This is a genomic window from Cupriavidus sp. 05L310, assembly GCF_056398185.1.
The window spans coordinates 1-53,973 of record NZ_JBFTOX010000060.1; the positions used below are offsets into that span (position 1 = coordinate 1).

At 63.2% G+C, this 53,973-nt stretch carries 63 protein-coding genes (1 of these 63 only partly in view); 46 read left to right on the forward strand and 17 right to left on the reverse strand.

The window, feature by feature from the left end:
- The 7 genes from AC1DS6_RS33215 to AC1DS6_RS33245 form a co-directional block, all read left to right on the forward strand.
- Positions 1-246 (forward strand): hypothetical protein (locus AC1DS6_RS33215; RefSeq protein WP_477103996.1); only part of this gene is annotated, 246 nt, incomplete at its 5' end.
- 305 nt (positions 247-551) lie between these two features.
- Entirely contained in the window at positions 552-1,955 is a 1,404-nt protein-coding gene (locus AC1DS6_RS33220; protein ID WP_276286980.1) for an efflux transporter outer membrane subunit, read from the forward strand.
- Positions 1,956-2,181: 226 nt separating this feature from the next.
- On the forward strand, positions 2,182-4,755 hold the full coding sequence (locus AC1DS6_RS33225) for an FHA domain-containing protein (protein ID WP_477103997.1): 2,574 nt from the start codon (positions 2,182-2,184) through the stop codon (positions 4,753-4,755).
- Positions 4,742-6,124 carry a beta-barrel domain-containing protein gene (locus AC1DS6_RS33230; protein ID WP_441635823.1) on the forward strand — a complete coding sequence of 461 codons (1,383 nt, stop codon included), beginning with the start codon at positions 4,742-4,744 and terminating at the stop codon, positions 6,122-6,124. The genes AC1DS6_RS33225 and AC1DS6_RS33230 overlap by 14 nt, the downstream gene beginning before the upstream one ends.
- A gap of 72 nt (positions 6,125-6,196) precedes the next feature.
- Positions 6,197-6,949 (forward strand): peptidylprolyl isomerase, encoded by a 753-nt coding sequence (locus tag AC1DS6_RS33235; RefSeq protein WP_276286977.1) that lies wholly within the window; start codon positions 6,197-6,199, stop codon positions 6,947-6,949.
- Between the two features lie 20 nt (positions 6,950-6,969).
- Complete coding sequence (locus tag AC1DS6_RS33240) at positions 6,970-10,029, forward strand: ABC transporter transmembrane domain-containing protein (protein WP_477103998.1); 3,060 nt, start codon at positions 6,970-6,972, stop codon at positions 10,027-10,029.
- Between the two features lie 78 nt (positions 10,030-10,107).
- Complete coding sequence (locus AC1DS6_RS33245; RefSeq protein WP_477103999.1) at positions 10,108-11,412, forward strand: sigma-54 interaction domain-containing protein; 1,305 nt, start codon at positions 10,108-10,110, stop codon at positions 11,410-11,412.
- A gap of 39 nt (positions 11,413-11,451) precedes the next feature.
- Here the strand turns inward: AC1DS6_RS33245 and AC1DS6_RS33250 are convergent, their stop codons facing one another.
- Together AC1DS6_RS33250 and AC1DS6_RS33255 are read right to left on the reverse strand one after the other, a co-directional pair.
- On the reverse strand, positions 11,452-12,222 hold the full coding sequence (locus AC1DS6_RS33250) for a PP2C family protein-serine/threonine phosphatase (protein ID WP_441635829.1): 771 nt from the start codon (positions 12,220-12,222) through the stop codon (positions 11,452-11,454).
- Between the two features lie 126 nt (positions 12,223-12,348).
- Positions 12,349-12,636: a hypothetical protein gene (locus AC1DS6_RS33255; protein WP_276286973.1), complete on the reverse strand. Its 288-nt coding sequence runs from the start codon at positions 12,634-12,636 to the stop codon at positions 12,349-12,351.
- 604 nt (positions 12,637-13,240) lie between these two features.
- On the opposite strand from AC1DS6_RS33255, the gene AC1DS6_RS33260 reads away from it, so the two are divergent.
- The 5 genes from AC1DS6_RS33260 (at position 13,241) to AC1DS6_RS33280 (ending at position 17,153) form a co-directional block, all read left to right on the forward strand.
- Positions 13,241-13,714 carry a lecithin retinol acyltransferase family protein gene (locus AC1DS6_RS33260; protein ID WP_477104000.1) on the forward strand — a complete coding sequence of 158 codons (474 nt, stop codon included), beginning with the start codon at positions 13,241-13,243 and terminating at the stop codon, positions 13,712-13,714.
- A gap of 467 nt (positions 13,715-14,181) precedes the next feature.
- Entirely contained in the window at positions 14,182-15,351 is a 1,170-nt protein-coding gene (locus AC1DS6_RS33265; RefSeq protein ID WP_441635833.1) for a CAP domain-containing protein, read from the forward strand.
- A gap of 74 nt (positions 15,352-15,425) precedes the next feature.
- Positions 15,426-15,647 carry a hypothetical protein gene (locus AC1DS6_RS33270; RefSeq protein ID WP_276286970.1) on the forward strand — a complete coding sequence of 74 codons (222 nt, stop codon included), beginning with the start codon at positions 15,426-15,428 and terminating at the stop codon, positions 15,645-15,647.
- Positions 15,648-16,171: 524 nt separating this feature from the next.
- Positions 16,172-16,369 (forward strand): hypothetical protein, encoded by a 198-nt coding sequence (locus AC1DS6_RS33275; RefSeq protein ID WP_477104001.1) that lies wholly within the window; start codon positions 16,172-16,174, stop codon positions 16,367-16,369.
- Positions 16,320-17,153, forward strand: a complete 834-nt coding sequence (locus AC1DS6_RS33280; RefSeq protein WP_477104002.1) for a DUF6414 family protein — start codon at positions 16,320-16,322, stop codon at positions 17,151-17,153. The genes AC1DS6_RS33275 and AC1DS6_RS33280 overlap by 50 nt, the downstream gene beginning before the upstream one ends.
- A gap of 186 nt (positions 17,154-17,339) precedes the next feature.
- Here AC1DS6_RS33280 and AC1DS6_RS33285 read toward each other — a convergent pair whose 3' ends face one another.
- From AC1DS6_RS33285 to AC1DS6_RS33345, 13 genes are all read right to left on the reverse strand, one after another.
- On the reverse strand, positions 17,340-18,827 hold the full coding sequence (locus tag AC1DS6_RS33285; protein ID WP_477104003.1) for an ATP-dependent nuclease: 1,488 nt from the start codon (positions 18,825-18,827) through the stop codon (positions 17,340-17,342).
- 80 nt (positions 18,828-18,907) lie between these two features.
- Positions 18,908-19,171, reverse strand: a complete 264-nt coding sequence (locus AC1DS6_RS33290) for a pyocin activator PrtN family protein (RefSeq protein ID WP_477104004.1) — start codon at positions 19,169-19,171, stop codon at positions 18,908-18,910.
- Positions 19,168-19,782, reverse strand: coding sequence for a hypothetical protein (locus tag AC1DS6_RS33295; protein ID WP_477104005.1), 615 nt, complete (start codon positions 19,780-19,782; stop codon positions 19,168-19,170). Before AC1DS6_RS33295 ends, AC1DS6_RS33290 begins: the two co-directional genes overlap by 4 nt.
- A gap of 33 nt (positions 19,783-19,815) precedes the next feature.
- Positions 19,816-21,894, reverse strand: coding sequence for an H-NS family nucleoid-associated regulatory protein (locus AC1DS6_RS33300; protein WP_477104006.1), 2,079 nt, complete (start codon positions 21,892-21,894; stop codon positions 19,816-19,818).
- Positions 21,895-21,926: 32 nt separating this feature from the next.
- The gene (locus AC1DS6_RS33305; protein ID WP_477104007.1) at positions 21,927-22,694 is read right to left on the reverse strand and encodes a hypothetical protein; all 768 of its coding nucleotides are present in this window, start codon (positions 22,692-22,694) and stop codon (positions 21,927-21,929) included.
- A gap of 28 nt (positions 22,695-22,722) precedes the next feature.
- Positions 22,723-23,145 carry a hypothetical protein gene (locus AC1DS6_RS33310; RefSeq protein WP_477104008.1) on the reverse strand — a complete coding sequence of 141 codons (423 nt, stop codon included), beginning with the start codon at positions 23,143-23,145 and terminating at the stop codon, positions 22,723-22,725.
- On the reverse strand, positions 23,142-23,531 hold the full coding sequence (locus AC1DS6_RS33315) for a hypothetical protein (RefSeq protein WP_477104009.1): 390 nt from the start codon (positions 23,529-23,531) through the stop codon (positions 23,142-23,144). Before AC1DS6_RS33315 ends, AC1DS6_RS33310 begins: the two co-directional genes overlap by 4 nt.
- Positions 23,525-23,914, reverse strand: coding sequence for a hypothetical protein (locus AC1DS6_RS33320; protein ID WP_477104010.1), 390 nt, complete (start codon positions 23,912-23,914; stop codon positions 23,525-23,527). The genes AC1DS6_RS33315 and AC1DS6_RS33320 overlap by 7 nt, the downstream gene beginning before the upstream one ends.
- A 9-nt stretch (positions 23,915-23,923) precedes the next feature.
- Positions 23,924-24,148, reverse strand: a complete 225-nt coding sequence (locus AC1DS6_RS33325) for a hypothetical protein (RefSeq protein WP_477104011.1) — start codon at positions 24,146-24,148, stop codon at positions 23,924-23,926.
- Entirely contained in the window at positions 24,145-24,270 is a 126-nt protein-coding gene (locus AC1DS6_RS33330; protein ID WP_477104012.1) for a hypothetical protein, read from the reverse strand. Before AC1DS6_RS33330 ends, AC1DS6_RS33325 begins: the two co-directional genes overlap by 4 nt.
- Complete coding sequence (locus AC1DS6_RS33335) at positions 24,267-24,800, reverse strand: hypothetical protein (RefSeq protein ID WP_477104013.1); 534 nt, start codon at positions 24,798-24,800, stop codon at positions 24,267-24,269. The genes AC1DS6_RS33330 and AC1DS6_RS33335 overlap by 4 nt, the downstream gene beginning before the upstream one ends.
- An 8-nt stretch (positions 24,801-24,808) precedes the next feature.
- Positions 24,809-24,943, reverse strand: a complete 135-nt coding sequence (locus AC1DS6_RS33340; RefSeq protein WP_477104014.1) for a hypothetical protein — start codon at positions 24,941-24,943, stop codon at positions 24,809-24,811.
- A gap of 499 nt (positions 24,944-25,442) precedes the next feature.
- A complete protein-coding gene (locus tag AC1DS6_RS33345; RefSeq protein ID WP_477104015.1) occupies positions 25,443-25,934 on the reverse strand; it encodes a helix-turn-helix domain-containing protein in 492 nt (163 codons plus the stop codon).
- Between AC1DS6_RS33345 and AC1DS6_RS33350 the strand changes: the two genes are divergently transcribed.
- Together AC1DS6_RS33350 and AC1DS6_RS33355 are read left to right on the forward strand one after the other, a co-directional pair.
- Positions 25,924-26,187 carry a helix-turn-helix domain-containing protein gene (locus AC1DS6_RS33350; RefSeq protein WP_477104016.1) on the forward strand — a complete coding sequence of 88 codons (264 nt, stop codon included), beginning with the start codon at positions 25,924-25,926 and terminating at the stop codon, positions 26,185-26,187. The genes AC1DS6_RS33345 and AC1DS6_RS33350 overlap by 11 nt on opposite strands.
- Entirely contained in the window at positions 26,184-26,465 is a 282-nt protein-coding gene (locus AC1DS6_RS33355) for a hypothetical protein (RefSeq protein ID WP_477104017.1), read from the forward strand. The genes AC1DS6_RS33350 and AC1DS6_RS33355 overlap by 4 nt, the downstream gene beginning before the upstream one ends.
- A gap of 392 nt (positions 26,466-26,857) precedes the next feature.
- Here AC1DS6_RS33355 and AC1DS6_RS33360 read toward each other — a convergent pair whose 3' ends face one another.
- Both AC1DS6_RS33360 and AC1DS6_RS33365 read right to left on the reverse strand, forming a co-directional pair.
- A complete protein-coding gene (locus tag AC1DS6_RS33360; RefSeq protein WP_477104018.1) occupies positions 26,858-27,082 on the reverse strand; it encodes a hypothetical protein in 225 nt (74 codons plus the stop codon).
- Between the two features lie 247 nt (positions 27,083-27,329).
- On the reverse strand, positions 27,330-27,563 hold the full coding sequence (locus AC1DS6_RS33365; protein ID WP_477104019.1) for a hypothetical protein: 234 nt from the start codon (positions 27,561-27,563) through the stop codon (positions 27,330-27,332).
- A 308-nt stretch (positions 27,564-27,871) separates the two neighbouring features.
- Between AC1DS6_RS33365 and AC1DS6_RS33370 the strand changes: the two genes are divergently transcribed.
- From AC1DS6_RS33370 to AC1DS6_RS33525, 32 genes are all read left to right on the forward strand, one after another.
- Positions 27,872-28,444, forward strand: coding sequence for a hypothetical protein (locus AC1DS6_RS33370; RefSeq protein WP_477104020.1), 573 nt, complete (start codon positions 27,872-27,874; stop codon positions 28,442-28,444).
- Positions 28,441-28,773 carry a hypothetical protein gene (locus tag AC1DS6_RS33375; protein WP_477104021.1) on the forward strand — a complete coding sequence of 111 codons (333 nt, stop codon included), beginning with the start codon at positions 28,441-28,443 and terminating at the stop codon, positions 28,771-28,773. The genes AC1DS6_RS33370 and AC1DS6_RS33375 overlap by 4 nt, the downstream gene beginning before the upstream one ends.
- The gene (locus AC1DS6_RS33380) at positions 28,770-29,174 is read left to right on the forward strand and encodes a hypothetical protein (RefSeq protein ID WP_477104022.1); all 405 of its coding nucleotides are present in this window, start codon (positions 28,770-28,772) and stop codon (positions 29,172-29,174) included. The genes AC1DS6_RS33375 and AC1DS6_RS33380 overlap by 4 nt, the downstream gene beginning before the upstream one ends.
- Positions 29,175-29,373: 199 nt before the next feature.
- Positions 29,374-30,522: a hypothetical protein gene (locus tag AC1DS6_RS33385; protein ID WP_477104023.1), complete on the forward strand. Its 1,149-nt coding sequence runs from the start codon at positions 29,374-29,376 to the stop codon at positions 30,520-30,522.
- A complete protein-coding gene (locus AC1DS6_RS33390) occupies positions 30,519-30,839 on the forward strand; it encodes a hypothetical protein (protein ID WP_477104024.1) in 321 nt (106 codons plus the stop codon). The genes AC1DS6_RS33385 and AC1DS6_RS33390 overlap by 4 nt, the downstream gene beginning before the upstream one ends.
- Positions 30,836-31,249: a sigma factor-like helix-turn-helix DNA-binding protein gene (locus AC1DS6_RS33395; protein WP_477104025.1), complete on the forward strand. Its 414-nt coding sequence runs from the start codon at positions 30,836-30,838 to the stop codon at positions 31,247-31,249. Before AC1DS6_RS33390 ends, AC1DS6_RS33395 begins: the two co-directional genes overlap by 4 nt.
- A gap of 287 nt (positions 31,250-31,536) precedes the next feature.
- A complete protein-coding gene (locus AC1DS6_RS33400) occupies positions 31,537-31,863 on the forward strand; it encodes an Acb2/Tad1 domain-containing protein (protein WP_477104026.1) in 327 nt (108 codons plus the stop codon).
- A 91-nt stretch (positions 31,864-31,954) separates the two neighbouring features.
- Positions 31,955-32,173 (forward strand): hypothetical protein, encoded by a 219-nt coding sequence (locus AC1DS6_RS33405; protein WP_477104027.1) that lies wholly within the window; start codon positions 31,955-31,957, stop codon positions 32,171-32,173.
- A gap of 43 nt (positions 32,174-32,216) precedes the next feature.
- On the forward strand, positions 32,217-32,792 hold the full coding sequence (locus tag AC1DS6_RS33410) for a hypothetical protein (RefSeq protein ID WP_477104028.1): 576 nt from the start codon (positions 32,217-32,219) through the stop codon (positions 32,790-32,792).
- Positions 32,793-32,938: 146 nt separating this feature from the next.
- Positions 32,939-33,463: a terminase small subunit gene (locus AC1DS6_RS33415; RefSeq protein ID WP_477104029.1), complete on the forward strand. Its 525-nt coding sequence runs from the start codon at positions 32,939-32,941 to the stop codon at positions 33,461-33,463.
- 46 nt (positions 33,464-33,509) lie between these two features.
- Positions 33,510-35,552, forward strand: coding sequence for a phage terminase large subunit family protein (locus AC1DS6_RS33420; RefSeq protein WP_477104030.1), 2,043 nt, complete (start codon positions 33,510-33,512; stop codon positions 35,550-35,552).
- A 3-nt stretch (positions 35,553-35,555) separates the two neighbouring features.
- Entirely contained in the window at positions 35,556-35,771 is a 216-nt protein-coding gene (locus AC1DS6_RS33425) for a DUF6148 family protein (RefSeq protein WP_477104031.1), read from the forward strand.
- Complete coding sequence (locus tag AC1DS6_RS33430) at positions 35,768-37,345, forward strand: phage portal protein (RefSeq protein ID WP_477104032.1); 1,578 nt, start codon at positions 35,768-35,770, stop codon at positions 37,343-37,345. The genes AC1DS6_RS33425 and AC1DS6_RS33430 overlap by 4 nt, the downstream gene beginning before the upstream one ends.
- Before the next feature lie 45 nt (positions 37,346-37,390).
- Complete coding sequence (locus AC1DS6_RS33435; RefSeq protein WP_477104033.1) at positions 37,391-38,746, forward strand: S49 family peptidase; 1,356 nt, start codon at positions 37,391-37,393, stop codon at positions 38,744-38,746.
- Between the two features lie 37 nt (positions 38,747-38,783).
- Positions 38,784-39,158 (forward strand): DUF2190 domain-containing protein, encoded by a 375-nt coding sequence (locus AC1DS6_RS33440; RefSeq protein ID WP_477104034.1) that lies wholly within the window; start codon positions 38,784-38,786, stop codon positions 39,156-39,158.
- 60 nt (positions 39,159-39,218) lie between these two features.
- Positions 39,219-40,154, forward strand: coding sequence for a hypothetical protein (locus tag AC1DS6_RS33445; RefSeq protein ID WP_477104035.1), 936 nt, complete (start codon positions 39,219-39,221; stop codon positions 40,152-40,154).
- Between the two features lie 65 nt (positions 40,155-40,219).
- Positions 40,220-40,438 carry a hypothetical protein gene (locus tag AC1DS6_RS33450; RefSeq protein WP_477104036.1) on the forward strand — a complete coding sequence of 73 codons (219 nt, stop codon included), beginning with the start codon at positions 40,220-40,222 and terminating at the stop codon, positions 40,436-40,438.
- Complete coding sequence (locus AC1DS6_RS33455; RefSeq protein ID WP_477104037.1) at positions 40,438-40,743, forward strand: hypothetical protein; 306 nt, start codon at positions 40,438-40,440, stop codon at positions 40,741-40,743. The genes AC1DS6_RS33450 and AC1DS6_RS33455 overlap by 1 nt, the downstream gene beginning before the upstream one ends.
- A complete protein-coding gene (locus tag AC1DS6_RS33460; RefSeq protein ID WP_477104038.1) occupies positions 40,740-41,171 on the forward strand; it encodes a hypothetical protein in 432 nt (143 codons plus the stop codon). The genes AC1DS6_RS33455 and AC1DS6_RS33460 overlap by 4 nt, the downstream gene beginning before the upstream one ends.
- Before the next feature lie 9 nt (positions 41,172-41,180).
- On the forward strand, positions 41,181-41,429 hold the full coding sequence (locus AC1DS6_RS33465; RefSeq protein WP_477104039.1) for a hypothetical protein: 249 nt from the start codon (positions 41,181-41,183) through the stop codon (positions 41,427-41,429).
- A complete protein-coding gene (locus tag AC1DS6_RS33470; protein WP_477104040.1) occupies positions 41,429-42,361 on the forward strand; it encodes a phage tail tube protein in 933 nt (310 codons plus the stop codon). Before AC1DS6_RS33465 ends, AC1DS6_RS33470 begins: the two co-directional genes overlap by 1 nt.
- 75 nt (positions 42,362-42,436) lie before the next feature.
- The gene (locus tag AC1DS6_RS33475; protein ID WP_477104041.1) at positions 42,437-42,784 is read left to right on the forward strand and encodes a hypothetical protein; all 348 of its coding nucleotides are present in this window, start codon (positions 42,437-42,439) and stop codon (positions 42,782-42,784) included.
- A gap of 59 nt (positions 42,785-42,843) precedes the next feature.
- Positions 42,844-43,167 carry a DUF1799 domain-containing protein gene (locus tag AC1DS6_RS33480; protein WP_477104042.1) on the forward strand — a complete coding sequence of 108 codons (324 nt, stop codon included), beginning with the start codon at positions 42,844-42,846 and terminating at the stop codon, positions 43,165-43,167.
- Between the two features lie 47 nt (positions 43,168-43,214).
- Positions 43,215-48,020: a tape measure protein gene (locus tag AC1DS6_RS33485; protein WP_477104043.1), complete on the forward strand. Its 4,806-nt coding sequence runs from the start codon at positions 43,215-43,217 to the stop codon at positions 48,018-48,020.
- Complete coding sequence (locus AC1DS6_RS33490; RefSeq protein ID WP_477104044.1) at positions 48,017-49,504, forward strand: hypothetical protein; 1,488 nt, start codon at positions 48,017-48,019, stop codon at positions 49,502-49,504. The genes AC1DS6_RS33485 and AC1DS6_RS33490 overlap by 4 nt, the downstream gene beginning before the upstream one ends.
- A gap of 49 nt (positions 49,505-49,553) precedes the next feature.
- Complete coding sequence (locus AC1DS6_RS33495; RefSeq protein WP_477104045.1) at positions 49,554-50,435, forward strand: hypothetical protein; 882 nt, start codon at positions 49,554-49,556, stop codon at positions 50,433-50,435.
- Complete coding sequence (locus AC1DS6_RS33500; RefSeq protein ID WP_477104046.1) at positions 50,432-51,307, forward strand: hypothetical protein; 876 nt, start codon at positions 50,432-50,434, stop codon at positions 51,305-51,307. Before AC1DS6_RS33495 ends, AC1DS6_RS33500 begins: the two co-directional genes overlap by 4 nt.
- A gap of 67 nt (positions 51,308-51,374) precedes the next feature.
- Entirely contained in the window at positions 51,375-51,641 is a 267-nt protein-coding gene (locus AC1DS6_RS33505) for a spike base protein, RCAP_Rcc01079 family (RefSeq protein WP_477104047.1), read from the forward strand.
- Entirely contained in the window at positions 51,641-51,850 is a 210-nt protein-coding gene (locus tag AC1DS6_RS33510; RefSeq protein ID WP_477104048.1) for a hypothetical protein, read from the forward strand. Before AC1DS6_RS33505 ends, AC1DS6_RS33510 begins: the two co-directional genes overlap by 1 nt.
- On the forward strand, positions 51,850-53,061 hold the full coding sequence (locus AC1DS6_RS33515; protein ID WP_477104049.1) for a phage head spike fiber domain-containing protein: 1,212 nt from the start codon (positions 51,850-51,852) through the stop codon (positions 53,059-53,061). Before AC1DS6_RS33510 ends, AC1DS6_RS33515 begins: the two co-directional genes overlap by 1 nt.
- The gene (locus AC1DS6_RS33520) at positions 53,058-53,318 is read left to right on the forward strand and encodes a hypothetical protein (RefSeq protein ID WP_477104050.1); all 261 of its coding nucleotides are present in this window, start codon (positions 53,058-53,060) and stop codon (positions 53,316-53,318) included. The genes AC1DS6_RS33515 and AC1DS6_RS33520 overlap by 4 nt, the downstream gene beginning before the upstream one ends.
- A 150-nt stretch (positions 53,319-53,468) precedes the next feature.
- On the forward strand, positions 53,469-53,973 hold the 5' portion of the coding sequence (locus AC1DS6_RS33525; RefSeq protein ID WP_477104051.1) for a glycoside hydrolase family 19 protein. The gene runs 137 nt beyond the window's last position; the window shows 505 of its 642 coding nt (coding positions 1-505); its start codon is at positions 53,469-53,471; the stop codon falls past the right edge of the window.

Here is a 53,973-nt window from a genome sequence, read left to right on the forward strand (position 1 = left end):
GCCATCAAAGACCTGTCCGTCACCGAAGAACTCGACGCCCGCGCCATGCGCGCCGTGCGCGGCGGCTTCGTGCCCTTCCTGCCCGTGTTCAGCGCCGTCAAGATCGACTCGACCTTCAATGCCGAGCAACTGATCGGCCAGACGCAGAATGTTGTCAACATGAACGGCAACAACACGGCCTTCGCCGCGGATATCAAGTCGCACGTGAGCTCAACGCAGAACGCGAACAACAACATCTATCGTTGAAGCCACCGCCGCCCTCCCGGATTGCCGGGCGGGGCGGCCCTCTCTTGCCGCCTTCATGGCAGCCAGCCTCCAATTACAGGTTGGATAGCGCCGCCGGCGGATACACAATGAAGCATGGCGAGGCCTGCTTGCTTGCATCCGGGCCGTGACCGACCCGGCGCAGCTGGCGCCGGCGACGTGACGAACGGGGCCTGCTGCCCGCCTAGTCCTTTTCGGTTCGCTTGCGCCTGCAGGAGGCGATCGTGCCAGACCTTTCCACTCCGTTCCGTGTGCATCGATCACGCACCGCCGCAAAGCGATGCCTGATGGCAGGCGCGTGCCTGCTGGCGCTGGCCGGCTGTGCCGATTTTCGTCCCCCGGTGTACGAACGCCCGGTAACACCGGCCAAGCCCGACTGGGCGCGCCAGGGTTCGATCACCGTCTCGGCGTCGGACACCATCGTGCCGAACTGGTGGCAGGCCTTCCGGGATCCCTATCTGGACGGACTGGTCGACAAGGCCATCGCTGGCAATTACGACATCAAGGTGCTGGCCGCGCGAATCAAGGTGGCAGGCGCACAGATTTCCGAGGCGAAGGCCGGTGCGCTGCCGGTCTTTGATGTCGGCGCCGGTGCAAGCTTCGAGAAAACCACAGGGCAGAACCTGGTCAAGACTTACAACCTGGGCACCCAGGTCAACTGGGATATCGACATCTGGGGCAAGGTCGAGAAGGGCGTGCAAGCCCAGACCGCGGAATTCAACGCGACCGAAGCGGATTGGCGCGCCGGCTACCTCACCCTGGTCTCGGACGTGTCCACTACCTATTTCCAGATCCTGCAGTTCGACGAACAGATCGATCAGCAGTCCAGGTCACTGGCCAAGAACAAGCAGATCCTCGCCACCTACCAGGCGATGTTCCAGAACGGACTGGTCCCCAAGATCCGGGTGATGCAGCAACAGGCGGAAATCAACCGGCTGACCAAGAACCTGCTGGAACTGCGCCGCTCGCGCGATATCTCGGAGAATGCACTTGGCACGCTGGTCGGCGTGCCGGCGGGCGTTTTCAAGGTACCCGCGGGGCGCTTGCAAGAGCGCGTGCAGTTGCCCGCGGTGCCGGCCGGGCTACCGTCGCAGTTGCTCTCGCGGCGCCCGGATATCGTGGCGGCGGAGTACCGCGTGCTTGAGTCATACAACCTGGTCGGACAGGCGCGGCTGGCGCAGTTGCCCACCGTCAGCCTGACCGGTCGCGGCGGCACCGCAAGCTTCGCCTTGTCGGATCTGCTGAAGTCCTTCACATTCGGCCTGATGCCGAGCATCAACCTGCCCATGCTGGATCCGAACGTGCGTGCGCATGTCAAGACCACCGAGGCGCAGACCAAGGTGGCCGAGAACGAGTACGGCCGCACGGTGATCACTGCATTCGAGGAGGTGGAGAACGCACTGGTCAACGTCGATGCGCACAAGAAGCAGCGGGTGGAGTTGCAGCAGCAGGTGGAGCAACTGCGCGTCGTGTCGGCGCAGATCGAGGCTCAGCTCAAGGAAGGCGTTGTGTCCCAGCTTGAAGTATTCGAGACCGAGCGGTCACTGCTCAGCGCGCAACTCGAGTTGTTGGCGAACCACCAACAAATCCTGGCCGACACTGTCACCCTGTACAAGGCACTTGGCGGAGGGTGGCCAAGCGTCGAAGTGAGCAATGCGGGAAAGGACGCGCCGCGGCAGGTGGCGAAATAGACCCCGCGACAATCCATGTATCGGGACCGGACGATCCCGGCAAAGCCGGCGCCAGGCCCGCAATACGCCGCCGGTGGACGTTTGACTACCGGCAAGCGTGGCCTACTATGTCCTTAGTCAACACGTTCCCGGCGGAGCGGGCCGGTTCGGCCCCGCGCCGCCGCCATGGAAAATGGCTTGCCGCCGGCGCACGCGCCGCGGTTCGCGCTGTTGGTGGTATCGAAACATGGCTCCAGACGAAGCTCTGATTGTCGAGATACGGGCAAAGGTGGGGCAGGCGTTCGATATCGTGCTTGTCCCCATCTCGCACCCCGAGTTGGGCGAGATCCGCATCGACGAGAGCCTGTTCGCCGTGGGCCGCGCGGAAGCGCCATTCGCCGCATATCCTCCCGATGTGGCGGCCGCGCTTTCACGCCGTCATGCGCGCATCTTCTCCGAGCACGGCGCGGCCTATATCGCGGACCTGGGCAGCAAGAACGGCACCACGGTCAACGGCGAGACCGTGGTACTGCAGCCGGCGAGATTGCGCGATGGCGACGAGGTGCGCTTCGGCGCGGCGCTGTGCTATCGGGTGCGTCTGGCTTCGCGCACGCCGGTACAGGCACCGGAGCCGATATCGGTCGTGCTGACGCTCACCCCCGAGCGCGACGACCTGGGCCTGCAGCCAGTCGAGGTGGCCGGATTTCCTTTCCTGGTCAGCAAGGCCGACGAGACCTTCTCCCGCTACAAGGAGGTCTATCCTCACCAGGTCAACTATGTCTCGCGCCGTCACGCGCACATTTTCCTGAAGGGTGGGCAGCCTTTCATCGAGGATCTGGGCAGCACCAACGGCACCTTCGTCAACGGCAAGCGCGTGGAAGAACACGCGGTTCCCCTTGGTGAGAGGGACCTCGTTGCCTTTGGCGGCAATCATTTCGTCTATCGGGTCGGCATACGGAACGATGCGGCCACGGATGCGACCGTCACCAGCTCGAACCTGCCGCCCCCCCAAGGCACCGGCACGCCTGCGCAGAGCGCGCCAGACGTGGCGCCGACGTGCGCACCGCCCGTTCCAGTGGCAGCCGCCGCAACCGTGGCCGAGCCGGCCCACGATCCAGACAAGACCACCTTCGTCGGCGCGGCTGGTTCGTTCCTGGACATCTTCTGCGTCGACTATGCCGCGCAGCAAGAGGACGAGGTCAACCAGGAGGCCCTGCCCCAGCCCGAAGGCGATGCGGGCGGGGCGGACAAGCCGCGTGCGCAAGGCAAGTTCGCCCTGGTCATGGGCAAACTTGGCAGCAGCTTCGGTGCCGCGGAGCGCGCCGGACTGAAGCGCGCAGCGCGGTGGGGCGGTATCCTGGCCGCGGCGGTCGTGGCGCTGCTGCTATTCCTGTATTTCCGCGGCGCGCCCGAGCGCGAGATGACGGACTTGATGGCTAGCGGCGACTATCCCCGCGCGGCGGCGGTGGCCGATGCGTACCTCAAACGGCACCCGGACAAGGTACGGTTCCAGGCGATGGGCACGGAAGCGTTGTTGCGGGCGGAGGTGCCGGCATGGATCGGCAAGCTGCAGGCGCGCGATTTCAACGGTGCGGACGCGGCGCTGGCGCGTATGAAGATACTCGGCGCGCACAACGCGGACGCACTCGGGTTGCTCGAAGAACTTGCCTGGATCGGACGGCTGAACCGTTTCGTGGCCGGCCGCGGCGGCGTGGACGCGCCTATCCGCATGTATGCCGATGAGGCCAGCATCCGCGCCTTGCTCAAACACTGGAACGAGGACACGCCGGCGCACCAGCGCGCACTCGACCGCATCGCCGCTTACGTGCCGCAGTTCAAGGAGCCCTATGCCGATGCGCTCAGCTACTTGCGCAAGCTGCAAAGCGATGATTCTGTCTACCTGGCGGCCATCGACCGCCTGAACGCATCGCTCGCCACCGGCCTGGCAAGCGATCACCCCGAAGCCCTGCAGGCCGTGCTGGCCGATTACGCCGAGAAATATCCAAGGCTCGCCGGCATGGATCGCCTGAAGGACGATCTGAAGCAGTACCTGGAACTGGACAGCGCGGCGCGCGCGATGAAACTGGGCCCGCTGATGGCGCAAATGGCCAAGGCCCGCTTCTCCTCGCCGCCCTTCCAGGCCCGCTTCGGCGTTCTGGCGGCCAGCCGACTGCCGACGCCGGAACTGGTGCGGCAATACGGCGAGGTGGACAAGGCGTGGCGTGCGGGAGACAGCGACAAGGCCTTCGCGGGGCTGCAACAGATAAAGACAGGGCCATGGGCCGAGGCCGCGGCCAGGGATCTCGCGCGCAAGCAGGCCGTCGCCACGCAGTTCGCCGAATTGAAGAAGGCGCGCGGGGGCAAGGGCTACGAGGAGTCCTTGCTGTCGTTCTACGCCATGCTCGATCCCGCTGAGGACACCTACTTCCTCAAGGCAATCGAACCCGATGTGGCAGCGATACACGATGCGGCTACCAGGCGCGCGCAGGAACTGATGAACGGTGCGCTGGCATCGTGGCGGCAGTATCGCCGCGACGGGGCGATCGGCGGCGAGCAGCGGCTGGAATCCGAAATCTCCGGAAAATTCCGCACGCAGGCGCGCCTGTTGTCCAATGCCAGCGCACAAGCGCGGCAAGGCATGCGCATCTACACGCAACTGAAGGTCGGCGATACGGCGCAGTGGAGTCAACTCCAGGAGGATATCAATTCGGAAACGGAGTTGCAGCGGCGTTCGCTGCAGGAACTGCGCATGGTGTTGAATCCGGCCTTGCTCAAGGCCAAGCTTGCATTGATAGGGGGGGAGGGCGATGAGGGACGATAGCCGGGACAATCGCCTTAAGCCGCTGTCAGAGGCACTTGAGGATCACAGCGCGGAAGGCATCGCGATCCTGAGCGCGGAGCCTTGGAAGATGATGCAGATCTCCGTGCTGGTCATGGTGGCGCTGGTTGTTTGCGCGCTGGTGTGGTCGTTCGTCGGGCACGCCGATGTGATCGTGTCCGCGGACGGTACCCTGGCGCCCGAATCGGAAGTGCGGCGGTTCTATGCGCCGGTCGACGGCGAGCTCGCGGATCTCTATGTGGCCGAAGGCCAGCCGGTGTCCAAGGACGACGTGCTGGCGCGGCTGAATGCGCGCGGCGCGATCGAGGCCGCCACCAATGCGCTGGAGGCGCAGCTCAAGCTGCAGGATTCCGAACGCGAGTGGAAGCAGTTTCCCGACAGGAAGCTGCTGATGGAGCGCAAGGCGGCGGCGTTGAAGCAGCAGATCGATGTGGCGGAACGGCTGCATGAGAACCGCACGGCAGAAGGCACCACCCGGCTCGCGGAACAGCAACGGGCGCAATTGCAGCAGGCGCGCAGCAACCTCGACAGCGCGCGCCGTACCCGCGAATTCGCCCGGCAGGAGCAGGACAGGTATGCGCGTCTGTTCGCACTGCCCGGCGGCGGCGGCGTTTCGCAGTCGCAGGTGGAGTCCAAGCGGATCGCTGCGGTCGAAGCGGAGAACGCGCTGCAGATTGCCCAGTCGCGGCTGGCCGAACTGGATTCCAAACTGAGCCAGGAGTTCAACCAGGCCACGGTGCAACTGGAAGGCAGCAGCCAGGAACTGACCAACCTGCGTATCCAGTACGACGCCGCGCTGCGCGAGATCGCCAATACGGAAGACAAGCTGCGCCTGCAGGTCCAGACCGCGCGGCTGGTGGCCGAGGCGGCGGCGCGCATCCGCTTCGAGAATATCGACAAGGACAACTTCCTGCTGATACTGGCCCCGGTGGCCGGTGTGATCACGGATGTCACCTCCACGCAGCGCGGCGACAAGGTCCAGGCCAATACGCCATTGGGTGGCATTGCCCCCAAGGACGCGCGTCCGGTGCTCAAGATCGTCATTGCCGAACGCGACCGCGCCTTCCTGCGCGAGGGCCTGCCCGTCAAGCTGAAGTTCAACGCCTTCCCCTACCAGCGCTACGGCCTGATCAACGGCACGCTGGAATACATCTCGCCGGCGACCAAGCTGGCCGGCCCGAACAAGCAGCCGATGTACGAGGGGCGCGTCAGGTTGGCGCAAGACTATTACTCGGTGGCCGATAGCAAGTATCCGCTGCGCTACGGCATGACAGCCACGGCGGAGATCGTGGTGCGCGAGCGGCGGCTGATCGACCTCGGGCTGGATCCGTTCCGGCAGGTTGCCGGATGAAAGGGTGCGCATCGGCCCGCATCCACGGGCAGACGGTGCGTGGCGTGTGGCAAGAATCAAGGAGCTGACGAGATGACAGCGATTGTGCGGGTCGACGACGAAGTCATCGGCGTCGAGGAGTTCATCCGGGTCCTGAAGCTCACGGGACAATTCGAAGCGCTGATCGAGCAGATCGTCAGGGACAAGCTGACGGTGCATGCGGCGAAGAAGCAGGGCCTCACCGTGTCGCCGGAGGAGATCCAGGAACGCGCCGACCAGTTCCGGCGCGTGCAGGGCCTGCACCGCGCGACGGAAATGAACCATTACCTCGATGTGCTCGGCGTCAGCCTCGACGAGTTCGAGGCGTTTATTACCGATAGCCTTTACCAGGAGAAGATGCTGGCCGAGGTAGCCAACGAAAAAGCCGTCGACGCATACTTCAAGCTGCATTCTCCGAAGTTCGACAGCATCGAGGTCAGCCATATCGTGGTAGACGCCGAAGGCAAGGCCAAGGAACTGATCTCCTACCTGCAGGACGACCCCGACAGCTTTGCCGAGATGGCGCGCGAGCATTCCCTGGCAGATACGAAGGAGCAAGGTGGCGCAATTGGCAAGGTACTGCGCGGATCGCTGAAGACCGACATCGAAGCCAAGGTGTTCAATGCCGCCACCGGCGACCTGCTGGGCCCCTTTCCCTCCCACGACCGCGCCTTCTTCGAGATATTCATGGTGAGCGCCAAGCATCCCGCGGTGCTGGATGCGGAAGTGGCGGCGGAGGTGCGCCGGCTCCTGCGTGAGGACTGGCTGATGGCCAGGGCGCAGGAACACGTCATCGAAGCGCGCTAACCGCGAAGGCCGAGAAGCATATGGAAGCCAGCCCCGAACTGCAGCCGCTCGCCGATTTCCTGTCGGGCGTGGAAATACTCTCGCCGTTCTCGCGCGAGGAGATGGAGCGGCTGGCGGAGCACGCGCAATCGCTTTCCTTTGGCTTCGGCGAGACGATCTGCAATGCCGGCGATCCGGCCGACGGGCTCTTCGTCATCAAGGCGGGCTCGGTGCGTATCTTCAACGAGGAAAATGGCAAGGAGGTCAGCCTGGGCGTGCGCAAGGCACGCGAGGTTTTTGCCGATATCGCCATGCTGCGGGAATACCGGCACGAATCCTCGGTGCGGTCTTCCGGCAAGACCGAGCTGCTGTTTATCCCGCGCAGCGTGACCGAGCCCATGATCGCGCAGAATCCGGCGGCGATGGCTTTTGTCGCCAGCTATGTCGCGATCAGTTCGGCCGGCGGCTTCGTCGCGCGCCTGTTCGACCTGCGCGGAAAGCTCGATAAGAGCGAACTCGAAGAGGCCGTGCGCAGCGTGGGCGTCAAGCGCGTGTCCGAGGGCAAGGAGATCCTGAAGCAGGACTCCAGGGAGGACCGCCGCCTGTACGTGGTGCGCCAGGGCGAGGTGCGCATCGTGCGCAATGAGGATGGCATCGAGTATCCGCTGGCGACCCTGCGCCAGGGCGACATCTTTGGCGAGCGTGCCTGCGTGATGCGTCAGGAGCAGATCGCCTCTGCCATCGCCGGCACGGATGTCAGGCTGCTGGTCATCCCGGAAAAGACCGTGCAGCTGATCCTGGAACGCAACCCGAAGTTGCGTGAAGTGCTGGAAGAACGCATTCGCTTTATCGACCGGGAACTGCACCGGCAAAAGAAACTGGCAGAGCGGCGCAAGCATCCGGTCATGCTCGACTTGCGCTCGAAGCCGGAGTTCGGCGAGCGGGTGATCCGCCGTTTTGCGCTGGTGGAGCAGGCCGAGGAGATGGATTGCGGCGCTGCTTGCCTGGCAATGATCTGCCGCCATCATGGCATTGCCATGACGCTGGGCAAACTGCGCGAGCTCGCCAATGTGACCACGCAGGGCGCCACGCTGGACAGCCTGGCCCGCGCCGGCGAATCGCTCGGCTTTACCACGCGGGGGGTACAGTGCACGCATGATTCCCTGCTGGGCTTCGAGTTGCCGTTCATCATCCACTGGGAGGGCTATCACTATGTGGTGGTCTACGGCGTATCGAAACGCTGGGTATGGGTGGCCGACCCGGCCCTCGGTTTTCGCAAGATGGCCGTCGAAGAGTTCGAGCGCGGGTGGAGCGGTACCTGCCTGCTCTTCACCGCCGGCGAAAGCATGGCGCAACTGGCGGTGGCGCGCTCGCCCTGGCTGCGTTTCATCGGCTACCTGGCGCCATATAAACGGATTCTTGCGCACCTGTTCCTGGCGACCTTTGTGATCCAGGTGCTCGGGGTGGTGCCGCCCCTGATCATCCAGAACATCCTGGATGGCGTAGTGGTACACCAGAACGTCGGACTCCTGAACCTGCTGATCCTGGGGCTGATCATCTCCAATGTCTTCTCGCAGTTCATGAGCACGGTGCGGGCATACCTGGCCAATTTCATGGTGCGCAATATGGACTTCGCCATGATGTCGCACTTCTTCAAGCACACCTTGTCGCTGCCGTTCTCCTTCTTCGCCAAACGCAAGACGGGCGATATCTTTGCCCGCTTTCAGGAGAACCAGACCATCCGCGCCTTCCTGACCGAGTCGACGGTGACGACGGCACTCAACCTGCTGATGGTGTTCATCTACTTCACCATCATGTTTCTCTACAACGTCAAGATGACGCTGGTGCTGATCGCGTTCGTGATTCCCATCGCCGCCCTGACGGTCGTGGCCACGCCCAAGGTCAAAGCGTACGCGCGCGAGGTGTTCAACACCTCGACCGAGGCCAGGTCCTACCTGATGGAGACGCTGGGCGGCGTGGAGACGGTCAAGGGCATGGGCATCGAGCGGCCCGTGCGGCTGAAGTGGGAGAAGAAGTACGCCAAGGCGCTGGAATTGCAATACAAGGCGCAGGCCTTCCACATCCTGGTGGGGCTGGCCAGCCAGCTGCTCAATGCCGCAACTACCATCGCCGTGCTTTGGGTGGGCGCCAACCTCGTGCTGCAGCGTGAACTGACGGTCGGCCAGCTCATTGCCTTCAATGCCTTCATGGGGAGCGTACTGGCGCCATTGATGGGCCTGGTGGCGCTGTGGGGCCAGCTCAACGATGCGGGCGTCGCGATGGAGCGGCTGGGCGATGTGCTGGACCTGGAGCCGGAGCAGAAGCCCGAAGACCTGCCTTCGCGCGTGATGCTCCCGGACCTGCAGGGCGAGATCAATCTGGAAGGCATCTATTTCCGCTACGGCGGCGCGGAGACGCCTTATGTACTGGAGAACATCAGCTTCAGCATCAAGCCTGGCGAGTTGCTGGCCATCGTTGGGCGCAGCGGATCGGGCAAGACCACGCTGGCCAAGATGCTGGTGGGTTTCTATGTGCCGACCGACGGCAAGCTGACCGTGGATGGCTACGATATCGGCGTGATCGACAAGGAGTATTACCGCGCGCAGATCGGCTATGTAATGCAGAGCAACCTGCTGTTCTCGGGCACCATCGCCGAGAACATCGCCTGCGGCGACGACAGCCCGGACCGCCGCCATATCGAGGAAGTCGCCAAGATGGCCGATGCCCATGCCTTCATCAGCAAGCTGCCGCTCGGGTATGAACAGGTGGTGGGGGAACGCGGCGTGGGCCTGTCCGGTGGGCAGATCCAGCGGCTCTGCATTGCGCGCGCGCTCTATCACGATCCTCGCCTGCTGGTTTTCGATGAGGCGACTTCGGCGCTGGATACACAGTCGGAGAGCAACATCCTTGGCAATATGCAGGAGATCCTGCATGGCCGCACGGCCGTGATCATCGCGCACCGCCTGAGCACCATCATGCGCGCGGACAAGATCCTGGTGCTGTACGAGGGCGCCATCGTTGAGCAGGGCCGGCATGAGGAACTGCTGGAGCGCAAGGGCATGTACTACCAGTTGGTGCAAAAGCAGCTGAGCGCGGCTTGAGCGCGCGCACGCGCCGGGACATCCATGGCGCACGCGCCGGGACATCCATGGCGCAATGCAACGCAGGGGGAGCGCGATATGAAGTTGTTCAACCAGGGCGGATCGGTCGGGTCCGCCATCTCCTATGCCGGGCTGATCGAGAAGATCGAGATCCTGCGCTCCACGTTGCGCTGGGCTTCCAAGCTCGAACGCACGGAGATCGAGAAGCTGCTCAAGCAAGCCACCACGCTGCGCGACGAGGTGATGCAACTGTCGCACAAGGAGCGCTTTGTGCAGGCGGCGGTGGCCGAGCCCGCTCCGGCGGATCTCGCGCCGCGGGAGCGCCGGCAGGCGCTGCTCGAGCGCAGCTTTATCTTCGAGGGCACGTTCGGCGACAATCCAAAGCTGCTGGAAGCGCTGGAAATTGCCGAGAAGGCCGCGCCGACCGACCTGCCGGTGCTGATCGATGGCGAGAGCGGTACCGGCAAGGAGCTGATGGCCAAGGTGATCCATGCCAACGGATCGAGGACGGACAAGCCCTATATCTCGGTGAACTGCGGGGCGATTCCGGAGAACCTGATCGAGTCCGAGCTGTTCGGCCACAAGAAGGGTGCCTTCACTGGCGCGGCCAACGATCGCCGGGGCAAGTTCGAGAGCGCGCATACGGGGACCATTTTCCTCGACGAGATCGGCGAGTTGCCGCTGACCGGGCAGGTCAAGTTGCTGCGCGTGCTGGAGTCGCACGAGATCCAGCGGGTTGGCTCCGACGAGACCATTTCAGTCGATGCGCGTATCGTGGCGGCAACCAATCGGGACCTGCGGCGCCTGAGCGAGGAGGGCAAGTTCCGCGAAGACCTGTTCTACCGGCTCAGCGTGATTCACGTCACGCTGCCGCCGCTGCGCGAGCGCCGTGACGAGATCGCCTTGCTGGTGGCGTATTTCGGCGACGAGTCCGCCGGCGCCTTGAAGCGCCGCCCCATCAAGCTGACGCCGCGCCTGCGCGACTTCCTGATGAACTACGCCTATCCGGGCAATATCCGCGAGCTGCGCAACCTGATGTACCGGATCTCGTGCCTTGCCGGCGATACCGCCGATCTCGAGCATCTTCCGCAGGATCTCCGGCCCAAGCCATCGGCCCCGGCGCTGGTCGCAAACGGCTCCGTGCCGGTGGTGGTGGATGCGTCGACGGCTACCTCGCTCAGTGAAGCCAAGCGGGCCGCCAGCGATGAAGCCGAGCGCGCCTTCCTCGAACGCGGCTTGCAGGAGGTGGGCGGCACCGTGGCGGAGCTGGCCAGGCGTTTCGACATGAATCGCTCGCACCTGCAGATGCTGCTGAAGAAGCACGGCATCCATTCGAAGGATTTCCGTAATCAGGCAGCGGCGCAGGGCGGCAAGGCGCGATAAAGGGCTTTTCGTCCGCCAGGCTTCGCGCCGTCGCAGCCATTACAGCGCGGGGTTCACCATGGTCTTGTCGGAGCCGTAGAGATCTTCCGCTCGCGCCACCACGGCCGTGATGTTGTCGTGGCCGCCGCGGCCCAGCGCCGCGGCCAGCAACGCCTGGGCTGCCAGTTCGCAATCGCCGCATGCCAGTACGCTGGCGATCTCCGGATCCCGCAGTTCGTTGCTGAGCCCGTCGCTGCAGAGCAGGAAGATATCGGCGTCCGCTACCTCCACCCAGGCCTGGTCCAGTTCAAGCGTGGTGTTCGCGCCCACGGCGCGGGTGATGGTGTTATGGGCCGGATGATGAATGGCTTCTTCCGCCGTGATCAGGCCGCGGGCCTTGAGTTCCTCCACGCGGCTGTGGTCGCGGGTGAGCTGCGTCAGGTGCGCGTCCCGGTACAGGTAGATGCGGCTGTCGCCTGCCCACAGGCAGCCGCAGAAGCGCTCGCAGGCCATCAGCACCACCACTGTGCTGCCAATGCGCCGCACCTGCCGGCGCGCCGCCTCCGCCAACAGTTCGCGATTGACTTCCTGCAAGGCCGCGCGCGCATCGTCGAGCAAGCTCTCCAGGCTGGGCGGCACGCCCAGGCGGGCCAGCGTCTCCACGACCAGGTTGCTGGCATAGTCGCCAACCGCATGGCCGCCCATGCCGTCGGCAACGACCCACAGTCCTCGGTCCGGTTGCGCGAGGCAGGCGTCCTCATTACGCTCCCGTACCAGGCCGACATCGGAACGAGCGGCTGAAGTCCAGCGGAATTGCGATGCACAGGTCACGATCCTCTCCGGTGTGCGGACGAGCAGGGCACTATCGCGCCAAGCCGTTACCGGGACAGGCAACGGCTTGGCGGGCGGTGCGTGGCCGGACTGTGCGTGCTGCTGCGCGAACTGCGCGCTGCCGGGTTACATCCGTCCGTCGTTCCTTGCCCCTTGTCCCGCTTGTACATTGATGTTCGCGCCGGGCGCCGAATTGCGAACGTCAATGTTCTGAAACTGGTTAACCATCTGATCAGCATAGAAGTTGTTGTTGATCTCGTAAAAGTTGACGATCGGCAGAGTGCTTGCACGGGGCGGCGTATAGGGCTGGATCCAGCCGAATACCCAGGGAGCACCGCCGCCGCGGATGGCCGCCATTGCCTGGCCATCCAGTGTGCGGTTGGTAAAGAGGTCTTTGATGGTGAGCGCCGCCATGATGGGTCTCCGGTGCTTGGGATGGGTAGGGACTGTGTTCCGGTCCGTGGCTTGTCGCCATGCTTCTATAGAGCAAAGCGCGTGCCAGTGCCATGCCCGCCGCCTGGCGGGGGATGCAACTGCTTGATTTCGCTCGGTTTTCTGCCCGCTCGGGCGGAATTCCGGCCCAGCGTGGGCGCTACGCCTCGTGCCGGAGCGTTGGCGCCTCGCCAACATTCCCACACCTTGTGGTGGTCGCGAACCACCGCTTTGGCCGTGGCCCGGCCGCCTGTCCTGCCGTCGTGAAGGCAGGACAGGGCAGCGATTCGCCGCTCGCCCCTTAACTCCCGCATCGGCAATGTCCTGTCGCTATCGATGAGGGGCTGGCAGCATGCGGTCCGCCCGAGGAGCGACAAAAAGCCCTTATGCCGGTTTGATTGCATGGCACCAACACATTGGGCAACACGCTGTTGGTTTTCCTACGACGCTTTTCCCCTTCCCGGTACGCTGCATCACCCGCAATCCCTTGCGGTAGCTAGGACCACGTTGGTTGGCACGGTTGATGCAGATGCAATGGCAACGAACCAGGCAATGCCTGCGGCAAGCAAACAGATCAGAGACCGCCATGAACCACCAGAACCAACTCCAGGAAAAGGCCATCGATGCTGAGCCGCCCATGGGCGCGCACCTTGTCACGCTGCGCCGCGGCTATGCCCACCACGGTATCTACATTGGCGAAGGCAGAGTGGTTCACTATGCCGGTTTCGCCGGGTCGCTCCACCGTGGCCCGGTGGAAGAAACCACGCTCGAAGCCTTCGCCGCCGGCTATCCGATCACCGTGAAGGCCAACCCCTGCGCCAGGTACGTCGGCCTCGAAGCCGTCGCGCGCGCCCGCTCCCGTCTCGGGGAAGACAACTACCGGTTGCTCACCAACAACTGCGAGCACTTCTGCACATGGTGCCTGCATGGCGAAGGCCGCAGCGAACAAGTGGAAGCCTGCCTGCAGCATCCGTCGACAGCCGTGCAAACCGTCGTCACCCTGTTCAGGACATTTTTCGAAGCCGAATGGAAGGGCGCGTACTTCGGTGCCCGCGCTTAATCACGACAAGCCAAGGAGACCGACATGCAAACCGCCAAGATATCCCTGCGCGGCCTGATCGACAAATGGCTAGGTTCCAGTCGGGCAGCACCCGCTCGCATCACGCGCGTGCGTAGCTCGCGAGCTGGCCGAAGTGGCTGCGTCCGAGTGGACGTGGCGCGGCCCTCCGGCCAATTGTCGATGTTCTTCTTTCGTCACGATGACGGGTGCTGGTGCGTGTTTCCGCCGGCGCTCAGAATGGGTTGAGGCCCGAGATTGCGCGAAAAGCCGGGCATTCGCATGTGCCTCAGGCGGGCCTGTTGCTTGCTCTATCCGCGCAAAGGTCACACGTAAGCATTTGTTCGCAGGCTGGACGCCCGATCGCGCGCACCAATAACATCGTCCGGATTTTTCACAGCGGGTAGGGTGCATGCCAGGCCCGAATTCTTGACCACCGGCTGCGATCGCCGGACGAACCCCTCGGACTGATGCTAGCGAATCACTCGACGATGCCCGGAAAGGCTCACTTTCCCAAGACACTTCTGGTACTGGCCTGCGCCACTCTGGCGCTGTCCGCTTGCGGCGGTGGAGAGGGTGGCGGCAGTGGCGCCAGTGCGGCGGCGCCCGCCGGTGCCGCCAACAATGCGGCGAATGCCGGTGCCGGCGCCGCTATCGCTGTTGCCAGCACCAGCCAGGCAGTGCCCGCTACTGCCGTAACCGCGTGCTTTACCGTGACCGGCAACGCCGCGCCCGCTACCAGCACTTCTGCCGTGAGCGTTCTGCCTGTGCGCGGCGCCGCAGCCGTCACCAACTACCGCGTGCTGGGCGAACCCAAGGCCGCAGGCCTGTGCTATGCCAATTTCCGCCGCGTGCAAGTCGGGCTTCCGGCGTTGGAGGCGCAGGACGCGATTGGTGTCGCGGCGCAGAACCACAGCAACTACATGCTGTGGAACAAGACGCTCGGCCACGATGAGAATTCCGCCGCGCGCGGCTTCACCGGCACTTCCCCGAATGTCCGCGTGCAAGCGCTGTACCCAACTGGCGCAACGGCCGAAGTCGTTGGAGGCGCCACAAAGTGGAGCTCGGATCCCAACGCTGTGCTAACCCTGTCATCCAATGACGCGCTGGTGTCCGACCTGTTCGATGCGCCGCTCCATCGCGCCACTTTGCTGGGCAGCTACAAGTCCGCGGGTGCGGGCTATGCCGAAGAGAAAGGCACGGGCTCGGGGGGCGCCACCGCATCGTTCTATCAAACCGTCGACCTGGCCGATGCCACCATGCCTGGCACCAGCACCCAGATGGTGGCGTATCCCTACGCAGGCCAGGCCGACGTGCCGACCAACTGGGTGAACAACGAAAGCCCCAATCCCGCGCCCGGCTACCAGAACCAGACGCTCGGCTACCCCATCACGCTGCAAGCCATCGATCGCAGCCAGACATTCAATGCCGATACCTTCGTGCTGACCGATGCGCAAGGCAACAATATCAATTGCCTGAAGGTAGATGCACGTAGCGCCGGTCTCTCGGGCGCGGCGGCCGGTGCTGCCGTCTGTACGCCTCTCGCGCCGCTTGCCGCTGCGAGCAAATACAACGTGACGGTCAGTGGCCAACTGGCAGGCAAGCCGCTTAACCTGAACTGGTCGTTCACCACAAAGTAAATGCGCCCGACCCTGTTCGCGCGGGGACGTGTCCATCTATGATGGGTTCATGTCCCGCGTCGAGGAGTGGCACCATGGAACGACAGTTCGAATATGGCGGCTATGCCGTGGTGGCCCGCGCGGTACCGTCGGCCGACGGGGGCTTTACGGCAACGGTCGTCATTGCTGACACATTCGGCGAAGCCCCGCAGCCCTCGTTCGAGGAAGAGGCCGGTGTGGCGCTGACCCAGGAAGCCGCTATCGCCCTGGCCGAAGCCGCTGCAATGCGAGCCATTGACGCGGGGCAGGTGAATTAGCCGGGAAGACGACGATCACGTGACCTTGCAAACCGCGTTCAGGCGGATCCGGGCGGTCTAACCTATACTCTCGTCCTTTCGCTCGCGCCGCGTGATGTGCCTGCGCGCTAAGTGCAACATTGGGTTTGACGGTGCAAAAGTGCGCAAATTGGCATATTGCGGCAAAGATGAGCGGAAGCAGGACATAGTCGGAACATCCGTAGATCTAGCATTCAAGCCGCTTTTCCAATGAATTCAACCCCGCGTCGTATCTCGGTTGCCCCGATGATGGATTGGGGGAACGGGGGGCGGGATAGCCTTGTCAGTAAAGGGTTTCTGGGGAGTACTGCATCCCATGTAGCACTAATGTTGCCCCTTGGGGGGGCGACCCGACCCGCCCACAGGTTCGGGGGCACTACCTGTGGGGGGATCTCAGATCGTTCTCCGTGCGAGTCAGGCCCTTATACTTGTCGGAGAAGGTAGAGTACAGCTTGCCCGGTTGATGTATTATGGGAAGTGTGCTAGGGGCCGCATCGGAGATCACCATGAAGAATCACATATTTGACGGACTGAAGGCCATGCTGTCGGCCTCCGGTAAGGCTGAGAAAGAAATGGTGAAGGGTGCGGAAACTGTCCTGCGCGGGATCGAGCAGCGTCGCGCAGAATACGAAATAAAACGGAAGGCAGTTCAGGATGACATTAAGCGCGGTTCCAGACGCTCAAACGGAAGAATTCCTTTTTGATTTTCTGTATGTCGATCGATCAAGAATAGCGTCGTATTATGCACAGTTGTTTGATGATGGCATTCATACAGCAACTAAGACGGTTTCAAGTACTAATACCAGCACGTCAGATAAAACGACGATTGGTTTTCCGAAGATTTTGGGGGCGGAGTTTTCTGGTGCGGATGCAACTCAAAGCGCTGTGGAGAGGCAATATGATGCTGCATGGCATTTGCCCCTTAATCTTCTCAAGGAGTTGAACGAACGAGGTTATGTTGAGCCTGATATTACTGCGGCACGCCTTGGGCAGATTGTCCACTTCAAGGGCAAGTTGCAGGTAATAGATCTGCGAATGGTTCAGCGTATGTGGGAACCACTTGTCGAGATACAAAGCCTAGAATTGCCGGTCCAAACGGCCTCACAACGAAAGGGGAAGGCCGAGCAGACACGCAAGCAGAAGCACGTTGTGAAGATTCTGGAGAATATGCCTCACACGCTTCAAATGCGTGGATTTAATGATGAAAATCAAGTCTGGTCCACGCTGGTGCCGGAGCACCTCTCCATAAATCCGGCTGACTTATCGTTCAAGCATGGAGTATCGATTCCAGGCGAATGGTCCATGATAGCGGTATTGGATGCGCACCCGGTTCGTGCCGACGACGAGCTCAATTTGCCGAGGGGTATCGGCGAGGTCGAATCTGGAATACTCCAAATGATGCTCATGCTCAAGGTTTACTTTGGAAAGCAGGATGATGACTTCGGGGTCACACCGCTGGCGATTTATCGGCGCGTCGAAAGATCGTAGGCAGCGCCCGCACTGAAGGGGGGTGGATCCAACGGGTCCACCTAGTGTGGCGCTCATCCACATAGTTGCTGACACTTTTTCCTTGTGGCCGCCCTTGGCGCTCTTGTTCGACTCCGCGATGCTACCTATTGGCAGGCGAATCTCGGGGAGCTACTCGCGTCTTACAAAGCCCCGATCGACGCTGCCCTAGGCCAAATGTGCGCGAATCTTACCCGCGAGTTCCCGAGCCTGCGCATCATTTGCTGCAAACCAGGCGAGAGTCAGCCGATCTCGGAGCATGGCAACAGGAATGCCTAGTTCCTTGGCCAAAACTGGAAAAACGGTCTTGGCCCATTTACTCCCGTGCTGCTCCATACCGGCAACTTTCGCGCGCTCAAAGGCCGCCTGCATGCCGTTAACGAACTGTTCTGCGCGTTGAATATTGTCTTCTGATAAGAGGAGTTCTTCGGGGGCTTTGTCTCCTGGCAATGAGAAGAGGTTGTCTGCCGGTGCGTCACCGATGTCAGGGTCACGAACACCTATCGCCCTTATTCCCTCATCCCGAAAAACCTTCACCAGTCGATAGACGTCATCTGTGTTTCCTACAGGAACGACGCTGGTGTTATCAAGGATGGCCCGATCACACCGCCTCAGAATATCCTCCACGAATGCCTTCGCGACTAGATCCTCGACCAGGATCAAGTCCTTGTTTGTCGTTACCACGCCGGCGAGTTCGCGTGCCGCCGCTATATGCGGGGCCTTCATAATCACCTCTACGCCAGTCTTGCTTCGTACTAGTAGCGCGCGCCCCTGTTCGGGAAGCGCAGAAAATAGTTCCGACGAATGGGTTGTGACTATGATCTGATGACCTTTTCTGCGGGCCACGTTCATTAAATACCACGCCAACCCTCGTTGTGCATCTGGATGCAGGGTTATTTCGGGTTCTTCCAAAAGGACAAGAGATTTAGCAGGGAGTCCCTCTAACGATTGAATGAGCCGGATTACTTTCTGTTCGCCGGCGCCCATGTGAGGCTCTCCGTAGATGAAGGTGCCTTTGGTCACTTCGGCAAGTGAATCTCTCCAGGGACCCTTCTCCAGGCTCACCGTATGCATCGCTCCAGCATCGTACGGTGCGCCAAGGACGGCAGAAATTGATTTGAGCAATGGCATGTCAAACGCAGTGCTCGCTTTTACCTCTAGGCGAGATCTAAAAACATGCACTCTATCTCTACGTTCGATGCGTGGCGCGAATGTAGTAATACCAAAAAACTGCGCATACCGAATAGGGTTGCCTCGTCGGGGATAGCCCCACCGTGTTCTGTCCTTCTGATACGGAATCGTGACGCTTGGTTCGTCGTTCCAGAATGTGAAGGCAACGGATGAGTGCTCTGAAAACGCAGGAGTCTCGTTGGCAAGGGCGTTTCGAACCCACTCACCAATCTTGAAGTTCCGGCCTCCAGTTTTGCTCACGTAGGCCGCCGAGCACAACTGCAGAATAGTCGTTTTTCCGCTTCCGTTTGTGCCCGCAATCGCCGTGACCGGCCAAGAGAATTCGAGGTTGGCCGACATCCCGCGAACCCCTTTGACCTGGATGGTTTTCAGAATATTGCCGAACAGCCCATTGCGGGCATCCGGTTTGTTCCATTTCTTCTCGGTCTCTTCTATTTCCTTGAGGAGGTCGGCTTTGGTGACCATGCGCATCCTTCTTATTCTTGCTTAAGATAGCGCAGCATTATCCACGAATACGGGACCACTGGCTTTGCTTCGCCATGGGTTCACCGATCGCACAATTGGGAGCACTCTTTCTGAGCGGCGGCTCGCCGCTCGTCGATGTACTTTGCTAGGTCCTCCACGTGAACACCTTTGGCGCTCTTGTTCGATCCTTCAATGCGGACCACCGGCAGGCGGATATCTCCTAGACTGATCTTTCGGAGTAGCTTCTCCGGACTCAGGTGGGGGAAGTAGTCTCTCGCCACGATGTCGAGGGGCACGACCGCAGTCGCACCATACTGCGCCAGCAGCAGAAAAATAGTAGTCATGCCTTGTCTCCGATGATATTGCTGGCGTCCTCGGTCAGTATCTCGCTGGCTTCGGCGAGGTGGTTGTGCAACTCGGTGATGGCTGCCTCCAGTGCCTGTGTGTCTGGATCCTTGGTGGCATGCTCGGCCCATTCGCGATTGGCCAGCATGGCGGTAATGCCTCGCACAGCGCGACGCAGCTCTTCGCCTTCCTTGATGCGTTGGATCTGGTCTTCGCGGCTACTACGCAGCAGGGAGCGCAGGGCTTGCTCGGCGATCACCGGGCGCGGGATGCCGCGGAAATGCAGCATGGCGGCAAAATTGGCGGTGTCGACTGGATCGCCCTTGGTCAGACTCTCAGCGAACATAACGGCTAATCGTTCGCCGGAGCACTCCAGCGGGTTGTCCCAGCCGCGCCGGCCCTTCTTCGTCCGGGAAAAGGCCATCTTTGCTTTCATGGCGGTAGCCAGAATGTCGACCGCGATGTCATCCGAATGGACGGGCGGGGGAGGGGTCACGCGCTTTTCCGACGTCGCCGCGAACTGCAGGTGCTGCTTGGCGGGGATGCGGGCGCCGATGCTATCCATGGAGGATTCCGGGGTGGTGGGCCGTTTGCTGCGATTTCGTTTCATGTGGTGGTTCCTAGCGGTCTGAGTGGGGTGCGCTTACTGCACGAGGAATGAGTCGATGCTCTGGCCATCGGCAAGCGCGTGGGCGAGCCAGCTAGGTTGTTTGCCACGGCCGCTCCAGGTGTTGCCGTTGGCATCGCGGTACCGGATGGGCGGCTTGTTGGATTTCGCGGCCGAGGCCTTTGGCTCGGCTACAGCGCCGCTGTCGACGGCGGGCCGGCGCAGGACCGCCGGCAGCCAGCGGCGGCCCTCAAGGTACTGCTCGGCCGCGCCGATCATGGCGTCCTTTTTCCTGGTGCCGATGCTGGCGGCGGCTTCGTCACTAACTGCCTCGCGTACGGCTTCCATCCGTCGAGATTTGGGTACGCTGGCCAAGTAGGAGCCGGCGGTGGGCCGCCACCAATCGGCCATGTCCAGGTCGACGGCGGCCGCGAGCTGGTTGGCGTGCTCATGCACGGCGGAGTCTTCACGCGTTGCCTGTGTATCGACGGTATGGGCGACGCACACGGCGAGCAGGGCGAGCTGATCGGCTTGGCTCAGCGTCTGCAGCCAGGCGAACAGATCCTGGTCTTCCGCGGGAAGCCTATCCTCCCAGTCGGCGATACGGGCTTCCATGCTCTGCCATGCAGGCGAGGCCTCCAGGTCGTCAGCCGCGCGCTGTATGGTGCCCCGCTGGTCGCTCGCTTGAACCTTGGCCAGCGCCTGGTGCCGCCAGCGATAGTTCACTTTCGTGAAGACCTGGGATACCAGTGCTTGGAGGACGAGCGCCAATGCGACCGAGGGAGACCCGGCAACCAGCGCCTGCAGGGCGGCGGTGCGGTGCCCGGTGAGCTTGGCCATCAGGCTCTCTGAGAGAGGGCGTTCGGCCGGCTCCTGCGGGGCGCTGTCTTGGTCGGTGCCCGGGTTCTCCGCATTGCTCTCGGTGGCCTGCAGGTCCTTGCTCTTCTTCTTACCGGCCTCCGGCTTGATCAGGCCGCGGTGGATCTCCAGCTCGCCATTCTGTGCAATGGTGATGATGACCCCCGCCTTCGCCTTCTGGCGGTCGCTGTAGGTTGCGGTGCTGGCTTCGATGGCTTCGATCAGGGCTTCAACCTGGCCGAGCTCGTTGAGCAGATCCTCGTCTTCGACTTCCAGGCGTTCGTTGCGTTCGTCCAGCTCGGTAGCGCGAGCCTTGAGCGTGGTCAGCTCGGCACTCTCCTCCTCGGTGAGGTCACGCTTCTTGGCCTGGCTCCTCCCATACATCAACTGGTCGTTGTAGCTGAAGCGGTCCTGTGCTTCCACCCAAGCCCACCCCTCGGCGCGCATCGCCTCGGCCGATGCATCGAGCTTCTCCTGTGCGAGGCGCTTCAGCAGCTCACCATCACTAATGTAACCACCGCCGGCGCTGAAAAGGTCCCGCAGGACTGGGCCGCCGGCGGCCTCGTACGCATCGATGCCGACAAACTGCGCCAGGCGATCTGTCTTGGCGTTGATGGCGCCGGGGGCGGCCAGGGCGGCGCGAAGTCGATCCGGACGCTGTTCCCACGGGTCGCCGCGCTGTGCTCGCTCCCATACGCGCGCCTGGGCGGCATGGTCGTCCGTGATAGCCAGCGCCATCAGCTGGTCGAGGCTCATCTCGTCGTCGCGGTAGGCCTGCACCAGGTTGGGCGACGCGTTTGCCAGCTTCAGGCGACGCTGCACGACCAGCGGCGTCACGCCGAAGCGCGCGGCAATTTCCTCGATCGAGCTGCCACCATCGACCATATCGCGGAAGGCCTCGAATTCGTCAGCCGGATGCATCGCCTCGTGCATGTTGGCGGCGATACTGATTTCCTCGGCATTGCCGGCGGTTTCGAGCTTGCACAGGACTTCAAACGTCTTGGGCAAGTCACCGCGTGCCATCAGCATGTGGATGGCCTCAAGGCGGCCGCGGCCATCGACCACCTCGTGCGACGGCGCATTCTTCTTGCGGCTGACGTGCTCGATCACGGATAGATTCTTGATCAAGCCATGGGCGAGGATAGAGGCAGCAAGCTGATTGATCTTGGTGTGGCGGCGCCTACGGCGATTGCGCGGCGAGACGATGAGGTTGGCGGCCTGGATGACGAGAAGTTCGCCGGGTTGAACTTGGGGCATGGTGACTCCGGGGTAGAGGTGGTGGGTCTGCTTCAGGCGGTGCGTTGCGAGGCCTCAGACTTGAGCAGTTCGATTTCCTTGTGCAGGTGTGTAATGGCTCTCACGGCGCGGCGTGCGGCACGATCGGCAAAACTTGCCGGTGGGTGCATGGCGTCTTCAGCGAAGGCCGCAAGTGCGTCCAGGTCCTTGGCGAGGGCAGTCAGGACATTCCGATAGCCGGCAACTGTGGACGCGTTGAACTGGCCCATTTGCATGCGCTCTTGTTGCTCAGCGCGGCATAGTGGGCGCGCGAACAGTGCATAAGGACCGTCCTCCGTCGAGTAGATCTCCAGGAGATTCCAACCCTCGCCGGCAGGGGTGGTAGGGATCCACTCGAGGCAACTGCCACCGTCCCACACTTGGTCCATCAGGGCTTCGTTCTTGCAATCGGATTCCATGCAGACGAAGGCTGCCGCAAGGCCGATGGCCTCAAGCAGCATGTGGTGGTTCGTGTTCTCTGGGAATGCGGGGAGGGCCGGGTGGCTGCAGTAGCCGTATTCGCCGCGTGTGCCGGTGGGTTGCATGAGGTCCGCGGCGAGGTTTTCCAGGTCGCGAAAGGCAAACCAGGGGCGGCGTGGGGTGGACTCTGCCGGCAGGCTTGGGATACCTGCTGCGGCCTGTGCGACGGCCGCATAGGTCTCCGCCGGGCAGATCTCAGCGCATTCGGGCTCGGGTGTGATCCAGATGAGATAAAGGAAAATGGCGCAGCCGATGGCTAAAGAAACGGCGAGGATGGCGAGCAGAATTTGAGGGGTGGTCATGGATGGAGCCTCGGGTTGGGCGATAAGATCAGTGGGTTCGCGGCGCGCTCTGCAGCTGTGTCTTGTGCTGGACGATGGCGTTGGCGAAGCAGAAGGCGTCGAGGCGAATGCAGCCGATGGCCGCCTCGATATGCGGGGCGGCGGCGCGCAAGGTCTGCGCATCGTGCGTCGACACGGCGAGCACGCCGATTCGCTCGACGCGATCGAGGATGGCGACCATCACCCGCCGTGCCGACTGGATTTGCACCAGGTACGCGGTGCCGCGCTGGACCTGCATCGCGATAGCGACCAGGTCGAGAGTCCGCTCTAGCTTGATGTAGGCACTGGGCGTGGGGTCGCTGATGAATGCGACCAGGCTGGCGGAGAAGGTCAGGGGCCGGGTGCTGCGTAGAAACGGCAGCGAGGTCAGGTGCGCGCGGCGCGGTTGGCGCAGAGAGATGGCTTGGCTCACGACACGGCCCCCACGAAAGACTCCTCGCCGATGATGGCGTCGAGCTTGTCATACAGATCAAAGGGCGTACCGTCGTTGTGGATCTCGCAGTCGGCTTCCCGCAGGCGCACACCGGCGGCGCTTATCAGTGAGCCGGGTTCGTCGGATGTGCGGACCAGGCGAACGATGAAACCGCCGTGGTCACGGATGATGGCCGCCTCAACATTCGAGCGGATCTCCTTCACGACCACGTCGATGCCCGCTTCCTGCAGGCCGTTAAGCGTCTGATCCCACGCGGGGCATTGCGTCTGCGCGAATGCGACCGCAACAAATTTGTGGGCGGAAACAATGTAATCGGCGGCAGTGTCCTTGCCGGCGCCTGCCGGGCCGGTGAGTCCTATCAGCATGATTGCTCCTCAGTCGAGGTCGTTTGCCTTTGCTCGAGCGCCTCGTGAGCTAGAGCTTCGAGGCGATATGTTTCGTAGATCGCGCCAAAAATTGCGGCTCGATCTTGGTGTCGTCTTCCTACGTCGCCGCCACCCGCCAGGATGAGGGCTGACGCAGTTTTGAGCGTGCGCGAGGAGATGTCATCTGGCCGAACTATCCCGTTGTGCACATTGCCGTCGGGGTCTATCCATCCGAGCACGATGTGATGATGTCCATTTGGACCGACCATGAAACCCATGTACCTGGGGTGTGTGGCCCGGCGCGATGGTCGTGTGGGACGATCGCTTTCCTGCTTTAGAAGGTAGGGGTAGGCAGCAGAGAGGATGGCGGTCAGCTTCTTCATTTTTGCTCCTCAGTCGAGGTCGTTTGCCTGACGGCGTTTGTGGTCGATGACCGTGGGATCGAAGCGGGGGCGCGGACGTGGGATCCGCGCTTGCGTCTTGAGAAAGGCACGGCGCGAACGCGCCAGCTTTTTGCGGATCGCCGGGATCTCGACTTGTTCTTCGGGCCTGCCGCTACCGCGCACGCGGAGGAATTCCGCAATCAGCTCGGCCTTCGAGATCCGGCGGGCTGTCATGCTGGTACCGCCACTGCAGTGCGAGCGCCGCGATTGAATGCGTCCTCGATTGCGTCCCATGCGCTGCGGAACAGGCCGGTATAGGTAATCCGGCCGTCGATCTTGATGCGGAAGCGGATCATTGCGAGGCCTCCGTGGCGCTGCGCGCCTGGCACTCTTGTTTGGCTTCTTCCCGGGCCTTCTCAAGTTCGATGTAGGCCCAGCAGAATTCCTCGATGGCAGCCGCATCGAGGACTACAGCGTGGGAGGATTCATTGCCATGGCTGGCCTTATAGGACTCGATCTCGATGCGAGCACCATCCTCGCGCGCCTCATGCGCGGTCCAGGTCGTCTCATCCCAGCGCGGGTGCAGCGTGAACCAAATGCGCAGATCGACCTCGATGCTGAGGCCCATCGGGTGCGCAAATGCGGTCGTCTCGTTGATCGTGTAGGGGGTCGAGGCTGCCCAGCAAGCACGCGCGAAGTCGATGTCTTGGTGCTCCAGCCAGAGGAGCTCGCGTCTTTGTGCGTGCGCGCCTTTGAACGGCCCGCCAAACTCGCCGCGGTCGATGGCATCGTGCGCGGTGCCGAAGTCGTCGATGACGACCCAGTCATTGGGGGCGGCGATCCATTGATTGCCGTAGTGCCGTAGTCGGAGGAATTCGAGATGCATGGCCGGCCTCACGCGCTGCGGGTTGCGGTGACGCGGGGCGCGGCCTGCTCGTCGCGTTCAACGGCGCAGGCGTGGGCGGCGAAGGCGGCGGCTACTAGGGCGAGGTAGGCAATCCAGGATTTAACGCGGACGTTACGGCTCATTGCTGCTCCATCGGTTGTCTTCGATGGAGGGAAGTAAAGCATGCTTTATTATTTCTTGCAAGCATGCTTTAAATCATCGGGCTCGCTAATCCTCAAGAACCTTGTCGAGAACCTTTGTCATGACTTGGGCCGTCAGCCGTCGGGAGCTTCGAAATACCCCACTTAGGAAGTACGCATGTTCGCCATTCACCATACGGCGAATGAGGATGGTGTCGCCGGCGGTAGTGCGCACGGGTTGCCGTTGCTCGCTTCGCCTCCGCTTGCGGTAGGCGCATAGGTTAACAACCACTGTCATATAGCTCCCCGGATTAATGCCGAAGTGATTTCGGCGTTACAAAGGAGCTACCGATATATTTTTGTAAGGCGATTGACTAACCCCGATCCGTGGGGATAACGGAGGCTGAGGCCTGCAGGGGCGGGACTAGCGAGGGCAATCTGGCCACAAAAAAGCCCGCGAAAAGCGGGCTGTATCGGGGTTCGCCAGTGCAGCGCAGACGCACTAGCCTTCGCGGGACCGGCGCATTAATGGGGCCGTGCTGACGATGCCCTCTGGTTTAGGGCTCCCCCATTCGTCACGGCCCTCAAGACTGGATCGGATGAATTCAGTAAGGATTCTGTCTAGGCCGGCCTTCTGCGCGGCGCTCAGGCGGTCATATTCTTCACGACTGATGGCAAATGGCCAAGGATGATCGTTTCCGGCTTGCATCAGGGGCGAGCCGACGCCCGTGGCAAGCCAAAAGCCATCCACGCCGGCGAATTTCGCGGCGAGGGCCGAATTCTCCGCAGTCAGGGCCTTGGTTTTTCCGAGGATCACCTGGGAAATTGCTTGCACGCTGATCCCGATCTCGTCGGACAGTTGCTGCCTGTCCTTGCCTGCGATTGCAAGGGCTTCCTCAAGTCGTTGGCCGTAGGTTGTCATGGTGAAAGCATACTTACAGACCTCTAAAGCATGGTTGCTTCGTTCTGTAAAGAATGCTTTAATGCTCCTCATGGAAAAGTCCAGGGCTACAACCCTCCTCGGAGGGACCATCACTGCGGCCGCAGAAGCCATCGGCATTTCGCCGCAAGCGTATTCGCAATGGCCGGCTGTTCTACCGAAGCGGCTCGCCGACCGCGTCGTGGCTGCGCTTGCGCGAAAACACCTTTCCGCAGTGCTCTTGGGCGGCGATCCAAACGAAGCCAACGCGATGCAAGTCAGTTTAGACCTTGCGACGCAACTTTCTTCAGGAGCGAATCACCCATGATCAAGTCCCTCTGTTCGCGCCTGGTGCAGCGGTTCACAGGGCGCCAGCCGGCAATGCAGTCAATGTTCACCTTTGCGGTGGCATGGAACCCCAATGGCACCAGGACCCTGACCGTGTTCGAGGGGGCAAAGGCGGCAAGCATTGAACTTTCGCCTGAGTGGACGGCAGAACTTGCGCGACTACTCACCATTGAAGCCGATTGTGGAAATGATGGTGACCAGCGTTCCACGCTTCGGTCTTCGCCCGCGGCTTTGCTGGGTGAAGACCTGTACGGCTAACACCATTTCGGCGCGTGAGAGCGTGCGGTAGGCGCAGACGTTGTACGTGATCCCGCTTTGCGGGTCTTTGATGATGTTGCTTATATGTGGAGGTTCCATCGTGTTGGTCGTTTCAATCAAGTCTCATTGTCTGCGCCATGTGAGGACAGCATCGTGCCTGTGAAAACTCCTCATCCCATCTATGCGACGGACGATTTCCCGCGTGACGGCTGCAAGATCGTCATCGACGTCTTGGCCAGTGGGTACGGTGTCAAGCTCCTCTCACCGGGGGCGCCTAGCTTGCCGATCGAGATCTACAGCTGCCGTACCAGTGAGTCACTGAGTGTCCTCGTCAGCTGCTTGGCAACCGGCACCCCGGTCCCCCGGGATTTCCGCAATATTGGGTTCGGAGATCAGCCCTCCACATCCGGGTCCAGCGTTACCTCATAGATCTCGTTGAACTCGACCTGCACCGAGCGGGGGATGCCGCTTGTTTCCGACCGGTATAGACGATTCTTCAACCGGTAGTAGCTCAGATCCCCCGCCCCGAAAGAGACCTCCGTGTCGTCGGGGTAACTGAGTAGGGCGGTCAGATCGTGCCTGAGTTCGCCCACGGTGATTGTTTTCTGTTTTGCCATATTTGCCCCTTTCCGGTTGCTATTTTTTGGAGGATCGATCGTGTTGCTCGCTTCAATCAAGTCCCTCTACGCCCGCCTCGTGTTCTGGCTAATCCGGCCCGCTCTGGTCCACCTGGAGCACGAGGAGATCTATGCCCGCAATTTCATCTGGGGGCACCGTGATCCAGGGAGACCGGTAACACCCCTAGCTGTTCAAGCCCGGGCGAATCTGGCAAGCGCAGAGAAAAAGAGCCGATCGAAGACGGCTCTATCGGAGCGCTTTGAAAAAGTCTTCGACGCGCACAGCCGCCGCTGAGAGCAGTGAGTCCCGGTCACGGGATGAAAGGTTGCCGATGTCCACCGAGGTCAGTTCCGTGACTGCTGCCAATTGGGCTTGGTCAATCAAATCTCGGGGCAATCCCGCCGCCAGGCCGCGGAGGATCGCATTTTGTGCGATCAAGACTTCAACTATCGACGGGATGCCAGCGCTATCGAGTTTCATATGTGCTCCTCAGTGGTTGTTACGGGTGAGACAAAACTCTCGATTCTCACAGGCGCGGTGTGGGGCGCCCATTCCACCCTAGAGGGGTACTTTCCCGCCGCTCGTGTGAAGGAGGCGGGGCGATTGGGGCGAGCGGCCGGCTCTGCGCGTCGTGGCGCGTAGCAGGGCGGCGATGTGGCGGCGCTCCAGCGGGGTCAGTCGACGCAATTTTGACTTGGGTTGGAACACAGATTTCATCCCGAGAAGTTTTCGCGCTACGGCGCTATTTACCTTTTGACGGCAGTGTATCTACCGGGGGATTTCAAATCATGCGGCATCAACCTCAGACGTTGATTGGCTTGCTTCGTCAGGCGGTCAACACGTGGCGCACACGCGATCGGCTGGGCCAGGCAACCGTGGTGGACCTGGTGGTCAGCGTCCATGAGCGGCTCGGCTATGACGACGTGACGGGGATTCGCTTCGAGCCCAACACGCGGGATGCCTTCGAGCGCATGAAGGTCAACGGCGAGCGCGTATTCCGGTGGCTCGATGATGAGACCAAAGACAGCACCTTGCTGCCGACCAACTTCATCCCGTCAATCCTGGCCGCGTTGCCGGCCGATCTCCGGCTCGACGTGCTCGATAGCCTGCTGGCTCCCTTCGGCCTGGTCGTTCGCAACGAAGTGGGTGAGGGTGATCCGGAGCTTTGCGTCCACGCCGCGCTCGGGGCGCTCATGCGTGAGGATGCGAAGGGGCAGCAGGCCGTGTTGCGCCTGGCCACCGATACCTCCGACGAAGCCGTGCAAGAGGCCCATCGTGAGCTGCGCGAAGCCGTTGGTTTCAAGCGCCGGCTCATGCGCACGCTCGGCAAGCTGCTCATCAAGCGGAAGCGCAAGGTATGACGCCAGGCGCTGCGTTCATTACCGCGCGCTGCCGACCTACAAAATCCCCGCGGAAGCGCAAGCCGTTGACACAGGCAGAGCTGCGTAAGCTCTTCGCGCGTATCAAGAAGCGCGTGGTGGCGGGCGGTAAGCCGTTCGGCGTCTTTGCGATCAAGGTGGGGGGCGGACGGCAATTCAAGTTGCTAAGCGTGAGTAGCGAGGAATACAAGGCACAGCTGCGTCTGGACGAAGCGTTTAAGCATTGCCTTGCTATCGCCTATGACGGTCGAGCCAATCTCGGCGACGTGTGGGAAGACCTCTGCGCGTTCGACCAGGTGCCAGCCGCGTGAAGATGGAGATCCGCTTCGAGCCCGACATGACGTGCTGCAAGTCCACGCGCGTCTGGGCCGGCTTGACGTGTCGGCATGCGGTGCACATGTCGTGCGCATGCCGCCAGGCCAGCGCGATCGCGCTGGTGCGGGGCGGGAAAGGCCTCGATCCATTCGCACGGCACTTGCTGACGTTCTGGCCGCTGCGCGACGTGTTCTACGTGTTTGCCGGCGCCGGCCAGATGTCGACGCTGGCCCTGATCTGCAAAGAGCGCTGGCTGCAACTGCCCGCCAGCGGCCGTGCTGCCTATCGCGCCGAGGTGGCCATCGCCACCAATCGTATCGAGACTGGCGCATACAACCCGGACGCCTTCATGGCGACCTTTGACCTTCTATGTAAAACCGCCAGCGAGCGGCCGTAAAGACCATGGACTATCCAATTCAACCGATTAGCGTGATCGAGGAGCGCGGCTTGGCCGATGCACGGGAGCGTGGCGTCAACGCGGTGAACCCGTATTGCGAGGACAGCCCCCACGGGAGCGCGTGGGAGCGTGGCTACCAGGTCGGCCTCGATGCCCTCTGGGCGGAAGCAGCGCAGCTCGTTCGCCAAAGGGGTGCGGCATGAGCACGTTCCTTATCGATGACTGCGAGTGGGCCGCTATGCGAAACGTGGACCATCTGGCGCGCGACCTCTATACGGCGCTGCGCCGGAGCATGGACTACGAGACGGGCGTGGTTGGTGGACCCGCTAAGGCGGTGTCCTGGTGGTCGCTGCGCGAAGACACCGAGTTGCCCGGCCGGCCCGGTGTGAAGGCCTACAAGCCCTCTGAGCAGCAACTGCGCCGGCGGGTGATCCAGTTGGAGAAGGTGGGTCTGGTGCGGTCGATCGGCACCAAGCTGCGGCTCAAGTTCCGTCTGCTGCTCGCCCGCACGTCTTCGCTTGACCAAAAAAAAGCCGACACCGGTGTAAAGGCATCTGGCACACCTGCCAAAGCTAAGCCGGCTAAGCGGGTGCGGGCTTATCCACAGGGTAGTAACGTGGCGAAAGCCGGCACACATCTGGAGTCCGATAAAACCAATACCCCACCCAACCCTCCCCGCGGCTCTGACGTCGGTGGGGAAACCATCAGTCTACCCCCCCACGCCTGCGGCGCGGGAGGCGAGCAGAATCCCCCAACCCCTCCGGCGCCCCAGCCCGAAGGGGAGGGCCACCTCAAGGCTGAGGCCGCTGAGACAGGCATTGATCTAGCCCCCCACGCCTGCGGCGCGGGAGGCGAACAGGCGCCCCCAACGGCTCCCACAGAAACGCAGCGGCTCTCAGAGGAACGGCAGCAGACCATCCAAGGCGGTGGGAGGGGGCCTTCGGCCCAGCTTGCAGAGGGGCAGGGGTTCGAGTGGCAGGATGATCGAGCATGGCCAGTGAAGCTGTCCGATGACCGGCGGCGTGCCCTGAAGCGTGCGTTGGACTCGGTCGGCAGCAAAGCGCTCGGTCAGCGTGTTCTGGACGAACTACGCGGCGCGATGCGGGCGACAGACGTCAAAGATCCAGAGGCCTACCTCCATCGATTGTTGCGGGATGCGAAGAAGCAGGGCGATGCGTGGGTGACGGTTTATGCGGAGAAAATCGCCTCGGATCGTGAAATCGTGCGTCAGACCATGGCCGAGCAGAAGGCCCGTGATGCGGCGTTCGCAGCCATGCTCAAGAACACGCCTGGCATGAAGCCGGCCGAGCTGCTCCGGCTCATGCGCGAGCGGAAGTGCCGGAAATGACGGCGAACGAGCGGAGCGCCGAGCTGGCCTATGCCGAGGCGGTGGAGCAGTTGCATATGCGGGCCGTCAAGCACGATCGCTGGAGTTCGCGCTCCGTGTTCTGGACGGCGGTGCGCTTTGGCGTCGACCAGGTGCTGGCCGTGGCCTGGCCGGAGGCGCGATCGCGCTGGGAGTGGCTGTGGTCGGTGGCGGTGCGTGAACACCTGCCGCCGATTCCAGGCATCCCGGAGGCCGAGAACATGCCATCGGACGCCACGGCGGCCGAGCTGGAATTCGCGCGGATGCGCACCATCGTTGGGGGGAGGGTGAAGCGATGACGGTCGGGATTCGAGTGGACAAGCGCGAGCGCGAGCGGCTGGAGTGGGCGGTCGATCGCCTACATTCGTGGGGCAAATGGGCCAAGTCCGGCGGCGCGCCCAATGGCTACGGCGAGAGCTGCCTCACGCTCGAGGAGATCCGCTCGATGCCGCTGCGGTCGTTCATTCCGATGTCGCCGCCCGAGTGCGAGCAGCTGCACGAAGCGCTATGGCGGCTGCCGCTGGATCTGCGCAAGCTGGCGATGGCCTGGTACGTCGAGGAACTGACGCGCCAGAAGATCGGACAGCGGCTGGGCGTGAGCGAGAGCCATGTCCGCCGGCTGCATAACTCGCTGCTGGTCGCACTCGAGTACTGCCTCAAGAATCCGCAGGCCAAGGTGCTGCCGCTGCATCTGCTGCTGAAGTCCTGACAGAACCCGCAAAACCATTTTTCAAGGTAGAGCCTTTTTTCTTTTATGGATCAAGTGGTTAAAGGGGGACCCTAACGCTCGCTATTGAAATCCTGACCGGGTAGGGGTAGATTTCGGCTACGCTGTGGTTTCAGTGCGTGCAGTGAAAGCGAAGCCCGATCCGGTCCCTACCTGGTCGGGCTTTTTGCATTCTGCGCCACGCGCTGCACACCTCTCCCCTTGGCCCGCCTTCCTGCGGGCCTTTCTCGTTGGGCCGGTGCGCTGGCCCATCTCCTTTGAGGCCTGACATGGAAAACCAACACCGCCGCATCGCCGGCTACCGCGAGCTATCGAGCGAAGAGATCGACCTGATGAACCGCATCAAGATCAAGGGCGCCGAGCTGCTCCGGCTGCAGATGGAATTGGGGATACGGATTGCCACTGACGGTGCCCGCAAGGCGGAGGCGGCGGACCGCTCAAAGCGGATGGCGGAAGATCTGAGCAGCGACGAATGCCTAGAGTTCCAGCGGTGGTCGGCTGCGGAGCCGGCGCGCTGGGCTGCGATTGCCAAGACCGACATCGAGAAGGGAATCATGGCGCTCGTTCGCGCCGTTGCTCAGCCTGCATCGCTGTAGCAGTTTGGTTGTCTCCTCTCGCTCCTGATGGGGCGAGTTCATGCGGGCCGGCACTGGTGGGGTGTCGGCCCGTTCTTTTTGGGGGTCAGACATGGCCGTACGCATCATCGTTGGTGGCGTAGAGTTGCCCGCACGTCCGGCGCGCTGGCGCGGCCCTAAGTTTCCTGGCGGCTTCCTGTGGCTGTCCGGCAGTAGGAAGCCGGATAGCCTCAAGTCGCAGCCTATCGCTCAGATCTTTGCAGAGAATCCGGATGACTGCGGGCTGCAACTGGTCGGCAGCGGGGTGACGGATGACGACGGTAAGCGTTGACGTAAGCAGCGTAGTGCAGGCATTCGGCAGACAGCAGCGGCAGATGCCGTTCGCCGCGGCCGTGGCGCTCACGCGGTTAGCCAAGCTGGCGCAGGGGGCTGAGACCAGCGAGATCATGCGCGCGTTCGATAATCCTGTGCCGTTCACGCGCACGGCGGTGGGCACCAGCGCGGCAAGCAAGACCTCGCTCGAATCCTCGGTGTTCATCAAGGACCGCCAGGCGCGCTATCTGCGCACCGAGGTCGAGGGTGGCCAGCGCGATCTCAAGACGTTCGAGAAGCTGTTCGGCAAGGGCATTGCGCTGCCAGGCGCCGGCGCGAAGCTGAACCAGTACGGCAACCTGACGCGCGCCACCATCAAGCGGATCGCAGCCGAGGTCAATTCGTCGGGCAAGGCGAAGCGCTATTTCAAGGGCAAGCCGCGTGGCCACAACCTGCCCGAGGCCATCTATGCGCGCGTCGACAACAACAAGAAGATCGTGCCGGTGCTGCTGTTCGCGACGCAGGCCCGGTACGAGAAGCGGCTGCGCTTCAGTGAGGTGGCTGAGCTGACAGCACGCGCGAACTTCGAGCGCGAGATGCTGCTGGCCTGGGAGCAGGCGCTGGCCACGGCGCGGTAGCCGGCCAGCAGGCAGGGCAGGGCGCCCGGTGGGGTGCAGCCGGGCGCACGCGGGTCCTTCCGGCCTCCCGTCTCACGGGGGTCATTCGCACCGCGTTCTTTTCCTAGATGAAAGGGGCTCTAGGGTTAGTTAGTTTTGGGGGTGTCATGGGCAAGAAGGTGAACCTGCAGGAGCTGGCGGAGATCACCGGATTCGCGGTGCAGACGCTGATCCGCTGGCAGAAAGACGAGGGTATGCCGGTCGGATTGGCTGGCCAGCGTGGCCGCGGCAACGAGTACGACACCGCGGCAGTGCTCACCTGGTACACGCAGCGCGAACTGCACCGCGCAGGCCTGTCCAGTCCGAAGGATGAGCTGGACCGCGCGCGAAAGATCGAGGTCGAGCTGCGCATCGGCGAAAAGCTCAAGATCCTGGCGCCGGCGGCTGACTTTGTCGACCGCTGGAGCAGCCACGTCGAAGCTGCCAAGACGGAAATGCTGCTGCTGCCCGGCAAAGTCGCAGACGCCGTGTTCGAGGCGCATGACATCGAGATCGATGAGCAGCTCGTGCTGCCTTACGTAGAGGAGTGCCTGGCAAAGCTCCAAAACCTGGACCAAGACGATGATGGAGATCCCGACTCTGAGCATCTTGACGATGCCGGAGACGACGAAGACGATGAGGACGACGGTTAAGCGAACGCTGCGTATGGCCGTTTCTCGCTGGGCCCTGCCGCCCCGCATGAATGCCCTGGAATGGGCGCGCAAGTACCGTTTCCTGTCGAGCGTCGAGGCCGATCGCGCCGGCAAGTATGACCCGGAGGTGACGCCTTACCTCTGCTGGCCGGGCAATCCGCTCGAGGCGCTCGATGATCCGACCGTGATCGAGGTGTGCTGCCAGAAGTCGGCGCAGGTCGCGTGGACCTCGGGCGTGCTGGGCAACATCCTGTGCAAGTGGATCGACCTGGATCCGTCGCCGATCCTGGGCCTGTTCCCGAAAGAGGGCGCGGCCAAGGAATACATGGCCGAGAAATTCGAGCCGATGGTCAGCGCCACGCCGCGGCTGCGCAGGGCAGTGGACCTGCGCAGCCGGAAGTCGCAGCAGCGGATGCTGTTCAAGCGCTTCCGCGGCGGCTTCCTCAAGCTGGTCGGCTCGAACTCACCCTCCAGCGTCAAGTCCAGCCCGATCCCGCGCATCTTTATCGAAGAGCCGGACGACTGCAATCTGAACCTGCGCGGCCAGGGCGACTCGATCAAGCTGGCGAAGGAGCGGACCAAGACGTTTCGCCGCTCGCGCGTCAAGATCGTGATCGGCGGTACGCCGACGGTCGAGGGCACGTCGACCATCGCGGCCGAGATGGAGCTCTCCGACAAGCGCGTGGGCATGGTGCCTTGCCATCATTGCGGCGAAGAGCACGCGCTGAGCTTCGACTACCTCAAATGCCCGGAGGAGGAGGGCGTATCGCATCCGATCTTCGGCAAGAAGGTGCCGGAGAAGGCCTACTACGTTTGCCCGCATTGCGGCGGCATCTGGAACGATGCGGAAAAGCGCCGCAACGTGAAGGCCGGCCGCTGGATGGCCACCGCGCCTTTCAATGGCATCGCCGGCTACTTCATCAACGAGTTGTACAGCCCGTTTCCTGGCTCGGTGATGGCCAAGCTGATGGAGAACTGGCTCACGGCGCTCCACCACCTGGCGATGGGTGATGAGAGCAAGCTGGTGGCGTTCACCAATAGCTCGATGGGCGTGGCCTATTCGTTCAAGGGCGACCAGCCCAAGGCCGACGAGCTGGCCGAGCGCGCGCTGCCGTATGACGCGGGCACGGTGCCGGCAGGTGGCCTGATGCTGATGCTGTCCGTCGACGTGCAGCCCGATCGCCTGGAGGTGATTGTGCGCGCCTACGGCCGCGGTGAAGAGACGTGGCTGGTGCGCTATGACCGCCTGTATGGCCAGACTGCGCTCATCACCGATGACGTGTGGAACCAGCTCGACAAGCTGCTGTTTGGCAAGTATCGGCATGAGCGTGGCTTTGGTCTCAGTATCAGCGCAGCCTCGATCGACAGCTCGGACGGCAACACCTCCGATGCGGTCTACAAGTATGTCCGCACCCGCCAGGGCCGCGGCGTGCCGCATGTCATGGCGATCAAGGGCGCACGCAGCCCGGATGCCGAGATCTTCCGCAAGCCGAGCGCCGTGATCGACACCAACAAGAAGAACACCAAGGCGGCCAAGTACGGCGTTTCGGTGTTCATGGTTGGCGTCGGCCGTGCCAAGGATCTGCTGATCGGCGAGCGCGGCCGCGTTGGCATGGAAGGGAAAGGGCCGGGGCGATTCCATGTCTACAAAAACGTCATCGCCGACTACTTCGAGCAGTTGCTGGCCGAGGTCAAGGCGCCGGTGCGCCAGCAAAACGGCCACGTCATTCGCGTTTGGCAAAAGAAGGTCGGCAAGCGCAATGAGGTGCTGGACCTGGAGGTCTACAACCTTCATGCGTCACGCGCCGCCAAGGTGCATCTGATGCAGGAGCGCGACTGGGCTGCCCTGGAGGCGAGGCTGTCGCAGGCCGGGCTTTTCGATGAGCCGGCGCCGCCCGCGCCGGTGCCGACACCGGAACCAGCGGCCGCACCGCGCGAGGTCGACGCGGAAGACGACGAAGACGACCAGGACGCACCGCCGGCGCGACATCGGCCGGCGCCGGGCCCGGTCACCACCGACGAAACACCCAACCTGCCACCGCGACGCCGGCGCCGATACGGCACCGTCTCACGTGGCGTGGAGATATGACCCATGATTACAGCGGCACAAGCACAGTCGCAGCTCGATGCCTGGCTGGCGGCCAGCCTGGCAGTGGCGCGCAATCAATCCTATGAGATCGAGGGGCGCAAGCTCACGCGGGCCGATGCGGGCGAGATCCGCAAGCAGATCGACTATTGGGAGGCCAGGATCAGCGCCGCTAAAAACGGCGGCCGCCGGATGCGGATTGGCTACGGGGTAGCGGAATGAAGGACGCCAAGCTCGGCGCCGTGCTTGCCAGCAAGTTGACGCTGCCCGACCGCCTGGTCAACTATTTCAACCCGGCCGCTGGCAATCGGCGCGCGCAGGCCCGCACGGCGCAGGCCTACTCGGGCGCCTATGAGGGCGCGTCGCGCACCAAGCGCTCGCTGCGCAACTGGTTCGCCTTCGGGGGCTCGGCCGACGCGGATCTGCTCCCGGCGCTGGGCGAACTGCGCAACCGCAGCCGCGACCTGGCGCGCAACAATCCGCTGGCGGTCGGCGCCATCAACACGGTGGTGACCAACGTGGTCGGTACCGGCCTCGCGCCGCAGCCGACCCTTGATGCCAAGGTGCTGGGGCTGACCGAGGAGCAGGCAGCCGCCTGGCAGCAGCAGGCGCAGCTTGAGTTCTCGTTGTTCGCGGACAGCAAGGAATGCGACATCACGCTGACGCAGACCTTCTATGAGATGCAGGCGCTGGCGTTCCGATCGACGCTGGAAAACGGCGACGTGTTCTGTGTCACGCCAATGCTCGAGCGGCACCGTACTGCCTACCGCACGCGGCTACAGCTGATCGAGGGCGACCGTTGCTGCAATCCTGACGGCCAGCGCGATACCGACAAGCTGGCGGGTGGCGTGGAGATGGACGATTTCGGTGCGCCCGTCGCGTGTCACTTTCTGCGATCGCACCCGGGCGGGATCGCGGTCCGGGATCGGAAATGGGACCGGCGCGAAGTGTTCGGTACCAGCACTGGCCGGCGCAACGTCCTGCACCTGTTCGAGCGGCGACGGGTGGGGCAGACGCGCGGCCAACCTTACCTGGCGCCGGTGATCGAACCGCTGCGGCAGCTTGGCGTGTACACCGAGGCCGAGCTGGCCGCCGCGGTGGTATCCGGGATGTTCACGGTCTTCATCAAGACCGAGAGCGGAAACGGGCCGTTGATGGCCGATGAAGGTCCCGAGCCGGACTATCGGCTGGGAAAGGGCGCCATCATCACCGGCGCGCCTGGCGATGAAGTGGAAGTGATCAACCCGGGCCGGCCAAACGCGCTGTTTGATCCGTTCGTGCAGTCCATCTTGCGTCAGGTCGGTGTGGCACTGGAGCTGCCGTTCGAGCTGCTCATCAAGCACTACACCTCCAGCTATACAGCGGCCCGGGCAGCCATCCTGGACGCCTGGCGCTTCTTCAAAATGCGTCGCTTCTGGCTGGCCACCAACTTCTGCCAGCCCATCTACGAGCTGGTGATGGATGAGGCGGTCTCCAACGGCCGGCTGTCGGCACCGGGCTACTTCGAGAATCCGCTGATCCGGCGTGCCTGGTTGGGTTGCCAGTGGGTGGGCGATGCGCCTGGTGCGGTGGATCCGCTGAAGGAGGCACTGGCCTCTGCGAAAAATCTGGAGATCGGCCGCACCACGCTGACCAAAGAGACGATGGCCTATGACGGCAGCAACTGGGCCGACAACCACGCGCAGCAGGCGAGGGAGATCGAGGCGCGCCGGCGGGATGGTCTGCTCGCCGAGGCCTCGCCGCCGACACCACCGGATCCCAACGCAGATCCGCCGCCAGACAACGCCAACCAATAACGCGAACCCGCCTGCCAAGGCGGGTTTTGCATTTCAGGAACGATGATGAATCGACTACTCGGCGTCATTGACGCGCCCTGGGCCATCCTGCCAGGCAAGCTGAAAGAGATCGTGGCGGCCTATGAGGCGCGCTTGCTGGGCGAGCATGTCGACTTGCAGGCCGTATCGGCAAGTCTTGGCCGACCGCTCGGCAGCGAGCCGCAGGATTACGAGATCGTCAACGGCGTGGCCGTGATCCCCATCATGGGCACGATCGGGCGGCGCGCCAACCTGTTCAGCGACATCTCGGGCGGCGCCTCGAGCGACCTGGTGGCGCGCGATCTGCGGGCCGCTGCAGCCAACAGCCGCGTGAATTCGATCCTGCTGCATATCGATTCGCCGGGCGGAACAGTCGCCGGCACCCAGCAGCTGGCCGACGTGGTGCGCGAGGTCGGCGCGGTCAAGCCGGTGGTTTCACTCGGCGACGGCACGATTGCATCGGCTGCGTACTGGATTGGCAGCGCCGCGCAGGCAGTGTTTATCGCAGACGGCACCACACAGGTTGGATCTATCGGCGTGGTCAACCAGCACCGCGATGTGTCGAAAGCCGAGGAACAGCGCGGCGTGAAGACCACCGAGATCTACTCTGGCAAGTACAAGCGCATTGCCAGCACCTTCGCGCCGCTCTCTGAAGAAGGGCTCGCGTACATGAGGGACCAGGTCGATTACCTGTACACGCAGTTCGTGCAGGCGGTGGCCGGCAACCGCGGCGCCAGCGTCGACCAGGTGCTGGCGGATATGGCGGACGGCCGGATCTTCATTGGCCAGCAGGCCATCGATGCCGGCCTGGTCGACGGCATTGCCACGCTCGACCAGCTGGTAGGAAGGCTCGCCGCCGGCGAGTTCAGCAAGACCGGGGCGCGCACCGTGCCCCCTTCTAAACCCCGGGCAGATCTGCCCACCTCTCCGAAAGGAACCTCCATGAGCATCACCCGCGAAGAGCTGGCGGCGCAATCGCCCGAGCTGCTGCAGCAAATCCAGACCGAAGCCAGCGCCGCCGGCGCCACCGCCGAGCGCGAGCGCATCCTGGGCATCGAGTCCCATGCGATGGCCGGCCACGAAAAGCTGATCGCCACGTTGAAAGCCGATGGCAAGACCACGCCCGACCAGGCGGCCGCACAGGTCCTGGCCGCCCACCGTGGCGCGCTCGCGGCGCAGGCAACGGCGCTGGTGACCGATGCGCCCAATCCGCTGCCGGCCAAGCCGAACAACGTGGATGCCAGCGAAAAGAAGGCACCGACCCAGCAGGAAATCAGCGCACGCGCGACCGAGCTGATGCAGGCGGCCATGGCAAGCGGTCAGCGTCTGGGTTACGCCGCGGCCGCTACCAAGGCATTCAACGAGCTGTCGGCGCAGGCCTGACCGGCGCCTTCTCCAACGTTTCTCACCGGACTACATCATGAGCAATCCTGGTCTCATCAAAACCCACATCGCCGAGGGTGCAATCGGCAAGTTCCGCATTGTGGCGCAGGGCGCCAGCGACGGTGCGGTCAAGCAGGGCACGGTATCGACCGATGCGCTGCTTGGCGTGACGGAAGGCTTTGCCTACGTCGCCGGCGACCGCCCCAGCATCGTGCGCAGCGGTATCGCCGATGTCGAGTACGGCGGTGCAGTCACCCGCGGCGCGCCGCTCACCAGCGACGCCAACGGCCGTGCCATCGTCGCCGCGCCGGCGGTCGGCGTGAATGCCCGCACCATTGGTTTCGCAGAGGTCTCCGGCGTGCTCGGCGACATCGGCGCGCTGCTGGTCTGCCCCAACCAGATCCAGGGCTAGCCACCGGCTACAACACCGCCCGCTGTTCCTTTCCTTCTTCGCATTTTCTAGGAGTACTACATGACGACTGCAGTCGCCCCGTACCCGATCAACCAGCCGCTTATTGCGTCGGTCGTGATCGCCTATGCCAATGGCCAGATGATCGCCGACTCGGTAATGCCGCGCGTGCCGGTCGGCAAGGCCGAGTTCAAGTACCTGGTCCAGAGCATGGCGGACCAGTTCACCGTTCCCGACACCAAGGTGGGCCGCAAGGCGAAGCCCAACCAGGTCGAAAGCACCGGTGTTATCCAGACCGCATCCGTGAACGACTACGGTCTGGATGAAGTCGTGCCGGTCGATGACGTCAAGAATGCGCCGGAGGGCGTCGACCCCCTGGCCACCGCGGCGGAATTCACCATGAAGCTGGTGACACTCGATCGTGAGGTGCGGGTAGCGGCTGCGGTGTTCAACCCGGCCAACCACGTCAACAAGGTCACGCTGAGCGGCTCCTCGCAATGGTCGGACTACACCAGCTCCGACCCGATCAGCGCGATCCTGACCGCACTCGATTCCCCGGTGATGCGGCCGAACGTTATGACGGTCGGTCGCGCGGTTTGGACCAAGCTGATCCTGCATCCCAAGGTGATCGACTACGTCAACGGCAAGGGCGGCACGTCCGGCGGTGTCACGCGGCAGCAGCTGGCCAACGCGCTGGAGCTCGAGGAGATCCAGGTGGGCGAGGCATTCGTCAACACGGCTCGCCGCGGCCAGGCCATGGCCCTGCAGCGCACCTGGGGCAAGCATGCCGCTTTCACCTACCGCGAGATCCCCTCGGACAGCACCCGGTCGACCACCTGGGGCTTCACCGCGCAGTTCGGCGATCGCATCGCCGATGCGGATTTCGGCAAGGACTTCGGTGGTCTCGAGGGCGCCTACAAGGTGCGCGCCGGCGAGCGGGTACAGGAGCTGGTGACTGCGCCGGATCTGTCGTACTTCTTCCAGAACGTGATCGCCTAAGCCTGGCGTCGCACACATAACCCCAGCGGCCCGCCATGAGCGGGCCGTTTGCATTCGAGGATTCCATGAAAGTCAAAGCAAACTGGCCGGTCAATACCGGCAAGAAGCTGCAGGAGACCGGCTCGGTGTTCGATGTCAGCGACGAGCAGGGCGCCGTGCTGGTAGCCGCCGGCGCGGTCGAGGACGTGGGGCGCAAGAAGAATGAGGACGCTGGCGGCAAGGGGCCCGAGGGTGACGGCGGCGCCGGTGGCGCCGGTGGCGATCCCACCCCTCCGGCTGCCTGATGTTGCCCGGTGAGGATCTCGACATCTTTGTCGAGGACTTCGGCGACCTGGTGACAGTGGCCAGCCGGGGCATTTCCCAGTTGGCGCTGCTCAGCCAGGTGCCCGGCGAGACGCTGAACGGCCTCTCGCGTGGCGCTGGCGTGCAGCTGCTTGGCCGTGCGGACGTGTTTGGTGTCCTGACCGCTGCGGACGTAGTGGTGGTGACCGAAGGCAACAGCGCCGGCGCCTATAACCCGGTCGGCCTGCCCGCCAAGCATGGCGATGGGGCATTTGTGCGGATCGACCTTAACCCGGTACCGACATGACGACCAAACGAGAGGCAATGGCACAAGGCGTGCTGCAGGTGCTGCAGGCCGCGCCTACGCTGCAGGGGCTCGGCCTGGTGTTCTCGCGCTCCCTGTTCGCCGCGCTGGACATGCGCACCACCAAGCGCGTCCTGGTGGTCCACCACGGCCAGGAACAGATGGGCGCCGAGTCCACCGCTGAGATCGATCGCCACGCCGAGCTGCTCATTACAGTGGTGTCGCGGGATGCCGACCCGGATTCGATTTCCGAGGCCACGCTGGCGTTGGTCCACCCGGTGGTGATGGCCTTCACGGATCCCGCCCTGATCGACATCGGCGAGCTCGGCACGGACGCCCCGAGTTACGACAACCTCGGCGGCATCGTCGGCGCCCGCACCGTCCACTATGACCTTTTCTACCGCACCAGCCGCGACAGCCTGAGTGCATAGGAGATCCACATGAAGACATCGAGAGCCACCGCGCTGGTGGCCGGGGTGATGGCGGAGGCTGCTGCAGCCTCCACGCTCCCCGATTCGGCAAGCGTGCTTGCCACCGACGAATACGCCGGCGTGGCTGGCTCGTTCGAATTTGATCCGATCACCGGCAAGCGCCGCCCGATCTCCGGGCCCGCGGCTGATGCTGCAGCAACTGCAGCGTCTCCCGCGCCGGCAGTCCAGCCCGGTGATCAACCCGAGGAGCAAGCGTAATGCCAAAGCTAAATCGTAAGACCGTGCTGCTGGCGAAAATCGAGACCACATCCGGCACGGATGCGATTCCCACCGGCGCCGCCAATGCCATCCTGGTGCGGTCGGTCAACATCCAGCCGCTGGTGGCCGAGAATGTGCCGCGCAACCTGATCCGCGCCTATTTCGGCAACAGCGACCAGCTGCCGGCCGGCATCCACAGCGAGTTGGACTTCGAGGTGGAGCTCGCCGGCTCCGGCGCGGCCGGTACCGCGCCCGCCTGGGGGCCGCTGATGCGAGCCTGCGGCATGGCGGAGACGGTCACCGCGGCCACCGACGTCAAATATGCGCCGATCACCGGCGGCAATGAAACGGTGTCGATCTATGCGTACATCGACGGGGTGATGCACAAGCTGCTCGGCTGCATGGGCACGGTGTCGTTCGACATCACCAGCAAGGGCATTCCGGTGATGCGTTTCAAGTTCCTGGGCGCCTTCAACCCGGTGACCGATACTGCCAACCCGGCGGGCGTCGACTACACCAAGTTCAAGCGCCCGGTTCTGGTCAACAAGACCAACACGGCGACCTGGTCGATTCAGGGCTACACCGGCCCGCTGCAGGCACTGCAGATGGACCTGGCCAATACCCTGGTCTGGCGCTCGCTGATTGGTTACGAAGGCGTGGCGCAGACCGATCGCCAGGTGGCGGGCAGCATCAACATGGAGCTCAGCACCGTCGCGGCGAAAGACTGGTGGTCGACTGTGCGTGATGCCCTGACCGGCGCGCTGTCGATCACGCACGGCACGGTGGCCGGCAATATCATCAAGTTCGATGCGCCGCAGGTGCAGCTGTCGAATCTTGCCTATACCGACCAGGATGGCGTGGCGATGGTGACCTCTAACCTCATCGTTCTCCCGTCGGCCGGCAACGACGAGCTGGTGATCACCGTCAAGTAAGCGACCTGGTCGCGCCAACCAAAACCCAACAAGGCCCGCCACTGTGCGGGCCTTTTGCATTTTCAGGAGATCCCCATGGCATTCAAGCTGGCAATGAAACCCACCTTCGGCGCGCGCGTCAACGTCGAGGTCCTCAACGAGAAGGGCATTCTCGAAAAATCGCAGTTCCTGGCCGTCTTCACCCGCTACACGGTGGAAGAGCTGGAAGCCCTCAAATCCCGCTGGATTGTGGAGGGCGCGAACGATCCGATCTGGATCGCGCGCGAGGTGCTGGTGGGCTGGAAAGAACTGGTTGCCGATGACGGCACGGTCGCCGAGTTCAACGAGGACAACAAGGCATTCCTGCTCAGCATCCCGCCGGCGGCGGCAGCCGTGCAGCAGGCGTTCTGGGACAACATCGTCACGGCGCGCGCAAAAAACTGATTGAGGCCGCGCGCCATTGGGCCGGCTTTCGGGAGGATGACTTCGAGGCCGGCGCCGACGTGGCCGACGCGCTGGCGGCACTCGGCGCACCCGATGACGTGCTCGATGCGGTGCGCGCGCGGCCAACCGGTGAGGATTTCTTCTACTACGCCGACAACGAGGAGTCGCTGTTCCTCTTCTTCGACGTGGATACGCAGTGGAACTACGTGGGCACGATGGCCGGCGTGGTGCGCACCGGCCTCAACTATCCGGGCGTCGACAGCGTCATGAGCAAAAAGCGATATCGACGCAAGCGTCTGGCGGCCCTGTTCGCCGATCTGCAGTTGATGGAAAAGGCGGCGCTCAAGGTCTTTCTGGATGAGGCCGAGTCGCGTCGCCAATAGCTTCAGCACCCGCTCCGGCGGGTGCTTTCAATTGAGGGGAGGGGCCTGTGTCCGAGCTCGGAAACATGATGGTCAGGTATCGGGCGGACCTGACGGACTACAACCAGGGGATGGCGGCCGGCGCGGCTACCGCCAAGAAGTTCGGCCGGGACGTCGAGAGTTCCCTGCAAGGCGCGGCGACCCGTGCCGATCAAAGCGCCGTCGCCGTCGCCCGCAGTGCTGACCGGATGGCTGGCTCGATGGGTCGGGTGGTGGAGTCCACCGACGCGCTGAACCGCCGGTTCGATGGCCTCATGCGCACGATTGGCGGCATCGGTCTGGGGCTCACAATCGCGGAGATGGTCAGCATGTCCGATGCGGCGACCAACCTGTCGGCGCGTATCGGCCTGGTGTCGTCGTCGGCGCAGGGTGCGGCGCAGACGCAAAGCGCGCTGTATGACGTGGCACAGCGCACGCGCCAGCAGTGGGCCGGGGTCGCGCAGACCTATTCCTACCTGGCCAAGGCCGGGCAGGAGATGGGCGCCAGCCAGGACAAGATCCTGCGCGTCACGGAAAACGTGTCCAAGGCGATCGCGCTGAGCGGCAGTTCGGCGGAATCGACGCAGGCCGCCCTCATCCAGTTCTCGCAAGGCCTGGCCAGCGGCACGCTGCGCGGCGAAGAGTTGAATTCGGTGCTGGAGCAGGCGCCACGCCTGGCGCAAGCGCTGGCTGATGGCCTGGGCGTCTCGATCGGCGAGCTGCGCAAACTCGGCGAAGAGGGCAAGCTGGTGCCGGCGCAACTGCTCGATGCGCTGGACAAGGCGGGCAAGCAGCTGAGCGCCGAGTTTGCCTCGATGCCGATGACGGTCGAGCAGTCGTTCACGCAGCTGCAGAATGCGCTCATGAAGCGCATCTCGGACATGAACGAGGCCTCGGGCGTGTTCCGCAAACTGGCGGACGGCGTATCGTTCCTGGCGACCAACCTGGACTATGTCACGGCGGCCCTGACTGGCCTCGTGGCGGCCAAGGCGGCCGATTGGGCGCTCAATGCGGCGTCGTCGTTCGCCCGCAAGGCAGATGCCGCCATGTTGCTGACGCAGGCCACCCGTCAGCAGACCGCGGCAACCCTGCTGGAGCTTGAAGCGGAGGCTGCAGACACTGCGGCGAAGCTCGCGAATGCCGCCGCCACTTCGGCCGCCATCGGGGTGGCCCGGGCAGACCAGCAGGCCAAGATGGCCAGCGCACAGGCCGCACTGCAGAGCGCGGAGGCCACCATTGTGGCCGCGACCGCCACCGGCGCGTTGTCCGGCTCGCTGCGCCTGGTGCGCGAGGCGGAGCTGCAGGCGACAGCGGCGACCATCGCCAGGTCGGCTGCGATCACCGAGATGGCAGTGCTCGGGCAGCAGCAAGCCCGGGTGAACCTGGAGATTGCTGCTGCCACCGAAGCCAATGCGGTAGCACAGCGCGCGCTGGCGACGGCGCAGACCGCTGCCGGCGCTGGCGCCGGGCTGGCGACCCGGGCGCTCGGCCTGCTGGGCGGCCCCCTGGGCGCGGTGGTCACGGTGCTGGGCCTGGGTGTCACGGCCTGGGAGATCTACTCGGCGCGGCAGCGGGATGCGGCGCGCGAGGCGGTCGATTCGTCGGGCAAACAGGTGGCGGTCAGTGGTCAGTCGACGCAGCAGATCATCGATGACCTGAACAAGCAGATTGCCAAGTACCGGGAGCGCAACGAGATCCGCGACGGCACGCCGGCGGGCGATGGCGCCAGGCTGGTCGACCAGAAGAAGGCGCTGGCGGATCTGAAGGCCAAGAATGCCGCCCTCACGCCGGAGCAGCGGGCAGCCAATCCGTACAACCCGAACCTGCTGGATGAGGCGCGGCTTGAAAACGCCCTGGTGGCCGCCGAGGCCGCCATGCGTGCCGAGCGCGTGCGCAAGCTGGAAGCGGAAAACCAGAAGTTCGAGAACCAGCTCAAGGGGGTCAACGAGAACTACGAGAAATACGTCACCACGCAGAAGGCGCTGCTGGCCGAGGGCGCCATCAACCTGACGACCTACACCGCGCGCGTCAAGGTGGCCTATGACAAGTGGGCCGGCGGGGCCAAGGACGCGGAAGAGGCCAACAAGGCCTTCCAGAACGCGCTGGGCGGGCAGATGGCCGCGATCGAGCAGCAAAGCAAGTTGCGCGAGGATGCGCTCAAGCGGGAGCTGGCCAACGTCGAGCGGCTGCGCCGTACCGGGCAGATCACGGAGACCGAGGCGCTCACGCGCAGCTATGACGCGCGGCAGATAGCCCTGGAGGGCGAACTGGAGCAGGCCAAGCAGTTGGAGGACCTGGCCGCCGGCAAGAAGGAGCTGGCGGCCCGCGAGAAGTACCGCGGCGAGCGCGTGCGCATCGAGTCCGAGCTCAAGAGCCTGGGCCAGGAGCGCATCAACGCGCTGCAGGACCAGACCGAGCTGCTGTACCGCCAGCAGGCCGATCTCGACCAGAAGACGCTGCTGGGGCTGGAGCAGCGCATTGTGGCCGTGACGCAGGAAACGGAGCTGTATGGCCGTCTGCCTTCGGCCATCGAGGCGGTGACCGTGGCGCGCCTGCAGGAGCGGCGGGAAGCGATTGCCATGCTGGATCCCATGAGCGAGCAGCTCAAGGCAATTGACGCGGAGATCGAGGCGCGCCAGCGCCTGCGGGATGCGCTCTACACCAAGGAGGCCACCGAAGCGCGCTATGACCAGGCGAAGAAAACGGCGGAAGAGTGGAAGCGCGTTTCCGACGAGATCGGCCAGGGGCTCACTGATTCCCTGTTTCGGGCGTTCGAGGCTGGCAAGAGTTTCGGGCAGACCTTCCTGGATGGGCTCAAAAACCTGTTCAAGACCACGCTGCTGCGGATTCCCTTCCAGTATGTCCAGGCGGGGGTGAGTGGGGCGCTGGGCTTCGGCGGCGGCCCGGGTGGTATCGCCGGCGGCTACGGTAGCGGTGGGGGAATGGGTGGCACGTCCAACCTGATGCATATGTCCAACCTGCTGGGCGACGCCTACGGCGTCAACGGCATGCTGGGTGGCCTGCTGGTGGGCAATTCGGCCGCGTATGGCGCCATGGTGCCCGGTCTGACCGTGGGCAGCCAGCAGGCCGCCATGCTGGCCGCGCAAACGGGCGAATTCGGTTTCGCCGGCTTGAGTGCGACGGCCAGCTCGGGCGGCTTTGCCTCTGGCGCCGGTGGCATGGGCTCCTGGCTCAATGGCGCCTCCGGCTTTTGGGGTGCCGGTGCGGGTATCGCGGGTGGGCTGGCAGGCGGTGCCCTGTTCAATAACAAGGGCTATTCGTCCCTGGGCGGCAGCCTGGGAGCGGTAGGCGGGCTGGCGGTGGCGGGGTCGAGTGCCGCCGCCGCCAGTGCCGTGGGGGCCAGCCTGGGCTCGGCGCTGCCTGTGGTGGGCACGATCGCCGGCGCGGTGCTGGGTGCGGCCATCGGCTCGCTGTTCGGGGGCGGCGGGGAAACCCGCTACGGCGCTGGCTACAACGTGAATGGCGGCAAGGCCAGCAAGGGCGGTGGGCCGTCTGGAGGCGATCCGGCGGCCGACCAGGTCACCAAGGCGATCGAGACCACCTATGGCTCGCTGCAGTCGCTCACCGAGCGCTACGGTGGTTCGCTCGATGGTACCGGCGGCTATCGGGCTGGCTGGGAAGTCAGCCCGAAGAAGGGGCGCAGCTTTGTTTTCGCGGGCTTGGGGCAGGACAACCGCGTCGACCTGTCCGGCGAGAAGGATGCCGGCAAGGTGCTGGATGCCCTGAACCTGCAGCTGCAGCGCTCCATCATCCAGGGCCTGCAGAGCGCGAACCTGGAGCGGCCGTTCAAGGAATACATCGACAGCATCGACGCCTCCAAGCTCAGTGCGGATGACGTCCAGGCGGTGCTGGCCACGCTCGACAGCCTTTACCAGTTCGCCGACGCGGTCAAGAAGCTGCCGTTCAAGGGCTTTGCGGACCTGTCGGCGTCGGCCGCGCTGGAGCTGGCCAAGGTCGCCGGCGGCATGGAGGCGCTGACCTCGGGGCTCAACAGCTATTTCCAGGCGTACTACAGCGCCGACGAGCAGCAGGCCTTTGCCAAGACGCAACTGGCCGCGCAGTTCGCCGCGCTGAACTTGGCGATGCCGGAGAGCAAGGCGGCATTCCGCGCCTTGATGGAGGGGATCAACCTCAACGACGAGAGCGGCCGCAAGCTGTACGCCACGCTGCTGGGCATCGCGCCGGCGTTTGCGCAGGTCACGGACGTGCTGACGGCTTCCGCTGAGGCCATGAAGGCATTCGGCAAGCAGGTGCGGGAGTTCCAGGCCTCGCTGGACCTGGGCAACCTGTCGACGCTCACACCCGAGCAGCAGTATGCGGAGGCGAAGCGGCGCTATGAGGAAACCTCGGCCGCAGCGCTGGGCGGTGATGCCGATGCGCAGTCGAAGTGGACGCAGATCGCGCAGGCCTTCCTGGAGGCCTCCCGCGCCTACTACGCCAGCGGCGGGCAGTATGCCGCCGACTACAACAGCGTCCAGGGCTACAGGCCGGACGGCTCGCACGCAAACGGCCTGGCCTATGTGCCTTTCGACGGGTACCGGGCTGAGCTGCATGAGGGCGAGCGCGTGCTGACCCGGGCAGAAAGCGCCAGGCTCAACCAGCCTAACTGGTCGGAGTTCGGCCGGAACGGGAGCGCAGCCCTGGTGGCGGAAATTAAGTCGCTGCGGGCCGAGGTGCAGGCGCTGCGTGACGATGGCCGCCGGCAGGCGGTTGCTCGGATGCAGCAGGCCGAGGAGAGCCATCAGGAGACGATCGATGCCGCGGGACGGCAACGCCTGCTGCTCGATGAAATTGCCAACAACATCAAACCATGACGATAGCGATAGAGGTAAGCGCCTGGCGGATCTCGGCCGCGGCGGTGGAGGTGCTGCGCTTTTCCAGCGCAGGCTTCACCACGCAGCCGACCGATACGCCGGCCAATGCGTATTTCGAGGGCCGCCTACAGGAGCAGCCGCGGCTGTCGCGCACGCTGTTCGACCGGGCCACCACCTACGGCGCCTCGCGCGCTTCGGCGGGCAAAATCCGGCTGCTGAACACCGACGGTGGCCTGGACAACTTGGTCACCGACTATGCGTTTGATGGCCGGCCTTTCACCGTCAAGGTGGGGCAGCCAGGCACGCCGGTGTCCGGCTGGGCGACGGTGATGTCGGGGCTGCTTGATGACGTGAGCGCGGATGACGGCGCCATGAACCTGCAGGTGCGCGATCGCCTGGCGTTCCTGGGGCGGCCCTTGGCTCGGCCCAAGTACGCCGGCACCAACGTGCTGCCCGATGGCGTGGAGGGCACCAAGGACGATCTCAAGGACCAGTACAAGCCACGCGTCTATGGCGCGGTGCTCAATGTGCCTGGCAAGGCCGTCAACACGGCCAAGCTGGTGTACCAGGTCTCCGACCAGGCCTGCACGGTGAGCGCGGTCTATGACAACGGTGTCGTGCTTGGGCGGGGCGCCGACTACGCCAGCCAGGCGGACCTGCTGGCCACCGCGCCGGCGGCGGGTACCGTCCGCTGCTGGCAGGGTCTGTTCCGACTTGGGAGTACGCCGGCCGGCCAGGTGACTGCCGATGCCGGCACTGTAGAGCGGCGCGCGGGTGCGCTGCTCAAGCAGCTCGCCCTCGATGCGGAGATCCCGGCAGGCGACATTGTCGATGCTGACGTGGCGGCGCTCAATGCCGCCAACGCCGCGCCGGTCGGTGTGTGGGTCGACGGCGAGGTCAATACGCAGGCCGTCATGGATGAGCTGGCCAACGCCATCGGCGCCTGGTACGGCTTCGATCGCCTCAACCGCCTGCGCATGGGGCGCCTGACCGCGCCGAGCGGCGTGCCGGTAGCCAGCTGGTCGATCCACTCGGTCAATAGCCTGGTGCTGCGCTCGGCCGGCGTGCCGAGCTGGCGGGCCGTGGTGCGCTTCGGCCGCAACTACACGGTGCAGACGCAGCCTGCCGGCAGCGTGGCCGAGGCACGCAAGGCCTTTCTTGCGCAGGAGTACCGGCAGACAGCGGTCGAGGTCCTGGCCGTCAAAACGGCGTGGCCCTCGTCGGAAGAACTCACTTTCGATTCGGCCCTGATCGCCGAGACCGATGCCGCGACCGAGGCGACCAGGCGCAGTGCACTGTATAGCGTGCGGCGCATCCTGGTCGACGCGGAGATCCCGCTCTCCGAACTCGGCGACCTGGTGGACCTCGGCGTGGTGGTTGGGCTGGATCACCCGCGCTACGGTCTCACCGGCCGCCTGCTGCGGGTGATTGGACTGGATGCCGGTGTCGATTCCGACACCGTGAAACTGACATTGTGGGGGTAGGGTGGCGAACGTTCTCCTGGCGCATCCCAATATCGTCGACTCCGGCAGCTTGAGTGGCGGCAACTGGCAGATCTCGCGTGACAACCTGAAGGACCGCCAGCTATCGAAGGTCGCGCGGACGGCCACGGCCAGCAAGGCCGACACGCAGTTCACGCTTGATCTCGGTCGCAGCCGCCTGGTGTCGGTGGTGGCCATCGTGCGGCACAACCTGTCGACGGCCGGGAAATGGCGCTTGCGCATGGCCAACGATGCGGGCTTTAACCAGCCCGTCTATGACAATGCCGTCACGTTTCCGCCGGACGGTGCGCCAAGCGTGCATCTGGATTTTCTGACGCAAAGCTATTTGTCATGGGATCCGGACCTGCAGCTGGCGTGGCCGACCTTGTTTCCGACCAGCGTGCTGGAATGGGAGGATGACAATTTCTGGACCGGCAGTATTACCGAGGAGGAGCGCAGGGAGTATCCGTCGCTGCTCCTGGTCGTGGTGCCAAAGCCAACCGCCGGCCGCTTTATACGCGTGGAGGTGGATGACGAGACGAACCCGGATGGTTATGTCGAGTTCGGGCGCATGTTCGTCGGGAGCGCCTGGCAGCCGATCTACAACGCCAGTTGGGGCGCGTCGATCGGTTGGGAGACGGATACGGGCATGCAACGCGCGATGTCGGGTGCACCTTACTTCGATCGCAAGGAGGGCCGGCGCGTGACGCGCTTCACGTTGGGCTACCTGTCGCGCGATGAGGCTCTGGGCCGTGTCTTCGAGATCCAGCGCAAGGCCGGCATCGATGGCGAAATCCTGCTGGTCTGGGACAAGGACGATGCGATCAATCTGCTGCGCCAGTCCTATCTAGGCCGTCTCCGGCAGCTCGGGGCGATCGAGCGCATCTTTGTCGGCAATCACAGCAATGCCTTTGAAATTGAGGAGCTTAAATGACCAGCGTTACCTTCACCCCGGATGTCGGTGGCGACAACATCACGATCGATGACAGTGACAGCGCAGCCACCGGTCTCGGCAATGGTGGGCACCGGACCCGCTTCATGATTGCGCTGCAGCAGTTCATGAAGACGATGGCCTGGGCCAAGACCACCGCGCAGACCATGATCTCCTATCGAGATGCAGCTGCCACATCAGCGAGTCAGGCACAGATCATGGCGGCTGCAGCGCAATCTGCGGCGGGCCTGCCCGCGCTCGCCGGCAAGGCTAACAAGTTCCTGCGGGTCAATCCCTCCGCGAACGGCGTGTTGTTTGACGACGTGCCGGACATCATGGGCGCAGTGAATGCCGCCATTGACGCAAAGATCAAGTCGCATGTGCCGAGCACGCTGATCGGCATTCATAGCGGCACGGTGGCGACCATCCCAGCCACCTGGGTGTTATGTGATGGCCAGAACGGCACCATCGATCTGCGAGACAAGTTCGTGCTCGGTGCCGGGACTGGCGCCGGCGTGACGGCTGTGGGCGCCACTGGTGGCGCGAAGACGGTGACCCTAAACATTAACCAGGTGCCATCGCACCAGCACACGGGAACCACGAACGGAGCCGGCTCGCACGGCCACTCGATCAACGATCCAGGTCACAACCACCGTTGGGGCCGTAACGATGCAAACATCGTCGGCGGTAGTGGTGCGCCAACCTTCAACGCTGGTGCCGATGGCACCACGACGACCAGCACCACGGGCATCTCCATCAACGGGGTGGGGGATCACGCCCACACCTTCGGCACAGATTTCCGCGGCGGCGACCAGGCCCACGAGAACATGCCGCCTTTCTACGCGCTTTGCTTCATCCAGAAGGTCTGGCCGTAGTCAGCGAAGCCCTAGCCAATCCCACAGCGAGCCGCCTTTGAGCGGCTTCATTCTTTTGGAGGTCTGCATGCCAGCAGAAGACAAGTACAGAAATCACCGTCAGGAACTCGACTCGCCGTCGCGAGACTTTGCGGTCGTCACCAAAAGCGACACCGTTGATTTTGATGTGCTGCCGCGCGCGATCTATGTCGGTACCGGCGGCGACATCATGGCTGTCCGCGAGGATGGTGTGGTGGTGCCGTTCCTGAACTACCCGAGCGGGCAGTATCTGCCCATTCGCTGCATCCGCATCAACGCCACCGGAACCACGGCCGGCAACTTTGTGAGGATGTAATGCGGATCGGTATCGGGCTATCGATGGCGGCGAATGCGGCGCGGTATGACACGGAGGACCTGGTCACGGGCGCGGTCTCGCTCAACTTCGTGGAAAACTACAGCGGGCCGACGGTGCGGCTCGATTTCGTCAACAGCGATTTTCGCGCATGGAACGATGACCCGTCGTGGCCCTACGGGTTCATCGGCGTTTTCAAGGGAAAAGCATAATGCTCGGGCAGAAAACACTTGATCAAATCCTGGTATTTACGCGCAACACCGCGCGTTGGCGGATGGGCCCGGCGAGGCGATTCGTTAGTGATGCGATTAACGTCCCCTCGCTGCAATTCAGTGGCATGACGACGAACCCTAACGGCGTTCTTTCGGAAATTGCTGCGACTAACGTGGCGTTTCCGAGCATGCCGCGCCTTCCGGCCGGTGGCGAAGATGTGTACTACAAAGTGGAGAACGTCAACCCGGTATTCGAGGGCGGCACGCAGCAACGTCGCTTTATCAGTAAGGGTGCCGGCTCGCCGAATATGCCGCCGCAGAACGGATTCTCCTGGACTACTACGATCAGGCAGTGTTGCTCGCTGGTTGTCGAAATTGACCCGGCAAGCCCGGCGCAAGTCGGTAGCCTCTCACTGACCATCTACAAAATCAATGCGCCTGCAGCCGTGGTCACATCCGGTTCGTTCTCGTTTGCAACCGGCACGTTCAACAAGACCGGCGCATCGGGGACTGCAACCGTAGGTTCTGCAAAGTTGATGGACGTAGGTCCTAACGGCGGTGCTGTGTACTTGCTTTGGGTGACGGATCTCAACGCGGCAGGCGATACGTATGGCTTCTATCCGTACCCCGTTGCGAACAATGCGGCAGGGCATTCGATCATCATCCATCATGCGCAACTGGAGGGCGGAAGTTTGCCGACTACGCCAATCGTGACGACAACGGCGCAGGGTACGCGCGGCCAGGACTTGTTCTTGCAGCCGTCGCTCCAGAAGCTGGCATTCAACCCGAACGAGGGGACTGTCGTTGTCGGGTTCGTACGCCCGCAGAATCCTTCGTCTACAAGGTCGCTTTGGGAATTCGGTGATGGCACGCTAAACAATCGCTTCTTCGCCGGGATTGATGCGCTGGGCCAGGTTGTTTCGGTATCCATTGTTGGCAACGCCACTGTGGGCAACGTCACTGATCCTACCGGCGTAAATGTAGGCGATATTGTAAAAATGGCGATTGCGTATAAGTCGGGGCAATACCGCATGTCGGTAAATGGTCGACCTATCAAGAGTGCGACGCCTGCGGTCGTTCCGGTTGTCGACCGATTCGGACTTGGCGGGTTGAACTTCGGCGGGAATCAAGCATCGTGCGAATTGTTCATGTGGGACTACATCCCGCAATTCAAGGACGACGCAACACTCATTAACCTCTCCAAGCCATGACCGATCTCCACGATTACTACCTGCATTGCTCTGACGGTGCGGCTCTGCAAGAGCTGGTTCCTATCTATGAGGCGGAATGTGCAACGCTCGACTACATCGGCCAGATCCCGGCAACCTTCGACGCTGACGGTGTGCCGTTGACCTACCAGCCGGGCTACTTCGCGAACCTGCGCCTTGCCCGCGAGCTGGAGCCGGGTGAGTTGTCGACGTACCTGATTGCGCCACCGGAAACACCGTTCCGGGTGTTTGCGGCATGACGCTCTGTCGCCATCCCTTCTGTTTGGTGGCGGCGCAAGAGGAGGCCTACCGCCTGCTCACGGCCTAGCACGCCAGCCGCACCACCACCGGCCACCCTGCGGGGTGGCTTTTTCTTGCCCGCCGCGTGCGGGCTTTTTCAATTCGAGGTCATGGATAAAACAACCTTTCAGAAGGCGGCCGGCATCAACGATGCGCTGGCTGATCGCTGGTGGCCGCACGTCGACGCCGCGCTGTTCGAGTTCGGCATCCTGCTCCCTCACCGGGTGGCGGCCTGGATTGCGCAGGTCGGCCATGAATCGAAGGGCTTCTCCACCTTGGCGGAGTCCTTCGATTACTCGGTGGGTGGGCTGATGGATACCTTCGATAAGCGGCTCTCGCCGGCGCTGGCCAAGACCCTCGGCCGCCAGGCCGGCGAGCGCATGGTGCCGCTCGAGCGCCAGCAGCGTATCGCCAGCATCGTGTACGCCGGCCGCTACGGCAACGGCGATGCCAGCAGCGGGGATGGCTGGCGGTACCGCGGCCGCGGTCTCAAGCAGATCACGTTCCACGACAACCACATGGCCTGCGGTCATGCCCTCGGCGTCGACCTGGTCAGGCAGCCCGAGCTGCTCGCCACTGACGACCGGCTGGCCGCGCGCTCGGCCGGGTGGTTCT

What these genes read in the sequence shown, in the direction of transcription:
- AC1DS6_RS33220 (WP_276286980.1), top strand. Translation starts at nt 552, where the DNA reads ATGGCAGGCGCGTGCCTGCTGGCGCTGGCCGGCTGTGCCGATTTTCGT.
- AC1DS6_RS33225 (WP_477103997.1), top strand. Translation starts at nt 2,182, where the DNA reads ATGGCTCCAGACGAAGCTCTGATTGTCGAGATACGGGCAAAGGTGGGG.
- AC1DS6_RS33230 (WP_441635823.1), top strand. Translation starts at nt 4,742, where the DNA reads ATGAGGGACGATAGCCGGGACAATCGCCTTAAGCCGCTGTCAGAGGCA.
- AC1DS6_RS33235 (WP_276286977.1), top strand. Translation starts at nt 6,197, where the DNA reads ATGACAGCGATTGTGCGGGTCGACGACGAAGTCATCGGCGTCGAGGAG.
- AC1DS6_RS33240 (WP_477103998.1), top strand. Translation starts at nt 6,970, where the DNA reads ATGGAAGCCAGCCCCGAACTGCAGCCGCTCGCCGATTTCCTGTCGGGC.
- AC1DS6_RS33245 (WP_477103999.1), top strand. Translation starts at nt 10,108, where the DNA reads ATGAAGTTGTTCAACCAGGGCGGATCGGTCGGGTCCGCCATCTCCTAT.
- AC1DS6_RS33255 (WP_276286973.1), bottom strand. Translation starts at nt 12,636, where the DNA reads ATGGCGGCGCTCACCATCAAAGACCTCTTTACCAACCGCACACTGGAT.
- AC1DS6_RS33260 (WP_477104000.1), top strand. Translation starts at nt 13,241, where the DNA reads ATGAACCACCAGAACCAACTCCAGGAAAAGGCCATCGATGCTGAGCCG.
- AC1DS6_RS33265 (WP_441635833.1), top strand. Translation starts at nt 14,182, where the DNA reads ATGCTAGCGAATCACTCGACGATGCCCGGAAAGGCTCACTTTCCCAAG.
- AC1DS6_RS33270 (WP_276286970.1), top strand. Translation starts at nt 15,426, where the DNA reads ATGGAACGACAGTTCGAATATGGCGGCTATGCCGTGGTGGCCCGCGCG.
- AC1DS6_RS33275 (WP_477104001.1), top strand. Translation starts at nt 16,172, where the DNA reads ATGAAGAATCACATATTTGACGGACTGAAGGCCATGCTGTCGGCCTCC.
- AC1DS6_RS33280 (WP_477104002.1), top strand. Translation starts at nt 16,320, where the DNA reads ATGACATTAAGCGCGGTTCCAGACGCTCAAACGGAAGAATTCCTTTTT.
- AC1DS6_RS33285 (WP_477104003.1), bottom strand. Translation starts at nt 18,827, where the DNA reads ATGGTCACCAAAGCCGACCTCCTCAAGGAAATAGAAGAGACCGAGAAG.
- AC1DS6_RS33290 (WP_477104004.1), bottom strand. Translation starts at nt 19,171, where the DNA reads ATGACTACTATTTTTCTGCTGCTGGCGCAGTATGGTGCGACTGCGGTC.
- AC1DS6_RS33295 (WP_477104005.1), bottom strand. Translation starts at nt 19,782, where the DNA reads ATGAAACGAAATCGCAGCAAACGGCCCACCACCCCGGAATCCTCCATG.
- AC1DS6_RS33300 (WP_477104006.1), bottom strand. Translation starts at nt 21,894, where the DNA reads ATGCCCCAAGTTCAACCCGGCGAACTTCTCGTCATCCAGGCCGCCAAC.
- AC1DS6_RS33305 (WP_477104007.1), bottom strand. Translation starts at nt 22,694, where the DNA reads ATGACCACCCCTCAAATTCTGCTCGCCATCCTCGCCGTTTCTTTAGCC.
- AC1DS6_RS33315 (WP_477104009.1), bottom strand. Translation starts at nt 23,531, where the DNA reads ATGCTGATAGGACTCACCGGCCCGGCAGGCGCCGGCAAGGACACTGCC.
- AC1DS6_RS33320 (WP_477104010.1), bottom strand. Translation starts at nt 23,914, where the DNA reads ATGAAGAAGCTGACCGCCATCCTCTCTGCTGCCTACCCCTACCTTCTA.
- AC1DS6_RS33325 (WP_477104011.1), bottom strand. Translation starts at nt 24,148, where the DNA reads ATGACAGCCCGCCGGATCTCGAAGGCCGAGCTGATTGCGGAATTCCTC.
- AC1DS6_RS33330 (WP_477104012.1), bottom strand. Translation starts at nt 24,270, where the DNA reads ATGATCCGCTTCCGCATCAAGATCGACGGCCGGATTACCTATACCGGC.
- AC1DS6_RS33335 (WP_477104013.1), bottom strand. Translation starts at nt 24,800, where the DNA reads ATGCATCTCGAATTCCTCCGACTACGGCACTACGGCAATCAATGGATC.
- AC1DS6_RS33340 (WP_477104014.1), bottom strand. Translation starts at nt 24,943, where the DNA reads ATGAGCCGTAACGTCCGCGTTAAATCCTGGATTGCCTACCTCGCCCTA.
- AC1DS6_RS33350 (WP_477104016.1), top strand. Translation starts at nt 25,924, where the DNA reads ATGCTCCTCATGGAAAAGTCCAGGGCTACAACCCTCCTCGGAGGGACC.
- AC1DS6_RS33345 (WP_477104015.1), bottom strand. Translation starts at nt 25,934, where the DNA reads ATGAGGAGCATTAAAGCATTCTTTACAGAACGAAGCAACCATGCTTTA.
- AC1DS6_RS33355 (WP_477104017.1), top strand. Translation starts at nt 26,184, where the DNA reads ATGATCAAGTCCCTCTGTTCGCGCCTGGTGCAGCGGTTCACAGGGCGC.
- AC1DS6_RS33360 (WP_477104018.1), bottom strand. Translation starts at nt 27,082, where the DNA reads ATGGCAAAACAGAAAACAATCACCGTGGGCGAACTCAGGCACGATCTG.
- AC1DS6_RS33365 (WP_477104019.1), bottom strand. Translation starts at nt 27,563, where the DNA reads ATGAAACTCGATAGCGCTGGCATCCCGTCGATAGTTGAAGTCTTGATC.
- AC1DS6_RS33370 (WP_477104020.1), top strand. Translation starts at nt 27,872, where the DNA reads ATGCGGCATCAACCTCAGACGTTGATTGGCTTGCTTCGTCAGGCGGTC.
- AC1DS6_RS33375 (WP_477104021.1), top strand. Translation starts at nt 28,441, where the DNA reads ATGACGCCAGGCGCTGCGTTCATTACCGCGCGCTGCCGACCTACAAAA.
- AC1DS6_RS33385 (WP_477104023.1), top strand. Translation starts at nt 29,374, where the DNA reads ATGAGCACGTTCCTTATCGATGACTGCGAGTGGGCCGCTATGCGAAAC.
- AC1DS6_RS33390 (WP_477104024.1), top strand. Translation starts at nt 30,519, where the DNA reads ATGACGGCGAACGAGCGGAGCGCCGAGCTGGCCTATGCCGAGGCGGTG.
- AC1DS6_RS33395 (WP_477104025.1), top strand. Translation starts at nt 30,836, where the DNA reads ATGACGGTCGGGATTCGAGTGGACAAGCGCGAGCGCGAGCGGCTGGAG.
- AC1DS6_RS33400 (WP_477104026.1), top strand. Translation starts at nt 31,537, where the DNA reads ATGGAAAACCAACACCGCCGCATCGCCGGCTACCGCGAGCTATCGAGC.
- AC1DS6_RS33405 (WP_477104027.1), top strand. Translation starts at nt 31,955, where the DNA reads ATGGCCGTACGCATCATCGTTGGTGGCGTAGAGTTGCCCGCACGTCCG.
- AC1DS6_RS33410 (WP_477104028.1), top strand. Translation starts at nt 32,217, where the DNA reads ATGCCGTTCGCCGCGGCCGTGGCGCTCACGCGGTTAGCCAAGCTGGCG.
- AC1DS6_RS33415 (WP_477104029.1), top strand. Translation starts at nt 32,939, where the DNA reads ATGGGCAAGAAGGTGAACCTGCAGGAGCTGGCGGAGATCACCGGATTC.
- AC1DS6_RS33420 (WP_477104030.1), top strand. Translation starts at nt 33,510, where the DNA reads ATGAATGCCCTGGAATGGGCGCGCAAGTACCGTTTCCTGTCGAGCGTC.
- AC1DS6_RS33425 (WP_477104031.1), top strand. Translation starts at nt 35,556, where the DNA reads ATGATTACAGCGGCACAAGCACAGTCGCAGCTCGATGCCTGGCTGGCG.
- AC1DS6_RS33430 (WP_477104032.1), top strand. Translation starts at nt 35,768, where the DNA reads ATGAAGGACGCCAAGCTCGGCGCCGTGCTTGCCAGCAAGTTGACGCTG.
- AC1DS6_RS33435 (WP_477104033.1), top strand. Translation starts at nt 37,391, where the DNA reads ATGAATCGACTACTCGGCGTCATTGACGCGCCCTGGGCCATCCTGCCA.
- AC1DS6_RS33440 (WP_477104034.1), top strand. Translation starts at nt 38,784, where the DNA reads ATGAGCAATCCTGGTCTCATCAAAACCCACATCGCCGAGGGTGCAATC.
- AC1DS6_RS33445 (WP_477104035.1), top strand. Translation starts at nt 39,219, where the DNA reads ATGACGACTGCAGTCGCCCCGTACCCGATCAACCAGCCGCTTATTGCG.
- AC1DS6_RS33450 (WP_477104036.1), top strand. Translation starts at nt 40,220, where the DNA reads ATGAAAGTCAAAGCAAACTGGCCGGTCAATACCGGCAAGAAGCTGCAG.
- AC1DS6_RS33455 (WP_477104037.1), top strand. Translation starts at nt 40,438, where the DNA reads ATGTTGCCCGGTGAGGATCTCGACATCTTTGTCGAGGACTTCGGCGAC.
- AC1DS6_RS33460 (WP_477104038.1), top strand. Translation starts at nt 40,740, where the DNA reads ATGACGACCAAACGAGAGGCAATGGCACAAGGCGTGCTGCAGGTGCTG.
- AC1DS6_RS33465 (WP_477104039.1), top strand. Translation starts at nt 41,181, where the DNA reads ATGAAGACATCGAGAGCCACCGCGCTGGTGGCCGGGGTGATGGCGGAG.
- AC1DS6_RS33470 (WP_477104040.1), top strand. Translation starts at nt 41,429, where the DNA reads ATGCCAAAGCTAAATCGTAAGACCGTGCTGCTGGCGAAAATCGAGACC.
- AC1DS6_RS33475 (WP_477104041.1), top strand. Translation starts at nt 42,437, where the DNA reads ATGGCATTCAAGCTGGCAATGAAACCCACCTTCGGCGCGCGCGTCAAC.
- AC1DS6_RS33490 (WP_477104044.1), top strand. Translation starts at nt 48,017, where the DNA reads ATGACGATAGCGATAGAGGTAAGCGCCTGGCGGATCTCGGCCGCGGCG.
- AC1DS6_RS33500 (WP_477104046.1), top strand. Translation starts at nt 50,432, where the DNA reads ATGACCAGCGTTACCTTCACCCCGGATGTCGGTGGCGACAACATCACG.
- AC1DS6_RS33505 (WP_477104047.1), top strand. Translation starts at nt 51,375, where the DNA reads ATGCCAGCAGAAGACAAGTACAGAAATCACCGTCAGGAACTCGACTCG.
- AC1DS6_RS33510 (WP_477104048.1), top strand. Translation starts at nt 51,641, where the DNA reads ATGCGGATCGGTATCGGGCTATCGATGGCGGCGAATGCGGCGCGGTAT.
- AC1DS6_RS33515 (WP_477104049.1), top strand. Translation starts at nt 51,850, where the DNA reads ATGCTCGGGCAGAAAACACTTGATCAAATCCTGGTATTTACGCGCAAC.
- AC1DS6_RS33520 (WP_477104050.1), top strand. Translation starts at nt 53,058, where the DNA reads ATGACCGATCTCCACGATTACTACCTGCATTGCTCTGACGGTGCGGCT.